Raw genomic sequence first — 57,671 nt, forward strand, 5'->3', positions numbered from 1 at the left:
TTAGAAGAAGCTGCTACAATTGCTCCACAATTTGAAAATTATCTCAAACAGATAATCAAGAAAAAAGCATATCAGTTACACCCTGAAGTCGAAAAAACATTAGCAGCACTTAGCTCTTCTTTAGATGCCCCATATGAGCTATATAACACGACAAAACTTGTTGATATGAAATTCGACAACTTTACAGCGAATGGAGAATCTTTCCCATTAAACTACAGCTTATTTGAAGGAGACTGGGAATTAGAATCTGACGTTAATATTCGTCGTGCAGCTTTTGAAGCTTTTTCAAAAAAACTTCGCGAGTATCAACATACAACTGCCAAAACGTATAATACGCATGTCACGACTGAAAAAACCCTTTCGGATTTGCGAGGATATGAATCTGTAACAGATTACTTACTATTTGATCAAGAGGTCGACCGTACATTATATAACCGACAAATTGATTTAATTACTACAGAATTAGCACCTCATATGCGCCGTTATGCAAAGCTGTTACAAAAAGTTCATGGTTTAGAAAAAATGACGTTTGCTGATTTGAAAATTCCATTAGATCCAGAATTTGAGCCTATGATTACAGTGGAAGAATCAAAGAATTATATTGAAAATGCTCTTCAAATTATGGGTGATGAGTATATGGAAATGGTTGAGAAGTCATACAGTGAACGCTGGATTGACTTTGCCCAAAATGAAGGGAAATCAACAGGAGCATTTTGCTCAAGTCCTTATGGTTTCCATCCTTATATTTTAATCTCTTGGACTAGTCGTATGAACGAAGTATTTGTTTTAGCTCATGAACTTGGCCATGCAGGACACTTTGTCAATGCACATAAGAAGCAATCATTATTCAACAGTCGTCCGTCAACTTATTTTATCGAGGCTCCTTCTACGATGAATGAGATGTTGATGGCAAATTACTTATTGAAAACAGCAGAAGATACTCGATTTAAACGTTGGGTCACTGCATCAATTATCTCACGTACTTATTACCATAATTTTGTTACACATTTATTAGAAGCTGCATATCAACGTAAAGTGTATGACAAAGTTGACGCAGGTGAAAGTGTAAATGCAAATGTATTAAATCGATTAAAACGTGAAGTATTGGAAGATTTCTGGGGTGATGCAGTCGAAATCACTGAAGGAGCAGAACTAACTTGGATGCGCCAACCTCACTATTATATGGGCTTATATCCATATACTTATAGTGCAGGATTAACTATCTCTACACAGGTATCTCAACGTATTTTAAATGAAGGTCAACCTGCTGTTGAAGACTGGTTAAAAGTATTACAAGCTGGTGGAACGAAGACGCCTGTAGAGCTTGCTCAAATGGCCGGAGTGGATATTACGACTGATGAACCACTTTTAAATACCATTGCTTATATCGGTGGTTTAATCGACCAATTAGAAGTACTAACGGAGGAACTAAACGCAACAGTTATAGATAAATAATCTCTTCACCATTCAACTTCTGATTGGCAGTAAAAACTGTCTTTCGGAAGTTTTTTTATCCTAATATTCTAATTTATTTGCAGGATTATTACATAATATGTCGAATATAAAATTGAAGATGGTTACTCATAAATAGATATTTACATAGCTTGTTCTTTAGCTTTTTTAAGGAGGAGTTCCTAAATGCCGTTTCAAAAAAACTATGAAACTGTAGATAATCTAGTCAACACAAACTTTTGGTCGTTGCAAAGGGCACTTTCAAAACTTGACACTGTCTATTTCGGAGGATAAATGAGCATTCTTGTGAACTTGAGAGGATATAGGGGAAGAGAAATTGAAATTTCCAGAGGATATTTCTGCAAATAAAAACGCGACTTAATAATAAAAATTATAAAGTCACGTCTATTGCCTATGTAATTATTTTATTATACAGGCTTATCTAGAAATATATTTTGTTTGTCGATTTTTTACCCAAACACCCAATACCACCAATAGAATCATACTAACAGCAGGAATGACATAAGCCATTTGTGGGAATGTTTGTTCAACAAATCGCTCTCCGTACTTGTCTGCTACAATCATATGCCCCGCTGTATAAGCAATCATTAAAGCACCTATCCAAATAAGAATCGGGAATTTTTCCATTAATTTAATGATTAACTGACTACCAAATACAATGAGTGGAATACTTACAGCAAGTCCAAGTATAACTAGGCCCATATGTCCATCTGCAACTCCAGCTACTGCTAGTACATTATCTAAACTCATAACGAAGTCAGCTATGATAATCGTACGGATAGCTGCAAATAGTGAACTACTGCTTTTCAAATCAGGGTCTTCACCGTCAGATTTTAATAAATCAAATGCAATATAGAATAATAATAAACCACCAACTAATTTAACTAATGGAATTTGTAATAACCAGACTGCAACGAATGTAAGTAACACGCGTAAAATAATGGCTCCTGCAGTACCGATGAATATGGCTTTTTTCCGTTGTCTTTTTGGTAAGTTACGACATGCTAGCGCTATGACTACAGCATTATCTCCACTTAATACAATGTCTAGTAAAATAATGGATAAGATCTTTGTTATAAAGGCTGCATCCATTTAATCTCCTTCTTTCTAGTTAGATATCCTTTACTATTCTACTCTTATATAAATAAATGGAAAGTAAAAACTCTGGACAGACTCTATTTTATGTGAAAATGGCGATAATTATGTTATGAATGCGCAAAAAAGCGAGCAAAATCATAACTTTGCTCGCTTTTTTAGTTCTATTTTGCTTTCAATTGAATCAATTATTTCTTTGAAGATCCTTTTTCAGGTGCATACGCTGTAATCCAATCACTATAACTACCTGTGTACAGTTGTACATTTGAATATCCTTCTTCTTTTAAAATAGCGAATAATGGTGATGCTGTTACACCACTACCGCAATAAACTACTATTTGCTCATCTTGTCGAACAACATCACGCAATTTTTGATTTGTTGTTAAAACTCCATCTGACTTTAATTGCTCCCAATCAAAATTTCGTGCTCCTGGAATATGACCTGCCACCTTATCTAGCGGCTCTATTTCCCCTAAATATCTCGCTTCAGCACGCGCATCTAGTAGCACTTTTTTTACTTTCCCATCAACTATCTCTTTGACACCTGTACGATTTACATAAAGATCGTCTTGCCATCTTGGTTTAAGAGCAGTATTTGTCACTGATTGTTCTCCTGATTGAACAGCAATACCCGCTTCCTTTATGGCACTGTAGCCCTCTTTTACTATTTTGGCATTTTTAAAACCACCATATTGTAGCATCCACCATGCACGTGTTGCAAAGGGTGAAGCACCTTGATCGTAGACAGCAATTGTTTTGTCCGTATCATAATGTAAACCACTTCTTTCAAACAACGCCTGTAATTGATCTTTGTCGGGCATTGGATGACGTCCCTCATCTTTTGTCATATCTGAAAGGTCTTTTTCTAAATCCCAGTATACTGCTCCTTTAAAATGTTCCTGATTATAAAGGTTTCGTCCTTCTTCTGCATTTTGCAGATTATAACGCGCATCAATCCAGATAGTATTATTCACGTCTAAATCTTTGATTGAAATAAATACGTTCACCATTACTTCACAACTCCTTCAAATAAAGATGAGTAGATTTTTTTCCATTCAACAAGCTTGCTTTCTTCTTGTAAAAGCTCACGTTCTGTTGCAATTTGCTCTGTTGCTTGGGCACTTAGATGATGACGTAAACTTTCTGCTTCAGTATTAATAAGCGATTCAGACCAATTGTTTAAACGTTTTGCTTCCGTGTTCAAATACTGTTGTGCGTCTGGTTTTGTCAATTGTTCTAATGCTTCTCTTAATTTTAAGCGATCGCCTTTTTCAAAAAATGCTTTATTATTTTTAAAATGAGATTTAACAGATTCATACGGTGCAGTTTGTTCAAATGGCCCTACAAATTCTAGTATTGCTGGCTCTTCTGTTTCAAATGGCGTGAATGAGAAACTATCATTTACATCTTTTAATTTTCTTACATCTTCAATATAACGCTCAGTCATCTTTTTATGGATAAACTTCGCAATACGGAAGTTTGTAACACGCATTTCTTGTTCTAAATCAAAACTTAAGCTTTGTAATAATTCTTTTAATGCTAATTGTAATGCCGTTGTTGATGATTTACCTGCAAATGTTGCTGGATTATACGCTTCATTATAAAAATCTGCAAAACGATAGTAAACTCGCTGTAAAACATAGTACATTAGCTCTGATAATTCCTGCTCAACATCTTTTTTAATAACAGCTGCACCTGATTTTTCAAAACGAGTATGAATAAATTGCTCAAGTTTCGTCAGTTCCACTAGGCGTTCATCTTTACGTAGCATATTGTCCTCAGTTTGCTTAATAAGTGAAGCGAGACGGTTTTGGGTTTTATCCGTTTCTTCTACTAAAGCTTGAACTGCTAAAGAGCTCAACTCTTCAGATAGGAAATGGTGGAATGCATCTTCAAACGGCTGCATTCCTGATTCGAAATTACTTTTTTCTACTTTTTCTTTTAATGCGAGTAAACTAGAGACACCAAATAATCGAGGTTTTCGAATACCGAAACGTTGCAATTCTTGCTGTACATAGGTTTTAACTTCTCCCTCTTCTTCCTTATTTGATGCAAGATCAATAGCATTTACGATGAAGAACATCTTATCAAGCTCAAAGGCATCTTTTACACGACCTAATTGAATCAAGAATTCACGATCTGCTCGAGCGAATGCATGATTATAATAAGTAATAAATAGAATCGCATCAGCATTTCTAATGTAATCAAATGCAACACCTGTATGACGGGCGTTAATAGAGTCTGCTCCCGGGGTATCTACTAATGTGACACCCATTCTTGTTAATTCACAATCAAAATAGAAATCAATGGAATCGACAAAACAACTACGTTTTTCTTCGGCGACAAATTTTTCGAAATCCTCTCGATTTGTGCGTAAAGTCGTTCCTAACTGCTCTTTAAATTCTTCATATCCTTGTGCGAAGGCACGGATGAAAGACTTATGGACATGTAATCTCTCATCTACTAATTCCATTTGCAATCCTTCAGCAGCTTTATTGAATGCTTCTTCTAAAGTTGTCACATGCATACCAATCGCCTCATAAGACGAGATGATGTCATCTTGTAATTGGTCAGTTGTTTTTAATCGAACATCAGCCGTTTCATGAGGATGTTCTGGTGAGACAGGTCGAATTTTGTTAATTGCTGCTGTCGTTGGATTTGGTGAAACAGGTAAAACTTGTTGACCCATTAGCGCATTAGAAAATGATGATTTACCAGCACTAAATGCTCCAAACAACGCAATTGTGAAATCCTTTTTCTGAAGACGTTCTACTTTATTTTTGAGATAAGTTGATACCTCTTTAAATCCTTGTACATTCGCTACAGCATTAGCTGTATGTAATGCTTGCTTGACTGCGATAGCAGTTTGTATAGTCTCCACATCTTCAGCATTTTCGGTAGGTTTTTCTTCTATTAGAATATCTTCCTCTTGTTGTAACATCGTAGGGTCGAATAATCGTATTTGCTCAAAAGCTTCTGCATGCTCTTTTGTCCACATTGCAACATAATTATCTGCATCCTTATTTAATACTGTTGTAGCAGCTGCTGCTTTTTTCGCATAAAACTGCTCCTGTTCTTCAACATGCTCGATTTCTTTAATAACTGATACTTTTTCAGAAAGTACTTCTTGTTTTTTCTTCAACGGTTCAACAGAACCAAAAGATAATTGCTCTACAAAAGATGCCTTGTCGTCTTTCCATTCATCAGTTGTTCTAATAAACCAACGCTTTGTTGCTTCTGATACACGGTTAGCAAAATTCAACAACCCATCACCAGTCGCCAAAGCATCTTTTTTCACTTGATCTTGAATTGTCTCAAAAGGTACCTTGAATTCAATTGTATCAATTTCAAGAGATACATCATCAGTTAGTGCACCAACATCCTTCAATGAATTTTTCATCAATGACAGCATATGACCTGATATTTGTGATGTAATAATCGACTGATAAAGTTTGTAAAGCTCTTCTTTACGTAATTCTTTTTCAGCAGCAGTTTTCTTTGCGGAGAAGAACATCCCTACCTTAAAGTCTTCTTGCATACTTTCTAAGTAAAGTTTTAGCTTATCACGTAGCTCATAAGGCATAATACCAGCATTATTTAGTAACTCTTCACGTTGTTGTTCAAAGGATTTTTTCCATTTTTCAACAGAGTAAAGCTCTAATTGACGCTGGATATTGGCGTATTGATCTTTTAACTCTTGGCGATTTTCCCAATCTGAAAATGGTAGAATTTCTTCATTTGTATCGAAAATTTCTTGTTTTGTCGCTTTTAAATATTCTTCATGCTCTTTATTCAATTGTTGTAAAGTTTTTTTAGCTGTCTCAACTAACTGATCTTGCCACCCATCCATGCTACTCATGACAATTTCCTTGACTGTTTGGAAATCATTATGTGGATGCTCTAGTTCACGTAGAGAAGTAAAGAAGATACCTTTTGGAACAACTCCCCAATTTGCAAATGAAGTATGAACAGACTGCTCAAATTCAGTAAAATCAAGTTCATTATCTTTGTGTTTATCAATTTGATTGACGATTAGATAAACATTTGGATTAAATTTCATTAATTGTTTTGTAAATTGAAAATTCAACTCAGATTGAACATGATTATAATCCATGACGTAAAATACAATATCCGCTAAATGAAGTGCTGATTCAGTTGACATGCGATGAGCATCATCCGTCGAGTCTACTCCTGGAGTATCCATTACTGTTACGCCATCAGGTAGCACTGATTTTGAATGACCGATTTCAATTTGCGATACGAGCGCTCCGTTTTTAGCGAAGGCCTTGACTGTTTTAATATCATAATCACCAGTGAATTTCACTGGATCTTGTCCTGTTAAATAGGCAATTGCGTAATCGCTTTCAGATTTATGTACTTTAACAACGTTTGCACTCGTAGGTATTGGACTAGAGGGTAATAGCTGATCACCAGTTAATGCGTTAATCATGCTCGATTTCCCTGCAGAGAAATGGCCAGCAAAGCCAATCATATATTCCTTATTTAATAGTTTATTGGCAAAAAGAGTCGTTTTTTGCAAACGCTCCTCATCTGCGTTATCTTTGTAAATCAAATATTGCATTGCTGTTTGCTTTAATAATTGTTGAAGTTGCTGATCAAATACTGTCATGAAAGGCTTTAACTCCTTTTATATGTAATAAACTCATTCTAACATGTAGAAGGAAAACGACAAACAAAAAAATCCTCCCAATTTCAGGAGGATTTTGTCGTTATTTTAAATGTGCGGTTGTTTGAGTGAACACATATTTACTAACTGCACCGTAGATTAATACTGTAGCTCCAATAAATGCAAAAATCACTTTGACCGCTCCCTTTTATTTGATCGTTAAGTATATGTAATGAATATGAAAATCATTCTCATCTACCTTAATGATAATGAAAATCATCCTCTTCGTCAAGTATTAATTCAATTTTTTAAACTCGCATGTTATTATAGAAATAAAGTCACGTATCGGGAGTGTTTAAATGAGTACTTCTATTCAAATACAAGCCGTCTTGAACGGTACTATAAACGCACTAAAATCAGTTATTCCATATGATATTCAAGTATCACCTCCAACTATTACATCAGACCCTTATGAACAAAATGAAATCGGTGTGCTAATTGGCATGGTTGGCGATTTGAAAGGGCGGATCATTATTGATTCAACACCTGATACGTTTAGTGCAATCGGTGCAGGTATGTATGGCATGACATTAGAAGGAGCCATGTTAGAATCCTTTACAGGTGAATTCGGTAATATGATTGCTGGAAACCTATGTACCTTTGCTGCAGAAAAAGAATTGGATTTAGATATTACACCCCCAACTGTAATGGTCGGGCATACAAAATTATACGGTTTCCAACATGCTTTTAAACTACCTGTAACAATTGATAACACTGGTAAACTAATCATCTTATTAACTATAGATACAAATGAATAGTATTTGAGTGTCTTGTTCAATGTATTGAGCTAGACGCTTTTTTTTGCCCCAATATATTAGCATACCCATTTTCCCTTCAAAATTTCCACAAAATTTTATGTCTTTTCACACTTCATTCACATTTCATGTGCTTTAGTGTGATATTTATCACATCCCACTAAAGCTTATTTTTATATGATGAACACACGGAATTAAAGATTTACTCAATTAATAAGGGAGGGTTCAATATGGCTAACAAAAATCATTCCGACGGCGACTTAAAAGGAACTTTTTACTTAGTTATGGCATTAGGGGTCTTTATAGTTGTAGTTTGGGGTCTTTGTTTTGGACTATTTCTTGATCGCTTTTAAACTGAAAGAAGGAAGGGAAAATTATGCATCTTCATAAATACGAAAAGTATTGGCTTGCATTCGGTGTTGGCTCACTTATAGTATTCTTATTAATTACTGGTATCATGGCCTTTCATAACGGTAGCCACCCACCAAGTGCTAAAAATACGATTAACTACGAAAAAGTGGATGAAATCACTCCATTCAATAAACCTGGTGTCCATAAAGTGGAAGGAAAAGACTGGGATTATGAAGCCGTTGTAGTTGCTTCTGCATTTTACTATGATCCTCCCACTTTAGAAGTACCTGTAGGTGCTAAAGTTAAATTCATCGCAACTTCAAAAGATGTTGTTCATGGTTTCGAGGTTGCTGGTACAAATATTAATATGATGTTAGAACCTGGATACATTTCAGAATATGTAACAACAGTTGATAAAGTTGGCGAATATTTAATCGTTTGTAATGAGTATTGTGGTGTAGGTCATGCTCAAATGCATTCTATGCTTAAGGTGGTGGAACCAAAATGAGTCAAGCATTAGCTAATAAATCTAAAGTAGATGGAAATAAACAAAACATTGTTGGGAAGGTTTCCAATAAAGTTAATGATTTAATGCAAGTAGATCGTAAAGATTCTAAAGTAGCGATGGCTCATATTTATGTAGCTATGATTGCCCTTTTATTAGGTGGAACTGCGGGTCTTTTACAAGTACTTGTTCGTTCTGGCGAATTTAAATTGCCATGGGGCATTGGTTATTACCAAGTTCTAACTGTCCACGGTGTTTTATTGGGCTTAATATTAACGACATTCTTCATTTATGGATTCCAAATTGCTGCAGTTAGTCGTACTTCAGGTGCATTATCAGCAAAACAACGTCTACTTTGCTGGATTGGCTTCTGGACTATGACTGCTGGTACTGCAATGGCATCCGCTATGGTGTTATTAAATGAGGCATCCGTTCTTTATACGTTCTATGCTCCGTTGCAAGCTCACTGGATTTTCTATTTAGGCTTAACATTAGTAGTTGTTGGTTCTTGGATTGGTGGTTTGGGCCAAGCACTACGATGGATGCAATGGAGAAAAGAAAATAAAGGTCAAACTTCTCCTTTACTATCATTTATGGTCGTTTGTAATAATCTAATGTGGTTCGTGGCAACAATTGGTGTAGCTTCAGAAGTACTATTCCAACTACTTCCATGGTCATTAGGTTTAGTAGAACGTGTTGATATTCTCTTATCTCGCACTCTATTCTGGTCATTTGGTCACGCACTCGTTTACTTCTGGTTATTACCAGCCTATATGATTTGGTATGTAGTAGTTCCTAAAGTAATTGGTGGTAAAATCTTCTCTGATGCATTATCTCGATTGTCATTTATTATGTTCGTATTGTTCTCAGTTCCTGTAGGTCTTCATCACCAATTAACGGAACCTGGTGTTGACGGATCATGGAAATTCTTACAGGTTATTTTAACTATGATGGTTGTCATCCCTTCTCTATTAACTGCTTTTTCTCTATTCGCTACATTTGAAATTCGTGGTAGATCTTTAGGCGGTAAAGGCGTATTCGGTTGGTTAAAACAATTACCTTGGGGAGATGCGCGATTCTTTGTACCTTTCCTAGGTATGTTAGTATTCATCCCAGGTGGAGCAGGTGGTATCGTTAATGCTTCTTACCAGATGAACCAGTTAATCCACAATACAATTTGGGTAACAGGTCACTTCCATTTAACAGTTGCTACAGCCGTCGTATTAACCTTCTTTGGCGCTTGTTATTGGTTAGTACCTCACTTAACGGGTCGTACATTAACTAAAGAAATGAATAAGTTAGGTATTATTCAAGCAATCGTTTGGGTAATTGGTATGGGTATCATGTCAAGTGCAATGCACGTAGCTGGTTTACTTGGCGCACCACGACGTTCTGCATTCTCTGATTATGGCGGTGCTGAAATTGCTAGCACATGGGTTTCTTATCAAATTGCACAAGCTGTTGGTGGCACTCTTCTATTCATCGGTATTCTGTTATTCCTTTATATTTTTGTGAAGCTTTGCTGGTTCGCACCAAAAGGTCAAGAAGAATTCCCGATAGCAGAGGTTGCTCCTAACGCAGAAAAAACACCTGCAATTTTAGAAAACTTCAAACTTTGGATTGTGATTCTTGTTGCACTAGTATTAATCGCATACACCTTCCCAATCTTTGATATTATTACAAATGCTCCGTTGGGGTCTAAGGGATATAAGCTTTGGTAAATATATAAATCCCAAGACCCACTCTGAAGATAAAAAATACCCCCGTAAAGTGAACCCTTTTAGTCCACTTTACGGGGGTCTCTATTTTCTTATCAACAAATAAACAAATAGATCTTATATATTGTGCATCCATAAAATCAGCGTTATACAAATCTAATTTTACTTAGTAAAGTAATAAATATCAATTTTTTCTACAACCAATTTAACATAACGGACAACCTGCCTGAACTAAAACAACACACATATCATCAGGTTGGTCATGTTGTAATGCTTGAGGCATTACGATATCAATAGGTTCTATTACCTCACAATCTACCCAGCGCTCCGAAATGGCTTCTTTTATTGCATCCAACCCGTCAGTCTCTTCATTATCAAGAGATTCCATCACACCATCCGTAAAAATCAGAAGCTGAATTCTCTCATTGTAATGAACAATGTCTTTACTTATTTTCATTTCATTAAAAAAACCAACTGGACAAGATCCTTTCGAAAGGGATACGACTTTTTCATCATCAACATAGGCAAAACCAGGTGGGTGTCCTGCGTTAACGTACTCTACTGTTTTTCTCTTCGTGTCAATAATCATATAAATGGCAGTAAAATAATAATGTACAGGATTTTCTTTTTTATTTAGTATGTTCATCCACCTGTTTAACTCAACGATAATTGCTTCTGGATCAGTATTCTTCCGAATGGCATCTCGCAATACAGAAGAAATATACATACATACTAGAGAAGCTGAGATACCGTGTCCCATCATATCTAAAATAATTACCCCGTATCGATTTTCATCTATGCGTTGCCAATAATACATATCACCTGCTAGTTTGTTTGCGGGAAAATATGAAGCCTTTATCATTAGTTGTTCATTGATGATGGGCTCACTTAATAAACTACTTTGTACTTGCATCGATAAATCTAGTTCGTCTCTGAGCTTTTTATCTTGTTCTTTATGCCAATCTTTTTCATACTTTAAACGTAGACCTACTCGAATTCTAGCAAGTAAATCTATTTTATTGATGGGCTTCATTATGTAATCTATTCCACCTACATCAAGTGCCTCAGCTACCTTATTCGAGTCTTCCAATGCCGTCACAAAAATCACAGGGATGTCCTTCAAATGGGGAATATTCTGCAAGCGTCGGCATGCTTCAATACCATCCATTTCCGGCATCATAATATCAAGAAGTATAATGTCTACATTGGTTTCTTTTGGATATTCTTGACCAGCCCCTAAATAGTCAAACATTTCATGGGCTGATGAAAGTGAATGGAAATCGTTATACCCTGCGCGTTTTAGTATATTTTCAACTAAGAAAAGGTTTATTTGGTTATCATCTACGATTAAAATCGTCATACTTTTAGTCCCCTTTAGCTTATGAATCCTACTCCGCCAATAAGTACTTAAAAATTCATGATATATATTAATCTAAATCTTGCTATTGTTTGGGGGAGCTTCTATTTTTGTGTACTTATAATCAGTTGTTTTAATTATACTATCCATTACCTTTTATACGGCTCCGCTAAACATTTTCTAAACAAACAAGGGCCGCTTATGCGACCCTGAGTTGTTATATTTTTCGATAAATATTCTCTTGACTTGCAATCTCCTTATATTTTTCAGAGAAAACAGATGAACGTAATGTTTCTTTACTACCTATACCGATAATACCATCGTGACAAAGGCTATCATAGAACAACTGATTTACACTATTTTGTAATTCACCTGTAAAATAAATCATGACGTTACGGCAAATAATAACATGAAACTCATTAAATGAGCCGTCTGTCACCAAATTATGTTGAAAGAATACAATATTTTTCAATAAAGCTGCATCTAAGTAGGCATTTTGATAATCAGTCGAATAATACTCTGAAAACTCTTGTTTACCACCTGCAGCCAAATAATTTTTGGTATATGATTGCATCTGATTTAATGGTAAAATACCTTCTTTAGCTTGTAATAGTACTTTTTCATTTATGTCTGTTGCATATATTTTCGTCTGATCATAAAGCCCTTCCTCTTTTAGTAATATGGCCATGGAAAAAACTTCTTCACCAGTTGAACAACCTGCATGCCATATACGTATTGTAGGAAATTCTTTAAGCAGTGGCACAACTTTTAATCGGAAAGCCTTGAAAAATTCTGGATCACGAAACATTTCCGTAACATGTATGGAAAAGTCATCTATTAACTTTTCGACAAACCCTTTTTCATATAAAACTTTTTCTATCAAAGAGCTAATTTTCTCCATCTTCTCTTGTCTCATTCGATTAATAATTCTTCTTTTAATCGAAGAACGCATATACTTTTGAAAGTCAAAGCCCGAAACACTATAAACAGCTTGAAGTAACAAATCAATTTCAATATTCTCTTTTTCTTCATTAGTTAATAAGTCTTTCACAATAATCCCCTTCTAGCCTGCTCGATTAATTACTTAGCCAACCATACACGAAGAACTGATAATAACTGATCAATTTTTAATGGCTTACTGATGTAATCTGATGCGCCGGCTTTTAAGCATTTTTCCCTATCGCCTTTCATCGCTTTTGCAGTAAGAGCGATGATTGGAAGCTCTTGATAAATTTCTTGGCTACGAATATTGCGCATCGTTTCATAACCATCCATAACAGGCATCATTATATCCATTAATACAGCATCTACAGAATTATTTTCTTTAAGAATTTCTAAACATTCAAATCCATTTTCAGCTGAAATAATCTCCATCCCTTGAGATTCTAAAGCATTTCTTAGTGCAAAAATATTTCGGTGATCATCATCCACAATAAGTACCGTCTTATTTGATAACATATTCTTGTTCGCTTGTGTTAGTTGCTGTTTTTCCGGATTTATTTGATCTGGTTCTATTTTTTCTGTAATAACATTATCATTTGTTGCTACAGTTAACACTGATGAATCCACTTCTTCATCATAAGGTACGTCAATACCACTAGGTAGGTTTGGTAATAATAAAGTAAAGACACTTCCTTTGCCTTCTTCACTATCGACAAAAACCCATCCTCCAAGTAATTTAGCGAATTCCTGACTGATAGATAAGCCTAAGCCAGTCCCGCCATATTTTCTCTCGGTTGCTCCATCACCTTGTTGAAATGCTTCAAAAATTATTTTTTGTTTTTCATTAGTAATACCTATTCCAGTATCTTTTACACTAATTTCAACCCATTCGTCCGTAATTTCGGTATGTGCCAACTTCGTAATATTTTCTTTTTCAGCATTTTTAATTTGAACTGAAATAGCACCTTCATGCGTAAATTTAAAGGCATTGGATAATAAGTTTTTCAAAATCTGTTGAAAACGTTGTTGGTCAGTAAAGAATATATTTGGTACATTTCCATCCTTTTCTACAGTAAAATTCAAACCCTTTTTGAGTGCTACATGATCAAAATTCTGATGTAATAATTCTGGAACTTCACTCATATTCATTTCATCAAATTGGACTTTTAATTTTCCTACTTCAACTTTTGATAAATCCAATATATCATTGATTAACTTCAATAGGTCTTGTCCTGATGAGTGAATGATTCTAGCAAACTCTTGTTGTTCTTCAGCCAAGCCATTTTCATCTGGGGTTTCTAACATCTCAGATAAAATTAAAATACTATTTAATGGCGTTCTTAACTCATGCGACATATTAGCCATGAATTCTGATTTGTATTTTGAACTTTTTCTTAGTTCTTCAGCATGTTCCTCTAGGTTGATTTTTGCTTCTTCAAGTTCCCGTGATTTTTCTTCAGCATCGTGAGTTCTCTCAGATAACTGTTCATTAATCATTCGCAATTCTTCTGCTTGAGATTGCAATTCTTCTGATTGTGCTTGTAACTCTTCTGACTGCGATTGTAATTCTTCTGACTGTGCTTGAAGCTCCTCTGTTTGAGCTTGTGATTCTTTTAATAATCGCTCAATTTCCATTCGACCTTGCACACTATTGATAGTAATACCTAGTGTCTCTAAAACACGTTGTAAGAAGTTTTGCTGTAGGTTAGTGAATGGTTCTAGACTTGCCATTTCCAATATACCTACGACTTCATCTTCAAAAATGACTGGCGTTATAATAATACTTTTAGGATTCACATTACCTAATCCAGTTGTAATAAATTGATAATTATCCGGTATATCAGTGATAATCTGTGATTTTTTTCCTATAGCACATTGTCCAATTAAACCTTCACCAATTTGAAACTCGCTTCTACCAGCATCATTGCCTTCACCAGCGAAGGAAGCAGTTTTAACAAAACGTGTATCTTCTCCTTGACCACGGCGGATATAAAATACACCAAAGGATGCGCCGACCATAGGTGCTAGTCTTGTAATTAATCGTTTACCTAACTCTTCTATGTCCACTATACGTTGATACATCGTTGCAATTTCTGCAAGACCCGTTTGCATCCAGTTCTGTTCACTAATTTTTTGAGTGAAATCTTTTTCTTTCTGATTATACTCTTCTAATGATCCGGCCATTTCGTTGAAAGAACTGGCAATTTCTCCAATTTCATCTTTCGTCTGAATCGTGATTCTTGGAATAGAAGATAAATTTTTAAAATTTATCTTTTGAATTACTTTTGTAATAGATTGAAGTTCCTTGGATGTGCTTCTAATCATCCAACTAAGTATAGTAGAAATTATTAAAATACTAAAAAATACAGCAAATATAGTAAATTTAATCATATCATTGTACGTTTGTTGAGAACTTTTCAAAGTATCATTCATAATACCCTCTTGATATTCCTTAAAATCATCAAGTGTAGATAACACTTCTAATCTCTTAGTTCTTTGTTCTTCCATCAATTCATTTAAATCTGCACTCGAACCGTTTGCCTTAATCAGTTGAATGATTTTAGACTCTGTATCGGTATAGGATGTATATTGCTTATCTAATTTTTTTAATAGTTGTTGTGACTGTGTTTGATTTGCACTAGTAGACAATTTAATAATATTTTCTGAAATAGAAGCATGATTGTCATTAATCGTTTGTAAACTTGTCTTAATATCCTTATTATCAGCATCGATTGCTGCATATAAAATTTCTCTGTCAGACCGTGAAAATAACTGACGGATATCCATCACAGTTTGCACTTTATAATAGCGATCCTCTACAATTTCAGTCATATTTGCTTTTAATTTATTTAAAGTAAATACCATTATTGATAATAAAACAATTAAAAAAAGCAATATTAAACCAAAACCTATAATTTGCCTTTTCTTAAAACTCATATTCTCTTCCCCCTTTTATTCAAATTAAGGAAGCTGGAAGCTACTGAAAAAATAGCTGTCGAATTCTAGCATAGTCCTCAAAATATCTCTATTATTATTTTATCATTTTTTTAGTTCATAGATAGATTAAAAGTCTATTACAATAGTTTTAAAAATTTCCTTCTAATATTTTCTAATTTAATTGAATGTTAATGCATATAATGCCAAATATCTACTTTCTTGGTTTGATTATAACTTATATCACAAATACTTTTTTGCCAGAAAGTATAAGTCTTAAACAATAAAACTTTCGATTATACATTTTTATGAATATTATTAAATTGTTTAGGTCTTTTATTTCAGTCAAAAAAGTTGTAATGTTATGAATATGAATTAATTGATTTTTCCAACAAATAAAAGGAGTGTTATTATGATGTCAAAATATACAGAACAACTCTCATATTTACAAAAACCTGATGAAAAGAATATTCCAGTTGAATTGCAATTAGAGTTTGACAAACATGTAGATTTTCAACAAGAGAATTGGGGCTTTATCAATAATTTATTCAAAATACTTCCATTAAACCCACTGCAATATAAAGGTTTTTTAGATTTCAAAAATACTATGTTTGATGAAAACACATGCTATTTGAGTAATTTAGATAAGGAAATGATGGGCTTGGTTGTATCCTCTACTAATAGCTGCGCTTATTGTTTAACAACACACAGTGATGCATTACGGGGTTTAACAGGAGATGCTAATTGGGTTGATCAACTCACTTATAACTATCGATCTGCAATATTAACAAAGAAACAACGCGCACTATGCGATTATGCATATTATGTTACTACTTATCCTCAAGAGACAACTCGACAACAAGTAGACCTGTTACGTTTAGCTGGCTTTAGCGACCATGAAATTTTGGAAGCTTCATTTATTGCTGGATTCTTTAATTTTACAAATCGTTGGGTAAGTACAATTGGTGCTGTACCAAATCCAGGGCATTATACTCATAATAGATAATCAAAAAGCCAAAGAGCAGTTTATATAAGCGCTCTTTGGCTTTTGTTAATATTAAATTGATTGGTGTGTAGACCGTTTTATAAGTTATATATTCGCGTATATTTTTCTTTTAAATAATCGGCTAAATACTGGGCATTTAAACCTTCACCAGTAGCTCCTTTTAATAGTTCAAAAGGTTTTTTAAGTGCACCATATTGATGTACTTTTTCTGTTAACCATTCGCGAATTGGAGTGAGATTACCTTCTGCCAAAAGTTCATCAAAGTTTGGAATATCTTGATCCATCGCATGTTTAAATTGAGCTGCATACATAAAACCAAGTGCATAAGATGGGAAATATCCAAAACTACCACCAGACCAATGCATATCTTGTAAGATTCCTTCTGCATCATTTTCTGGTGCAATACCCAAATACTCTTCGTATTTTGCATTCCATACTTTTGGTAGGTCCTCAACTTGTAAGTTTCCATTGAATAATTCTTTTTCAATTTCATATCGAATCATAATATGAAGTGGATATGTTAATTCATCAGCTTCAATTCGAATTAAAGAAGGTTGCGCTGCGTTAATTGCACGTAAAAACATTTCTAATGAAACATTTTCAAATTGTTTCGGAGAGTGTTTTTTCAACATCTCAAAATTATGAGACCAAAAGTTTTTATTGCGTCCTACAAAATTTTCAAAAAACAATGACTGAGATTCATGAATGCCCATTGAAGTTCCTGTGCTTAGTGGTAAACCATCTAATTCTGGCATGATATTTTGTTCATATAAAGCGTGTCCACATTCATGCACTGTACCAAGAAGTGCAGATCGAAAATCATGTTCATCATATTTTGTAGTTACGCGAATATCACCTCGGTTTAAACCAATCATAAACGGATGAACTGTTTCATCTAAACGACCTGCTTCAAAGTCGTAATCAAGTTGTTGTAAAATTTCTAAACAAGCTGCCTTTTGCCCTTCTTTTGGAAAGAAGTCAAATATGAAACTCGTATCTGGTTGATTAGGTGATGCGACAATTTTTTGAACTAATGGGAGAATAGTTTCCTTCAATTCTCCAAATACGCGGTCCAATATATCCGTTGTCATATCAGGTTCATATTGGTCCAATAATGTGTTGTATGGATTATTGTCCTTGATTCCCCAATAAGTAACGAACTTTTGTTGCGCTTCAATAATGCCTTTTAAATACGGTAAGAATAGACTGAAGTCTGATTTTTCTTTTGCTTGTTCCCAAACAGCTTCTGCTTTTGATTGGAGTACGACATATGCTTTATATTCATCTGCTGGGATTTTCTTATTTAAATCAAAAGCTTTTTGCGTTTCTTCATATGAACGACGGACAATTTCTGATAGTTCTTCTTTTTTTGTCGAAAGCTCTTGAAGTATTTCAGCTAATTCATCGGATGTTTGTAATCGGAATAGTTCTGACGAAATAGTACCTACAACTTCTGCTCGTTGCTCTAGCCCCTTTTTTGGTGCTCCAGTGCGCATATCCCAATAGATTACTGAAAGAGCTTCTTCATAATTATCGATTTTTTTTATGTAATTTAAAAAGCGTTGTTCTACTGACATTTTATTACCCCCTTATGTTCCTTCTATTTTATCACGAAAACCGAAGTAAATCAGTTGAAAAATTCTGTTTGTTATTTAGCAGAATATTCACGTCATTACACCCTAAAAAGTGCTAATAATTCTTCTCACATTCAAAAAAGCCAGCTCATTATATTTTGAGCTGACTTTTTCTTATTAGACTTCTGTAGCTTCGACTGCGAAAATCGGTTGTATTTTCTCTTTATGTTTGTATTCTTCTTCATTCAATAAAATATGAATGTCTCCGTGGTCTTTTGAAGTACGGATTAATCGCCCCATACCCTGCTGTAGTCGTAACAGCATGAATGGTAAATCAACCTCTTCAAAAGCATCGGTAGCAAATGAACGCTTTGCATCAAATAATGGATCATTTGGTGGGAAAGGTAAATCGAAAATTATCACACGCGTTAATGATTCCTCGGGTAAGTCTAAGCCTTCCCATAAATGATATGAGCATAGTACTTTTACTTCGTCCGCTTGGAAATCACGGATAAGTGACGATAGTTCGCGATCCCCTTCAAACGCAACATCTGCACGTAGTTCCTCAGCCAATTGCCCTTTAAATTTCTGCATCGCTTGTTTTGATTTAAATAAGATTAATGTTTTTTCATCATCTTGTAATAACTTTTCAACAGACGAAAGTTTCTCTTCTTGAGCTACTTTGTGCAATTGAATCTTCATAACTTCTTCATATTCAAATGGAGAAGAGACAGAGAATGATTGGAATTTGTTAATCCCTAAACTGTTTGCGATATATGAGAAATCTTTATTGATTGATAGAGTTGCTGATGAGAATACATAAGGTATTTTTTTCGAGAACAATTTTTCCTCGAGTACTTCTGTAATAAGTCTAGGCATGATGACAAGTGTCTCTTCACCATCTGTTTCCTCTAACCAGTCTACAGCATCTCCTTGCGCGATAAATATACGCATTGCAGCTTCGTATTGCTCTAAGAACTCCTCTACCATACGTAGCTCATATTCAGGAATGACATACATTTCTGATTCGAAAACAAACTCTTCAAGTAAAGATTCTACTGTATCAATCACTTTTTGACCAAGCTTTAGAAGTAAAGGAGATTTATTAATTCGTTTACGATCTTCATCCGATTCAATGACATCATCACGTAGTTGGTCAAAGAATAATTCATGACCATCTTGCAATTTTTCCATTGTATAAAGCGTTTTTTCTCGTAATCCATCAACCATTAACATATCTAGAAGCTTTACGATTGTATAATCTTGCACTTTGTAAGTCATCGCCTTTTGTGCAGCGTACTCAAGTAAGTGGCCTTCATCAAGTACAATCATGGATACTTCCGGTAGAAGTGCTAATTGTCCTTCACGTTCACGTGAATCTTTTGTAGCAATATGCTCCATCAAGAAATCTTGTGAACAGATGATTAAATCCGTTGCTTTACGGTAATCTGCACGATGTAGCGTTTGCCCACAGCGGTTGCGAAGATCACAAACCGAACACTGTTGAATCGAGTTGTAGTTGACTTTTTGCCAATCAACATCGCTAACATTTGGATAGTCACTACGTTGACCATATAAAGATAATGGTCCCTGGCCAAAGACGCCATCTGGTATCGTTTCTACGATATCATCTATATATTCACCGTCATGAAACTTTTCAGCCTCTTCAAAGCGTTTTAAACATAGGTATTGATCACGTGATTTTGCTAAACGCACATCAATATTTAAATCAAGATATTGCTGTAATTTATGAATATCGCCACCATCTTTAACGAGCTGGTCGATTAAAGTTTCATCTGCACATGCAATCAATGCTGGACGTCCAGTATAACGCGCATAAGAAATAGCTGGTAATAAGTATGCAATTGTTTTCCCAGTACCTACACCTGCTTCAGCAAATAGCACTGATTTTTCACGTAAAACTTTTTCAATTTGATAAGCCATAAAGATTTGCTCATCACGACATTCTAGACCCTTTTCAGGTAATTCATCATAAAGCATATCGCCCATCCAATCACCCAACGAGTCGAAGAATGATTTTTCTTTTGATAGAGCAAATGGTATTGCTTGTCTCATCTTGTTCCCCCTCGTACGTCAACGAAAATAAAATTATATTCAACTAAACGGTAATTGAAACCTTTGTTATTATAGCATTATTCTTAACTACCTTGTTAAATGCATGTATATGATTTAATTTTTTTTCAGTTTATGTGTTCAATTTGTGGTCATATCACGGTTATCATAGTGTTACCCAGAAAAAAGGAAATTAAACACCCGGAAATTGGTGCACCTAATATAATAGAAGAAACTCTGTTAAATTTATATGAAATTGGTTAACAAAACAGCCTTCTATTTTCAATAATATAAAGAATGAGACAATGTTCTTTATTTACTTAACAAAAAATTATATTGGTTATTGTTAGCAATTATTCTACAATTTAAAATTAAATACATATCATATAACTCTTAGGTATAGAAAGTGATCTTAATTTGGGGGCTAGAGAAAATATGTGGAAATGATGTGGCATCAACATTGCGAAGAAAACGTTTTTCATTCTAACTCCATCTCTTTCCAATGGGATTTAGCATTATCTTATATTAGTAGTAAAAGTGTGAAATTATTCGGAGGGAAAAAGTGTGCAGTTCAAGCATTCTAGTTTTCGATTTACGTTTTTGTATAATTATTTAAGAAGATATAAATTCATGTTATAAAAAAACACCCGCTTAGAGGTGTCTAATAACTTCAGCTAATTTAAACTCGATCTACAACATAAATAGCCTTAAATTACCCCTTTTTTGTTATCCATTTGCGAGGTTTTAGATTTTGCATATTGATTAAATTCTGCTAAGAATAAAGTTATTGCGAACATCAACAAAATAACTGGAAACATGAAATATTCCGATTCATAATTGGTAACACCCAAAAAAACAAATAACATAAACGATACACAAAGAGCTATAGTTCCAGATAAAAGCTTCATGAATCCTCCCCCTTTTCTAAACATTATATTCCATATTAAACCATAAAATTTATTGCAACAAGAAGAATATTTATTTAAATTAGATTTTCATGGAATATTATTTAGTTATAACCGAATTGAGTTAATTACTGACATGCCCAGATACGAGTTTGCTTTTTTCCAAAATCAAACCTAAAAAAACGGAATGGGATATCCCATTCCGTTTAAAATTTAGTTTCTCGGTGTACGTTGACCCCAGAATTGATAAAAATCAGTTCTGATAAACCCGTTGAATAATTTGCGTTTTTTTGTCGCTTTTCTGCCATAAAGTGTTTCAAAGTTTTCCATTGATGATAGCATGTAGACTGACCAAGATGGATACTTCGCCATATTGTCACCCATCTCACGAATCATTTGTTCAACCATTTCTATATCACCAATACGTTCACCATAAGGCGGGTTACCAATCATTACGCCATCAGTTGATAATGTAGTAAAGTCTTTTACTTGCATTTGTTTCCAAGTAATCAGGTCTGCAAAACCAGCTTCAACAGCATTACTTTTTGCAATTTGAACCATACGATGGTCAATGTCTGATCCAATAATTTCTAAAGGCTGATCGTAGTTTGCAACATCTTCTGCTTCCATACGAATATCATCCCAGATTTGTTGTTTCATCCAAGGCCATGCTTCTGAAATGAACTCACGGTTGTAACCAGGAGCCATATTTTGCCCAATCATTGCAGCTTCAAGTGCAATTGTACCTGAACCACAGAAAGGATCTACAAATGGACGATTTGGATTCCATTTAGAAATTTGAACAAGCGCTGCTGCTAACGTTTCTTTTAATGGTGCTTCACCTTGATCTAGTCTATACCCACGTTTGTGTAGGCCTGCTCCACTAGTATCAATTGTAAGTGTAGCCACATCTTTTAAAATTGAAATTTCAATTTTAAATTTCGGTCCAGTTTCTTCTAAGAAACCTAGACGTTTATAGTGGTATTTCATTCGTTCAACGATTGCTTTTTTTGTAATCGCTTGGCAATCAGGTACACTAAATAATTTAGATTTAACGGATTTACCTGTTACAGGGAATTCTGCATCTACCGGTAAAAATTTCTCCCAATTGATCGCTTTTACTCCCTCAAACAATTCATCAAATGTGCGAGCTGGAAACTCACCTGCAATAATTTTCACTCGGTCCGCTACACGTAACCAAAGATTCGTTTTTGCGATTGCCTTCTCGTCACCTTCAAAGTAAACTTTCCCGTTTTCTGTTGTTGTTTCAAATCCTAGGTCCTGAAGCTCTTGTGCGACAATTCCTTCTAACCCCATTGCTGCGGTTGCTACTAATCGAAATGTTGTCATTGTTATTTCCCTTCTAACTGTTCTAATTCCCAAAATTCTAGGAATTCGATAAATTCATCTAAAGGTAATGGCTTTGAGTAATAGTATCCTTGAATCATATCACAGCCCATTTTACGTAATAGCTGAACCTGTTCTCTTTGCTCTACTCCCTCAGCAATTACCTTCATATGTAAACGATGCGCCATCTGAATAATGGCATCTACTACTGCTTGTTTATCATCTAACGAACATATATGTTGTATAAAACTACGATCAATTTTTAAATAATTTAATGGAAACTGCACTAAATAGCTAAGAGAAGAATAGCCTGTTCCAAAATCATCTATTGACAGTTTAAAACCTAATTGCTTTAAGAGTACTAATTTTCGAATCGTTTCTTTTTCACTGTTCATAACCGTACGCTCAGTTAGCTCAATTTCAAAATAATGCGCAGGGCAATTATTTCTCTCTAATATTTGCATTATGGATTCAATGAAATTACTTTGATGAAAGTGAATACTCGATATATTCAATGCTATTGGCATATTTTTTATATTTTTTGATTTTAGTTTTAGATAGTCCTGGCATGCACGATTAATAATACATTCACTAATCGGAATTATTAAACCTGTTTCCTCCGCATAAGGGATAAATTCACCTGGTGAGACGAAGCCTAATTTTTCATTTTGCCAGCGTACTAAAGCTTCCACTCCTACGATTGCACCAGTTGTAACGGAAACTTTGGGTTGATAATGTAATTCGAAGCTGTCATTTTCTATAGCTTTTCGTAACTCGTTATCTAGGAGCAACACACGTTTGCTATCTGTTTGTAGTTCGTCAAAGTAAAAAGAAAATTGACCTCTGCCATTCTGCTTTGCAAAATACATTGCCTTATCAGCTTTGGTTAATAATACTTCCGTATCATCTCCATCATGCGGATAAATGCTAATTCCTATACTAGTGGACACATATAAATTCTGATCTTCAACCTTAAAGGGTTGTTCTAATAATTGGATGATCATTTCAGCCAAATGTACAGCTTCTCTAGGGTGATGGATATTCGTTAATGTAATAACAAATTCATCACCACCATATCTAGCTAAAATATCTTTATTTTTCAATAGTGATTGTATTCTTTGTACTACTTCTACTAACAAATTGTCACCAACTGCATGACCAAGTGTATCATTTATTTGCTTAAAGCGATCTAAATCTAAAAATAAAACAGCATGTTGATATAAGCGTGTAGAGGATGATTCTAGTAAAACTTTCATTCGCTCAGTATAGGCAAATCTATTTGAAACACCGGTTAATGAATCTGTCATTGCACGCTTTTCAAGTTCGTCTTCAACGTCCTTTTGTTCTGTTAGGTCGGAGAAAACACCGCAGTAGTTCGTAACTTCACCTTGCTCATTACGAACTTCCATGATTGATAGCCATTCTGGATAGACATCACCGGTTTTACGGCGATTACATATTTCACCTTGCCATTCACCTTTTGAGTATAGCTCGTTCCACATGCTTTTATAAAAATCACTGTCATGAATGCCCGATTGTAAGATAGCAGGGCTATGTCCAACAACTTCTTCTTTTTTGTAGCCCGTAACAAACTCAAAAGCTGGATTCACATTTATTATTTTCTTTTTTGGATCAGTTATCATGATTCCTTCAGAAATTGTTTCAAATACTTTTTGTATTAATTCGTCAGAATAGCTAGAAATAGTGTTTTGGTTAATAATCTTTTTAATAGATATTTTTTCCATATTTTTCACCATATTCCCAAAAGAAAGGCCCTCCAGGAACTGGAGAGCCTGACTGTTCATGTTTAACATCATTGAAAGTTCAATAAGCCATGTTTTGTGCCCGAGTACTCAAACGATTTACATCTCGTACAACCGGGTAGTAATCATCTATCTACGTGAGATGCAAGCATTCACGTCTCTCCATCCATTCATTTCCTTCAGGAGAGTGCCCCTACCATAATTTGGGTTTCTCACTCGTGGGGTTTACCTCGTTCCACCTGTTACGTTTCCGCACCAGCTTCGTCACTGTGGCACTTTCAGAGAGTTTCAACCATATCCTATAAAAGACTTAGGTTTTCCTCCCGCCGTCAGCCAAAAGACTGCCTTAGCTTATTTATTCACTAAGCACGAACACTACGGTCATCTCAGAACCGTGCGAGCATGGACTTTCCTCGACAATGTCAAGCATTGCAGCGATTACCCGAAAATTCATGATGATGTTTTTTATTATAATATAAAAACATATCTAACCCAATAGAACCAAAGACCTATATTCAATCGTACAGTTTATCTCCAAAAACATGTTTTTCTAAATTAGAGATTCTTTTCAAAATATCGAAATTTGTATTTGCAGTATATTGTGGTTGTTGTGGTTGAACTGGTGCCGGATTGTGACGCTTAGCACTCTGGGCAACTTCAAGTTCTTGTTTTAGCATGTTTATCTCTTCTTGCTTTTTAGCTAAAACTTTTTCAAAGTTCTCATAATCTTGAATAATTTCATCTAAAAATTGGTCTACATCATCTTGACTATAACCTCTTAAACCTGTTTTAAAATCTTTATCTAAAATCTTTTTCGCTGTTAATTTTGTATCCATATACATCGCCCTTCCATCGCAACATAAGTGTTCTTAGTATAGCATATTTCTTAAGGGCAATGCTTAATCACAGCCATTTCCCAACGTTTTTTTGTCGAAAACTGCGATTGCCCAGGAAATTATTTCTTCCTTTCAAGCCTATTCTTCCGTTTTTGCATATCCGCCAGTCTTGAAATTTTAGATTCCTTAGACCACAGTGAACTTTCCGTAACAAGTTTCAACGCTTGATTTGTCATGTCTAATGCAAACTCATAGTTTTTATCACGGTGTTCAAAAATTTTCGCTAACTCAATGAGCGCAGTAATTTGCTGTCTTCCTTGTAAATACGGCAAAGCTTGTTGGAATGACTTACGTGCCTCTATATAATTCTGCTGTTTTTTTTGTTGAAACCCTAGATGGAAATAAGCATTTGCTGATTCATCACTCGAATATTGATGCGTTACTTGCTGTAAAAGTTCCTCACTGCGATCTATTTCTCTTAAATCAGCGTACCATTTACCAATGTTTGTATACGTTGTAGCTGATTCTTCTGCAATTCCTTCACAGAGTAAATTGGTTGCTTGAACATACAGCGTCAATAATGATAACAAATCCCATTCATTATGTTGCAGCACTTTTAGCAAAGCATCCGGCTGCCCACTTTTGACCGCGTCTAAATAAATAATCGGTGCTAAATAACCAGGCACATCGTCAAGACGAGTGAAGCCCAATTTTTCTTCTTCTACTTGGGTAAGTTTCATACGTGCCATGTCATTTTTCCAAATACGTTTTGAACCATGAAATAAATCGAGATGATTATGCTCTTTTAATGGTGGTAGGTCTTTTTTATTTAATGTCCAGCGAGTTTGTAACTGTGGCCAATCGAAACTTTTACCATTATACGTAATAACGGTTTTCTTTCCTTGCCAAAATTTCGATTCAAACAAAAATGCAACCTCATTACTCGGATCAGCTAATACGTACTGCTTTAATGTAAAGCCATCCTCAGACTCTTCAAGTAAACCATTCAGAAAAATATGAGTACCTACTCCTTTTAATCCTGTCGTTTCTGTATCATAGAATATAAGATTATTAGCATCCGTTAAAGATATAGGATGTGAATTTCGAGTTTGTTGCCACTTTTCAAAAGCATCATATAACTCTCCTAAATAAATACCACCGTGTTTATACTCAAGAGGATAATGCTTCTCTAATAAAAAGACTACACCAAAATCATTTTCTATCATTTCTAGACCAGCATCTTGCCACATCCCAGCATAATTAGGGACGTCCGGCTTTAGAAAGGGTTCTTTTTCTATTACTTGTTGTGTATTATTTTTCTTCAGTAGTTTTTTCATTTGAAGTATTTTATTTTCATATGACATATTAATCATCCAACTCTTCTAATAGAAATGATTTCAAAAAATTCAATACTTGTTTCTTACCTTTGTCACTTAAATCTTGTGCGCCTATACAAGAAGGACAACCATTTTGACATGGACATGCATCAACATGTTCAAATACATGCTGAATAAGTGGTTCCCAAATATCATACACCCGCTCGCTCAATCCAATACCACCTGGATAACGATCGTAAACAAAGAATGTTGGTTTCTCTGAATGTACCGCCTTCACTTGAGGTATGACATGGACATCGCTGCGGTCACTTTGAATGAATAATGGAATAAAACTGTTCATCGCAAACGCCACACCTGTCATAGCACTTGTTAAATCATCTTCTGACCAGTTTACTGGCTGCTCAAATGATAACCATGTAGAACTCGTATGCAGTTCTTCTGGTGGTAAATGTATTGGACCAGAACCGATATTATCATGTGAATCAAATCTAATTTTTTTAAATATAGTAGCAGTCGCCAAAATCATAACATCACCAAATGCTGCTTCTGCTTGGCCAAGATGCTTTTGCTTATCTTCACTCATAACTTTTAATTCAACAGCTAGATTAGCATCCGTAAAATAATCAACATCCACTTCACGAACATAAGCTTTCTTCTCTTCCCAATCAAGTTTTTCTACTTGAAATTGTACACCTTGATGTAAATAGATAGCTTCTTCATGAAGTAACGTAAGCGCACTATATCGATCCATTTCCCCAATAACACGAGTATTTGCAGGAATAGATTGATCAATGATGACAACATTTTCTTGCGATGCTGAACGCAAACTAATTTCGTGTGCTGGGAAACTATCGCTCATCCAATGCCATTGTTCAGACGTTTTTAAAAGAACGTCCTCTTGCTGTAGATATTCCAATAACTCTTGAATCTCAAACTCTCCGTACATATCAGTCGTTTTAAAAGGCAACTCAAAAGAAGCACATTTTAAATGATCCATTAAAATGAGCATATTATCTGGATAAATACGGGCTTCTTCTGGAGAACTTCCTAATAAATAATTAGGATGATTTATAATGTATTGATCCAATGCAGTAGATTGTGCCACGTAAATAATTAGCGCTGCATCTTGCCTTCTACCAGCGCGTCCTGCTTGTTGCCATGCACTCGCAATATTGCCTGGATATCCCGTCATTATACAAGCTTGTAATTGACCAATATCAACTCCGAGCTCTAATGCATTCGTACTCACAACTGTTTGGATTGTGCCATCACGTAAACCTTTTTCAATCGATCGCCGCTCCGAAGGTAAATAACCTCCTCGATAACCTCGAATTGATTCATCTTGGATTTTCTTTTTCGTCAATTCCTTCATATACGTAACAAGCATTTCCACTCGCACACGACTTTTAGCAAAAATGATTGTTTGAATTTGTGCTTCATATAGCTTTCTAGCTAAATCTCTCACTTCTAAAATGGCGCTTCTTCGAACACCAAAAGTAGGATGAATAATTGGTGGATTATAAAATAGGAATGTTTTTTTCCCTACTGGTGCTCCGTTATCTGCAATTAGTTGATGTGTTGTATTCGTTAAATTCTCTGCCAGCTCTTTCGGATTTTTGATTGTCGCTGATGTACATATAAAGATTGGATCACTTCCATAAAAACGGCAAATACGTTGCAAACGTCGAATAACGTGAGCAACATGGCTACCAAATACTCCTTTATATGTATGCAACTCATCCAAGACAATATACTGTAAATTCTCAAATAACGAAACCCATTTTGTATGATGTGGCAAAATCCCTGAATGTAACATATCGGGATTAGTCATAACAATATGACCAGCCTTACGCACCTTCTGACGAATACCAGGTGAAGTATCACCATCATATGTGTAGCTTAAAACTTCCTCTCCACTTTGCTCTATTAACTCATTCAAATCACTTTTTTGATCTTGTGCAAGAGCTTTTGTCGGGAATAGGTATAGGGCACGTGAGGCTTTATTTTCTAAAATAGCTTGTAAAACGGGTAAATGATAGCAGAGGGATTTTCCAGAGGCAGTTGGTGTGACGGCCGTAAAAGATTGCCCATTAGTCGCATAATCGAATGCTTGTCTTTGATGCGAGTAAAGCTGACTAATACCACGCTTTTGTAAAGCTTTGATTAAAGAAGGGTGTAATTTATCGGGAAAAGGGACGAGCTTTGCTGGCATTGCATCAATTGTATGTTGATGCTCAATTCTCTCCATCATTTCTGGATACTGTTGCCATTCTGCTAAAAGCTCATCAATCGTTTTTTTCTGAAGCATATTGTTCACCATCCTCACGCAAATAGCGCAAAAAAGTCTCTAATGTATATTTCACCGATTGTATTGATTGATAAAATCGTTTTTTACTCGTTGCTTTATAAAAAGACTGCACCACAAATTGATCCATCGCATCTAGCGCATTATCAATTTGTGTATTGTGCATATATTTGGGTTTATTTAATAGAATCCATTTCTCAGACTCTGACTGCCAAGTTACTAATATAGCATGCCAAGTATCAGCATGTGGTTTCACTTCAAGAAAGAAATCCGGAGATGTGTCTTCTTCTCGCATACGTAAAAATCGTTGCCAACATGCATCGCATTCTTCTAATAATTTTTCTGTGGTAGATAATAGCATTTACACACACCTCCATTTTCAATTTAATATTAAGTATTCATTTAATTTCAGTGTATCAAAATATCGTAAAAGAAACTACTTATGCACGAACGAATATTCCTTTCGATTGTTTTTCAAGATTGCTTAGGCGTTGTTGAACTGTTGCAATGTCATTCATATGTTTTTGAATTTCGGTGTGACGTTCCACAGACATTTGTGCTTGTAGTAACTGATCGATTAATTCAAGTTGAGTAAGTAAATGAGATATTCTTTGCATCATAATCGCCTCCTAGCTTTATGATTTCCTTATAAATTGAAATAATCCTTTCCACAAGACAAAACAAGTGCGAGTTCGATATAAATAGAAAAAATCTCTGTCTTTTCTGCTACGATTTTTGTTTATAAAAATATGTTATTATTATTGTTGATGAGGTGGTCAAATGGCAATTCGCTATCCAAACGGAAAAAAGTATACTCCACCAAATTCTGAAGTAAAAAAAAGGAGTATAAAGGATTATTCCTATAGTAATCGGGGCAAAACTTTAGAAGATGAAATTGATGAAGCAAATGATTTTTATTTACAACGACAAATAGCAGTCATTCATAAGAAACCTGTTCCGATACAAATCGTCAAAGTAGAGTATCCTTCGAGAAGTGCAGCTGTTATACGGGAAGCATATTTTAGAACACCTTCTACGACGGACTACAATGGTATATATGAAGGTTACCATATCGACTTTGATGCCAAGGAAACGGAAAGTAAAACATCTTTCCCTTTAAAAAACGTGCATCCACATCAGGTTGAACATATGACGGTTGTTGCAAAGCAGCGAGGTATTTGCTTTCTATTAATACGTTTTTCTTCCATGGAACGTTATTTTGTAGTACCTTTAGAAATGCTGCAAAATGCTTGGACTAGGATGCTTACGGGTGGTCGTAAATCAATTTCTTTAGTAGAATTTGAGGAACAAGCAATTGAAGTAAAACCAACTTATAGTCCACGTATCGATTATTTACAAGCAGTACGTAAAATGCTGCCATAAATTATGAATGTTTGTTAGAAAGTGAGGAGAATTTAATGGGGCAAGAAATTAATTCTCGAGAACAAAGAAGAAAAATGCGAGAACAACAACAAAAGAAGCAAAAAAAACCAATGAAAGTTTGGCTTAAACGTCTTTTAATAGCAATAGTATCAGTTGGTATTGTTTTATTTATTGCAGGCGCTACATTATTTGCATATTATGCAGCTACCGCACCTGACTTGGATGAAGAATTATTAAAGGATCCTGTATCATCTCAATTCTATGATTCTGACGGGAAAGTATTTTATACGATGGGATTAGAAAAGCGAGAACACGTAGCTTACGAAGACATCCCGACAGAAATGCGCGACGCTATTTTGGCGACGGAAGATGTTCGCTTCTTTAGTCACCACGGAATTGATTTTTATCGCCTTGGCGGTGCTATTCTAGCCAATTTACGACATGGTTTTGGTGCACAAGGTGCGAGTACATTAACACAACAAGTTATTAAAAACTCATTTTTACAAAATGAAAAAACACTTAAGCGTAAAGCACAAGAAGCTTATTTAGCTATCCAATTAGAGCGTGAGTACTCTAAAGAAGAAATTTTCGAAATGTATTTCAACAAAGTATTAATGTCCGGCCGTATTTATGGATACGGAACTGCCTCTAAATACTTCTATGGGAAAGAGTTAAAGGATCTAAAATTAGAAGAAATGGCTCTTCTAGCAGGTATGTCGCAGTTACCGAATGCATATAATCCATTCAAATATCCAGAATATGCTGAAAAACGTCGTAATACAGTTTTAGGATTAATGTATCAACACAAAAAGATTACAAAAGAACAAATGGAAGCAGCAAAAAAAGTCGATGTTGAAGTTGGACTATTACCTGAAAACAAACGTAAAACTGCATCAACGTCAAAATATGACGCGTATATCGACGTGGTCTTAAAAGAACTAGCTGAAAATGGTGATGGGAAATTATTGGAGGAAGGTATTAATGTCTATACAACATTAGATTCTTCTGCTCAAAAAATTGTCGAGACTACTATGAATTCAGATATATTCCCTACAAAAGAGATTCAATCTGGGATGGCAGTAGTTGATACTGAGACCGGAGCGATAGTAGCTATCGGTGGTGGACGTGATTATGGTCCTGAACGTGGTTTAAACTATGCTGAGGCTATTAAAAATCAACCGGGTTCGACAATGAAACCAATTATGGACTATGGTCCTGCAATCGAAAATTTAAAATATTCGACAGGACAAACTATTACCGATGAAAAAATGTTCTACACAGGTTCTTCTAAACAAATTAATAACTTTGATAAAATGTATAAAGGTGATATGACCCTTCGCGAAGCACTTTATACTTCTCGTAATGTACCAGCTGTGAAACTTTTAAAAGAAGTGGGAACAGATAAAGCGAAGAAATTTATCAATAATCTTGGTATTGAAGCAGACGAAATTTATGAATCTGATGCTATCGGTGGCGGTAAAATCAGCTTATCTCCTATTGAAATGGCAGGAGCATATGCTGCATTTGGGAATAACGGTATTTACACTACTCCACATTCTATTAAGAAAATTGTCTATCGTGATGGAAAAACTGCAAAATCATATACACCAGACCCAACACCTGCTATGAATGATTACACTGCATATATGGTAACTGATATGCTACGTGATGTAGTTGGTCCAAAATACGGTGCATCTGGAACTGCGGCAGCTATTCCAGGCTTAGATATTGCGGGTAAAACAGGTACTACAAACTACGGTGCAGATGAATTCCAAAAATATAACCTACCTGAATCGGCAGTTCCAGATTCTTGGTTCGCAGGATATTCAAGTAAGTATTCCATTTCTGTATGGAGTGGATATACAAACCGTAAAGATCCAATTACTACAACAGATGAACGATTATTGCCACAAAGATTATTTAAAACAGTAATGAGCCAAATTTCAGCGAATACAACAACACCAAACTTTAAAAAACCAAATTCAGTTGTAGAAGCTAAAATTGTGAAAGGTTCAAAACCGTTGCAATTAGCAAGTTCTAGTACACCAGCAGATAGAACTTCAACTGAATTATTCGTTAAAGGAACGGTCCCTACAAATACTGCTCCTGTAGAAGAAGTTGAAAAGTTGGAAGCACCTACTGACTTAAAAGCAACGTTCGACGAAGAGGCAAATGCAATTAACTTATCTTGGGCGCATAAAGAACCTAAAGATAAGAGCGTTAGCTTCGAAGTTTCAGTGTCGGTAGATGGTGGTGGTGAACAAAAACTAACTCAAACGAGTGATAAGGCGTACACTTATAGCACACCTCAAGATGGTAAAACATATGTCTTCTCAGTAATAGCGATTGCAGATGATGAGAAGAGTGCGGCTGCCTCGACATCCATTCAGATTAAGACGGCACCTCCTGAAGAGGAAGTAACGCCTCCAGAAGAAAATGAACAGCCTGAAGTGCCTGAAATACCTGTTGTACCAGAGGAACCTACTGAAGATGATAATGGTAATAACAACCCTGATAACGGTACACCACCTGTAGATAATAACGATGGAATAAAACCTGATGAAGATGAAGAAGAAGTCGATACGAGTGGCACGAACGATGACAATAGTAATGACAATAAACAAGCAATAAACAGTAACGATCAATATTAACAATATGAAAAGAGCAGCAACCTCCAATAGAGATTGCTGCTCTTTCTTTTATATATTTACCTGTCAATCCTTTTTAAGGCGTAAACGAGCCATTCTCTTTTTCGTTTCAATAAACAATTCATCTAGTTGACGATAACAAGCATACTGACCAGGTCTTCGTTTAATAAATTGCAAACGCTCAGCACCATTAATCGGTAAAGCTTCATATTCATCGGATAGTTGTATACTCTCCGTTGTAACATTAGAGGCATTTATGATAAACGATTCATATAAATAGATTCCTTTTTGCATAATATCTTTTGCTTTGCCATCACGGGCTGCATGTGAACTATGGATTTCTGCACGTAATATCTCCCAGTCAGCTAGCCATTGGTCAACTTGTTCTTTTGATATAGCCTCTTTTCGGCATACTATCATCTCTTAACAAGACCTTTCTTATCGCGTTTTTGCCCTTCTCTACAAACGTCAAAAAGTGGGCATACTTGGCATTGCGGATTTTGTGATTTACAGTGATAACGTCCAAAAAAAATTAACTGATGATGTGTTTTTGACCATTTTTCAATTGGAGTTTTTTTCATCACCGTTTCTTCAACTTGCAACACTGAGTCTTTCCAACGACATAAACCTAATCGTTTTGCGACTCTTTCGACATGGGTATCTACTGCGAGTGCTGGAACGTCAAATGCAACAGACAAGACAACGTTCGCTGTTTTTCGCCCAACTCCTGGTAATGTAACAAGCAGCTCCCTATTGGCAGGGATTTCACCGTTAAATTCCGTTAATAGAATATGGCACAGCTTTTGAATATTTTTAGCCTTACTACGGAACAATCCAATAGAGCGAATATCTTGCTCTAATTCTTCTAAAGGTACTGCTAAATAATCTTCTGGTGTTTTATATTTTCGAAACAACTTTGCTGTAACTTTATTAACTAAAACATCCGTGCATTGCGCAGATAGTAATGTGGCTATCGTTAATTCGAAAGGATTATCATGTACTAGCTCACAATGAGCATCCGGAAACATCTTTTCCATTTCCTCTAAGCAATAATCCCATTGTTTCTTCGTTAACATGTGTACCTCCCTTATTCGCGTTCTTCTAGCCAATTGTAAAATGGCACTTTTTTTGTTGGTTGTGGTTCAACATGTGTTGGTTGTGGTCGTGAGGGTAACGTATTTTGCCGGAAATTTTGTGCTAGTTTTTCGGCATCTTTTGGTGTTTTGACATTTTTCTTTTTCCATTCGAATAGTATCCTGTCCACATAACGTAAGCTTAGCTTTTGTGATAAGACAGCTTCAATTAATGCTTTGCGAATCACTTCTGGAGAATGACCATCTTGATCTAGCCACATTGAAATTGTTTCAGATTCCATCGGTGAAAGAAATCGTCCAAATTCTTGTTCAAATAAATTGAACAACTCGCCTTCTTTTAACTTCGAGCTCACTTCTACCTTTTTCACTGTTTTTTCCGTCATACAGTCGACTAAACGCGCCCATAATGGCTGTAAATTAAATGTTTCAAATAATACACCGTGCTCGTCCACTTTTTGTAAAATTTCTATAAAACCTTTTTGCATCATTCTTTGTAAACTGGAGGCTATTTCATCCTCAGTTAATTGCATGCGATTTGCTATATCTGTTGGTGTTGGAAACGTATTCCCTTCTTCATGAAATGCAGTTAAATGCATAATAAGCATGGCGTCTAAATCTTGGATGCCTAACTCCTTATAAAACTTAAAAAAAAGCTGAGAAATAGTAACATTTCCCTGCTCTATCCAAATTCGGAGTCGATCAGCTTCGTTCGTCATTATCGAACTCCCCTTTTTTGTCTGAAAATTAACAAGAAGAATCGCAATAAATTGCGGTTCTTCTTGTTAGGTGTTATTAATTGATTTCGTTACTTGTCGCGGCTAAATTGTCCACTTTAGCAATTAATCAAGGATATAGTCTATTTAGTAAACGTGGGAATGGGATTGATTCACGTACGTGTTCTGCTCCTGTAATCCATGCTACTGTTCTTTCTAAGCCAAGACCGAAACCTGAGTGTGGTACTGATCCTTGTTCACGTAGGTCTAGGTACCAAGCATATGCACTTTCATCTAAATCATGTTCTTTTAAACGTTGTTTCATTAACTCAAAATCATGTACACGTTCAGAGCCACCGATGATTTCACCGTAGCCTTCTGGTGCAATTAAATCAGCACATAATACAACGTCATCACGGTCTGGATGTGGTTGCATATAGAACGGTTTAATCCCTACTGGGTAGCATGTGATAAAGACCGGTTTATCATAATGTTCAGCAATTGCTGTTTCGTGAGGGGCACCAAAATCTTCTCCCCACTCGATATCATCGAAACCTTTTTCATGTAAAAGCTTGATTGCATCATCATAAGAAATACGTGGGAAAGGTGCTTGAATATGTTCTAATTTAGATGTATCGCGACCTAAACGTTCTAATTCAATTTTACAGTTTTTAAGAACTGATTGTACGATGTAAGAAACATATTGTTCTTGCACTTCTAAGCTTTCATCGTGTTCAACAAAAGCCATTTCCGGCTCAATCATCCAGAACTCGATTAAGTGACGACGAGTTTTGGATTTCTCTGCACGGAATGTTGGACCAAATGAGAATACTTTTCCTAATGCCATTGCAGCTGCTTCCATATACAACTGGCCAGATTGAGAAAGATATGCATCTTGATCGAAATATTTTGTATGGAACAGTTCTGATGTTCCTTCAGGAGCTGATCCAGTTAAAATCGGTGGGTCAACTTTTGTAAAACCATTATCGTTAAAGAATTCATATGTTGCACGGATGATTTCATTACGAACTTTCATAATTGCGTGTTGTTTACGAGAACGTAACCATAAGTGACGGTTGTCCATTAGGAACTCAATACCGTGCTCTTTAGGTGTGATTGGGTAATTATTTGCTTCAGAAATTACTTCAATCTCTTTTACTTGTAGCTCATATCCAAATGCCGAGCGTTCGTCTTTTGTTACTTCACCGACTACATAAAGAGATGATTCTTGATGTAAGCCTTTAGCAGTTACAAATACTTCTTCAGGTACTTCAGCTTTTACTACTACGCCTTGGACAAATCCTGAACCATCACGTAATTGTAAAAATGCAATCTTACCGCTTGAACGTTTATTTGCAAGCCAAACACCTAATTTAACTGTTTCGCCAACGTGATTTGACATGTCTTGAATTCGAATTTTCTTCATATAGACCTCCTGCAATTTAAACAATTTTGCAGACTGCCTATATATAGACAATCTGCTTAATTGTTAGAGTATTAATCTTGCCATTTAGATTTAACAAATTTATCCATTCTTGAAACAGCTTCTTCTAATGCTTCTAAAGAAGTTGCATACGAAAGGCGAACTGTTTTTTCAGCTCCAAAGCCAGAACCAGGAATTACAGCAACATTTGCTTCTTCTAATAAAGCTTTAGCAAATGCATCAACAGATTCATAACCTGTTTTAGCTGCCGCTTCTGATACATCTGGTAGTAAGTAGAATGCGCCTTCTGGTTTCAACACGTGGAAGCCAGGGATTGCATTTAATTTTGGATAAATTTCTGTTAAACGTGATTCAAAAGCTTGACGCATTTCTTCTACTGCATCTTGTGGCCCATTATAAGCTTCAATAGTTGCATATTGTGCTGTAGTCGTTGCATTAGAAGTTGAGTGACTAGCTAAGTCAGTCATTGCTTTAATGATTTCAGCATTACCTGCTGCATAACCAATACGCCATCCTGTCATAGAGTGAGATTTTGCTACACCGTTAATGACCATTGTACGTGCTTTTACACTATCTGAAAGTTGTGCGATTGAGAAATGTTTAACTCCATTATATACAAGTTTTTCATAAATTTCGTCTGACACGATTAGAATGTCTGCTTCTTCACAAACTGCAGCAATTTCAGCTAATTCTTCTTTTGTATAAACCATACCAGTAGGGTTACTTGGTGAGTTTAAAATAAGTGCACGTGTTTTATCAGTAATAGCACCGCGAAGTTGTTCAGCTGTAACTTTGTATTGTTGTTCTGATGTAGCTTCTAAATGTACAGGTACACCGCCAGCTAACTTCACTTGTTCTGGATAACTTACCCAATAAGGAATTGGGATAATTACTTCATCTCCAGGGTTTAATAACACTTGGAACAGTGTATAAAGGACATGTTTCGCACCCACACCAACCATAACTTCGTTTGGTGCATAAGTAAGATTATTGTCTCTTTCTAACTTAGCAATAATAGCTTGTTTTAATGCTGGTAGACCGCCAGCAGGTGTATATTTTGTGAAGCCTTTCATCATAGAGTCTGCAGCTGCATCTAAAATGTTTTTTGGTGTGTTAAAATCAGGCTCACCCGCGCCTAATCCAATAACATCAATTCCTTGATCCTTCAATTCTTTTGCTTTAGCTGTAATTGCTAGAGTTGTTGAAGGTGTTAATGTTTTTACACGGTCTGCTAAATGCTGTTTCAAGTTAATCTTCCCCTTTTTTTACAAGTTCAAAATACGCTTCCACCACTGTCCGTTTTCGAACATAATGTAAACATAATTTAGTTTATCCTCTTGATTAAGATACGTAATTTCCCATACAACGCCGGGCTCTTCTATACCTAGTTTGGTATGAAGGATTTCTTTCACGTTATCCTTTTTCGACACTACAGAAAGTGCTTCTTTTTCAGAAGTGCCATCCTCCATTAAAACTTCTTCTAGCTTTGCCTTACCATCATCTTTTGGAACAAACACAGCTTTTTTCTTTCCTGCCTTATCTGTTCCTATTACCGTAACATACGGTTTCTTACCGTTATATACATATGTATCGGTGACAGTCACAAGCTTATCTGCATCAATCACAAATTGCTTAGCGTCTTTCTCCGAACTGTAAAACGGTGAATAAGATTTCCAAGCAACTATAACGACAATTGATAACGACAGGATTAACAAAAATATCGTAAAGAACTTGATCCAATTTTTCATTATATCACCTTACGTTTCATTTATCGTGAAGATAGGCTTCATATTGCTTTCTATTAAATGCGGTGACTCTGACATCGAAATGGCTTTACATAACGCATTTTCTAGTTGATTGAAGCTCGGCTGAAAACATATCTTACTAGCTGATCGTACTTCAAATTGTCTTTCCATATGATCGACCTGCTTTCTATCCTCATACTTTTTTATTATACCAATGTTCTAATTCTAAGACCATATGTTGTAGGGATACTTTTTTCACCGGTATTGCTGGAAGAGCACGTATAAATTCCTTACCATATGATTTCGTCTCAATTCTTCGATCTAAAACGATAAAAACACCCTTATCTTGCGACGATCGGATTAGACGACCAAAACCTTGCTTGAAGCGTAAAATGGCTTCAGGTAGTGCTAACTTATAAAATGAATTCAATCCTTGCTCGTTTAATGCTTCCGCCCTGGCTCTGAAAATCGGTTCTTCTGGAGCTGAAAATGGTAAACGTACAACAATGACTGCTGACAATGCATCACCTGGCACATCCACACCCTCCCAAAAGCTATTCGTACCAAATAATACGGAATGATTAAACTTCTGGAATAGCTTCAGTAATCGCATTCGACTACCTGAAGACATACCTTGAGCAAAGAGCATATAATCACTTAATGCTTCCGTTTCTTGTATTAACTCAACTGTTTTTCTAAGCATATCTTGAGACGTAAATAGTACGAAACAACGACCTTCAGTAACCAGTACAGTTTGAACAATGGCATCTGCTACTGCTTCCACATATTCTGTTTGTGAAACTTGTTGAATTTCAGGCATATCATCAACAATGTAAAGACTCGCACCATCGTAGTATGATGAGGGTGCCTGGAATTGAAATAGTGGCACAGAGCTTTGAAGGCCTAATTGATCCGCGATAAAGCGGCGATTGTTTGGTACAGTTAATGTACCAGAAGCCCAAATGATCCCTGCTCGTGTACGGAAACTGTCTAAAACAGCTGTGACAGATTGTGCGACGTGTATTGGGCGTTTATATACATGTAGACTACCTGGAATACTACGTTGGTCTAACTCAATCCAAGCTGAACAATCTACTTCATGGGATAAAAAGATGGAATCCCATTCAGCCACTTTGATCGTTAATTCACGTAACCAGTAATACCAGTCTGATAATATCGTTTGCTGCGTAGGTGATAAATCATCAGGATTTTGCTGGAATATATCACTTAGTTCCTGAGCAAGTTGCACCCATTCTTGTATACTAAGACTCACTTTTTCAAATAAAGGTTGCTTAATCAAGAGCGAATTTAATGGATAAGTACGCTTATTATGACGTGAAGCTGACTTTTGAATGTTTAATTGATTAATCAGTTGATAAATTGCTGTATCAAAGATTTGCACCATCTCACAGTATTTTATTTCTAACTTTGATAATTGCCTAATCGGGATTTTCCCACTATCAGCCATCAATTTAAAGTAATTATGAATTAACTGATGGTCATCAACTGACCCAAGTTGACCAAAAATGTATTTCCACTGTGTATACGAGAGTGCTTTTTCATCTCTTAATGTGGCTGCTTGAATAAATTGATGCGCTTCATCTAGTATCCAACCATCAACCGATGCTAGAACTGGCTCAACTCGTGTTAAATCAGATAGCAACATAGCATGATTTGTAATAATTAGATCTGCCGTTTTGCTTTTTTTAATGGCATTTTCATAAAAGTCAAAGTAACCTTTACCACGAGAAATAGTTGTAGCCGATGAACGTCGTACTTTGTCTAATAGTAATTGTCCACCGCCAGACAAAGTAATTTCATTTAAATCGCCTGTCGTTGTATTCGCAAGCCAGACGAGTAGTTGCATCATTGTAAATGATTCATCATAGGAAGCGTCTTCAGCAACAAAAAGCTCTGCAAAACGATCTACATCTATATAATGTTCCATTCCTTTTAATAAGGTCACATTAATAGAAGTTTGAAGAATCGCTTCCGCTTTTGGTAGTTCTTCTGCTAATAGTTGGTCAAGAAGATGCGAAGTATATGAGCTAATCCCTACTTTACTATTTGTATGTTTGGCATAAATAATTGCAGGAATTAAGTAAGCTAATGTTTTACCAATTCCAGTCGATGCTTCAGTCAATACTTCCTGTTTTGTTTTAAGGGCATGCCAGACTTGGTCCATCATCTTAAATTGATCAGGCCGCACTTCAAAATCTTTGAAAGCTCTAGTAAATAATGCTTCTTTTTCAGCAACAGATTGTGGATATGTTAAAGTACTCTCTGACTTAGCCTCAATAACTGCTCCCCTTAAAGCTATATTTTTATAATAGAAGTGAAGCTCTGATTGTTTAGATACAGCTCTTTTTATCTGAATCGCATCAAAGAATAATTGCGATAAATCTGATTTTAATCTGAAAGAACGCTGATGCAATTGTTCAATTGTTGAAAGCGGGAGAGTTAAGAGCTCTTCCCAACCACGTTTTAATAATAATGCGGTTGCATAGGCATCATCATCTGCACGATGTGCTTGTTTCAATGAAATATTCAACTCCATAGCTATATCTTGTAGCTTATAGCTAAAGGCTGTTGGGAATAATATTTTCGATAATTCAACTGTATCCATTTGTTTTCCAAACCATTTTGGTAAACCAGCTCTTTTAAATTCAGCTTGTAAAAAAGGCAAATCAAAATCAGTGTTGTGCGCTACAAAAACACAATCTTGTATAATGTTATAAATTTTTTCAGCATGCGCTTCAAATGGTTGCGCATCTTTGACATCATTGTCCGTTATATTCGTCAAGTCTTGAATAAAACGAGGAATTTTCTTCCCTGGGTGAATGAAAGTGGTGAAAGTTGACTGCACTTCCCAATCTTTCATTAAAACAATCGCTATTTGAATGATGCGGTCCCCATTTTGAGATGAGTGACCTGTCGTTTCTAAATCTACGATTGCATATGTTTGACTGTCCATCATTTACTTCACAACTTTCCGATCGGTTTATATTCAAAATTCTATCACATTTTGAGCAGAATAGCTGAAGTCGATGTGCAGAAATATGGATTTTACAGATTGTTTTGGTAAGTTGCATGTTTGTTGGGTCATTTCTATTGTTTGTTGTGCTAATTTAGCTGTTTGTTGCACTAACTCATTCATTTGTTGCATTGATTAGATACTTTGTTATTTAGCTTTAAAACACAATAAAAGCACCCAAAAATGGATGCCTCTCCTATTACATAACTGTCGCTTCTGGTTCATATTGGATGAGTTCTTTTATCGTATTACCCTGCTGCATAATTGCTACAGTTGGTTTATGATTTTTCGCTTCTTCGTCATTAACATAGGCATAAGACATAATAATGACGACATCACCTTTTTGCACTAGACGAGCTGCCGCCCCATTTACACAAATAACACCGCTACCGCGCTCTCCAGCAATAATATATGTCTCAAAACGTGCGCCATTATTATTATCAACAACATGTACTTTTTCATTTTGTAGCATACCAACTGCATCGAGTAAATCCTCATCAATGGTAATGCTACCTATATAATTTAAGTCCGCTTGCGTAACAACCGCACGATGGATTTTCGCATTCATCATCATTCTAAGCATCATTTATTCCCCTTTTTCTTGAAAAATAATATTGTCGATTAGGCGCGTGTTACTAAAGTAAACCGCTGTCGCAAGTAAAACTTTTTTAGTTTGCTCTGTCACTTCAGTAAGATCTGGATAACTTAGCATTTGCAAATAATCAATTTGACCATTTGAATTGGCTTCAATATACTCTTTTGCAAGATTTGTTGCCTCAATATTATTATCAGATTCGAAATAATGGTTTTTAGCAAGAATCAACGCTTGATGAATTACTACCGCTACTTTACGTTGTTGTTCCGTTAAAAATACATTTCGGGAGCTTTTCGCTAGACCATCTTCTTCTCGAACAATTGGCACACTTCTAATTTCTAAAGGAAAATTAAAGTCACGCACCAAAGTTTCGATAAGCGCTAGCTGTTGTGCATCTTTTTGTCCAAAATAAGCCTTTGTTGGCTGAGTTATGTGGAAAAGTTTTGTCACAATTTTTAATACCCCATCGAAATGTCCAGGTCTTGTTGCACCACAAAGAATTTTAGATTGTGGACCAGCCAATATTTGAATACCACCATTATTCGGGTACATTTCACTGGCAGAAGGAGCGAATAAAAAGTCAACGCCTACTTTTTCTGCAATCTTCGAATCACGATTTAAATCTCTTGGATAACTTTCATAATCTTCGTTGGGTCCAAATTGCGCAGGATTGACGAAAAGGCTCATGACAACAATGTCATTTTCTTTACGTGCAGCCGTTGCTAGTGCCATATGACCTTCATGTAAATAGCCCATTGTCGGAACGAGACCGATTGTTTTATCAGCTTTTTTTGCTGTAGTAATGTGTGCAGTTAATTCTTTGATAGTTGAAACGATTTTCATTTTCTTATGCCTCCGTATAGCTGTTCAAGTTGCTGATCTGTCATCGTGAAGCGATGCTCTACTTTTGGAAAAGAACCTTGCTTAACTGCTTTTGTATAACTTTCGATACCTTTTAACATCAATTCTCCTGCGGGTGCAAACTTTTCAACAAATTTCGGCACATGGTGGGTTCCATATGCAAGAACATCATGGTAAACGAGTACTTGTCCATCAACATCTGCTCCCGCTCCTATTCCTATTACGGGGATTTTAAGTGCCTTTGTAATCTCTGCTGCTAGCTGATATGGAATACATTCAAGAACAAGCGCACATGCTCCTGCCTCTTCGACTTTTTTTGCATCTTGCAATAATTTTTCTGCAGCAACGGCTGTTTTTCCCTGCACTTTATACCCCCCAAGAACTGCCGCAGATTGTGGTAGTAAACCTAAATGTGCTACTACTGGAATCCCCGTATTTACTAAAGAGGATATGACATTGACAACAGTCTCTGCCCCTTCGACTTTTAAGGCACTAGCACCTGTCTGTTGGAACATATGAATCGCAGTTTGCAGTGTTTGGTCAATACTTCCGTGATATGAACCAAACGGCATATCAACTACGATAAAAGAATCCTTTGCTCCTCTTTTTACAGCTTTTGCATGATGGACCATATCTGCGACTGTCACAGGAACAGTTGAATCGTAGCCAAGCACGACCATACCAAGGGAATCACCTACTAATATCATATCTACTCCAGCTTCTTCAGCTAGTCTTGCAGATGGGTAATCATATGCAGTAAGCATAACAATTTTGTCGCTTTGTTCTTTCATTTTCAAAAAATGAGTCGTTGTTTTCAAAACGCTTCCTCCTCTTTTTAGGAAGAAAACAAAAAACCCCTCTGTCTAAAAATGGACAGAAGGGTTGCGTATTCATTGAATTGCATCGTTTTCTTCCGTCCCTGTCTATTACTAGATCAAGGCGAATCTCTTTAGTTATAATTTTTATAGCGAGGTACAGTTCAATCAAATTGATACTGTCCTATATTTCAACTATAACAAGTTTGTCGATACATTCCAATCTTTATTTTTCGAGTGTAATATCAGCCGAATAGATACCTTTTATCGTGCCATCATCTAATTGCAATTGTAAAACACCATCATTTGTTATTCCGATGGCTTTACCAATGAATACTTCTTGCAAGGTTGTTGCTCGAATACGATTTCCAATAGTACAAGAAAAACTTTCCCATTGAGACTTAATCGGTTCAAAACCTTCTTTTATATATTGTGAACTGTAAATTTCTAAGTAATAAAGTATTTTAGCAACTAAAGTTGCACGATCTATATGTTTGCCACTAGCTATTTTAAGGGATGTTGCGATGTCTTTTATTTCTCCTTCGAAATCATTTGGTTGATGATTTACGTTTATACCGATTCCCATAATAATTGCATTTACGCGGTCAGGATCTGCTTGTAATTCTGTTAAAATCCCAGTACATTTCTTACCATCTATCAATAAATCATTTGGCCATTTAATTTCTGGTTGTACACCTGTCATGTCAGCTATAGCTTTAGTCAATGCCACTGCAGCTACTAAAGTAAATTGAGGTGCTTCATAAGGAGCTATCTCTGGTCGAAGGATGACACTCATCCAAATCCCTTTACCTTTCATCGACTTCCATTCACGCATCATACGGCCACGGCCCGCTGTCTGCTCCTCGCAAATGATAACAGTACCTTCTGGCGCTCCTTCTTGTGCTTTATTATGTGCAATTGCTTGCGTAGAAGTCATTGACTGTTCATATATAATACGGCTGCCGAATTTTTTCGTTTCAAGAGCCATTGAAATATTCGCATCATCGACTGTATCAGGCGTTGCCGTTAAAACATAGCCTCTTTTCTTTACAGTTTCAAAGGCATATCCCTTTTCCTGAAGTTGCTTCATATGCTTCCAAATTGCCGTCCTAGAGATGCCAAATTCATCTGCTAGCTGTTGTCCGGAAATTGGTTCTCCATTAGCCTCAACTAGTCGCTTAATAATTTCATTTTTCAGTGTTGCTTTCATGACTGAACCAATCCTTTATCTAAATGTCGTATCAAAATATAACATTTTGTTTTTAAATGTTTATTTTGAGCTGTTAATTAGAATCAATAGTATCACTATTCATCGCAAAATAAATCTAAATCTTAATCAATCTTAACATTTTGTCACTTTTTGGTCACTCAAAAAATATGTTTTGCTGTAAAGGCAAACGATATTAACCTATTGGTAAATGAAATTGGTTCATATAAAGGGTCTACAATACAAAAGGATGAAGACAGTGGTGTATACTACTTCAACATAACTGCTGACGGAAACTGGACTATGAAAGTACCAATAACAAACTTATTATTCCCGCAACAGGCAATAAAGCTATCCACATCCATTCCTCTATCGCTACATCTTCAGGTGCAATATCTTCATCTACAAAACAATAGTAAATACTTAACAAAATCTTCATGGCCATACACCCCTATGGTTTAGATTTCCCAAGCCTCTTCCATTATTAAATTCACTTTGATACTGCGTGTGACACCCGTAATTACTATATATATGAATGACTATAAGCATTCTACTTTACCCTGTTTATACACACTTATAACACTTAATAATGCTTTACGAACTTTTGTGATGTACTAAAACTATGTTTCTATCAATAGATGCTTTTACCCTAAAGATTATTCCTGATAATTGATATAGTTCGCTAGATTTGAAAAATAGGGACAACACTTTTAACGGAGTTGTCAGATCTTTCTCTTTTCATTCTTGTTCTCTTAATTCCTTAGTAGCCGAACTTATCGGCATATGGAATATAATACAAAATTAAGTAAAAGTTCTATTAGTCTTTTGGAAAATGGGGATGTAGATCCTAAATTAGATTCTGTAATAATTTTAACTGATTACTTTGGAGTAAAAGGACAATATTCCTTTGGCGAGGTAAATGAAGAATAATTATATAATTCAAAAATCGAAACAATCGCTGCACATATTGAAGTAGGTACAAGAACTACTTATTCTTATTACTTAAAAATGAATTAATAAATGAATCTGAAAAATTAAATCCGTGGATTATAGTACTCTTGGACACAATACATGGTAATTCAAAATGTAAACTGTTAAATTATTCAGGAACAATTAGGGCACTCCTTCATTCAGGAAACATTAAATACTTATAGTCATTTGACCAAAAAAGACAAAGCAAAAACAGGTGACTTAATAGACGACGTTTTTTAATTTGGTCGCTTTTTAGTCACCTGTTCGGAATTCAATAAATTAATTGAGCTTAGAATGCTTGTATAGAAGCGTTTTGGATCCTAACTCGTATACTCATTCAAAAACCAATCTTTTATTTTTTGTCGATCATTTACAAGTTTATTTAATAGTATTTCATCAACCATTTTATCAATCACCATTTTTAACCACGGTCCACTTTTTTTACCGCTCCACTCAATCAAGTCTCGTCCATTGACGACAATTTCAGAACGAGATTGAATTGCTAGTGCATTCTTTTTCTGTACAATTTCGGATCGTTTTAAATTGTCATTAGTATGGTAGAATTTTATCGCAAAATCATTTGCAATTTCTAATATTGGAAAGTCAAACTCAAAATAGTCACTCGAAGTCCATCCAGTAGTAGTCCTAATTTCATAAGCTTGTAATACTTGTTTCACATAATTTTTTTCTTTGTTTGAACAATTAAATGTATTTAAAAGTTGGACAGCATTTTCATCCTGCTGTAATAGAATGAAAAACGCCCATCCATTAACTGGATTTCCAAAGCTTTCGAAAGTACTCCAATACTCCACATTCTTCGAAAAATCCCCAGGTAAATGGTCGACAAGCCTCGTATCATTTAGGTAACGAATCGCTTTTTGCGCATTTGAACTTGTCCACACTTTGTCAAATTCTATTTTTATTCGTTCTTTTGCAATAAAGCTTATATCTATTGCTTGATTACGGATCGCTTTGAAAGTTTCTTCTTCAATAGCAAAGCCGAGCTGAGCACTAAATCGAATTGCGCGAAGCATTCGCAGTGCATCCTCACTAAAACGACTACTAGCATTTCCCACAGCTCGTATTATTTGAGATGATAAATCACTTTGTCCACCAAATAGATCTACTATTTCTTTAGACCCACGCATAGCCATAGCATTAATAGTGAAATCACGACGTTTTAAATCTTCTTCTAAGGAACGTACAAATTGCACATCATTAGGACGACGATGATCTGCATACTCTCCTTCTGTTCGATATGTTGTGACTTCTACAGGACTAAGAGGATGAATAACTAATACTGTTCCATGTGCGATACCGACATCTGCAGTACGGGAAAAAACAGTCTTCACCTCTTCAGGTAAAGCACTCGTTGCAATATCGACGTCATTGGCTAATTGGCCTCGTAAATAATCTCTTACTGCGCCTCCAACAATAACCGCTTCATAACCAAACTTCTCTAAGGATTGTACGATTTCAAAAGCAGCTTGCCAATTCTCATCTAACTTCATTTTTCCGCGCCACCTTCGCATAGAGAGCCTCGTATTGTTCCACTATTTTTGAGGAATGGAAGCAATGATTTGCTCTATAAATTGCCGCTTCACGGAAAGATTGTAATTTGTTTTCGTCTTGTAGTAGATCGATAGCATATGTAGCTGCTTGATTTGTATCACCTAACTCTACTATATAACCATTCTGACCATGTTCAATCACTTCTGGTATACCGCCAACATTCGTACCAATACCAGGTACTCCACAAGCCATTGCCTCTAATAAAACAAGGCCAAACGATTCTTTTTCAGACATGAGTAATTTCAAATCACTCATCGCATAAAGCTCAGATAAATTATCTTGTTTTCCTAAAAACAAAATATCATTTACAAATGGACATTTCTTTATTTCTTCCATAATTCGATGCTTTTCAGGTCCATCTCCAACAAGTAGTAATTTGGCAGGCATTTGCGTTCTCACTTGAATAAATGTTTTTATAATATCTGGAATATGCTTTACTTTTCGGAAATTCGATACATGTATTAGTACCCGTTCATTATCCAATATGCCAAAATCTCGCTTTAATTGTGTGCCATCTTTTGGTGTATATTCCCGTTCATCAACAAAATTATAAATTGTTTCGATTGTTTTTTTTGTTTCGATTAGTTCATAAGTTTGACTCTTCAAGGAATCCGAAACTGCTGTTACAATATCAGATTTTTCAATACCATAGCGGATTGCGCCAGTAAGTGATGAATCATATCCTAATACCGTAATATCAGTACCGTGGAGCGTTGTAACTATACCGACATCTTCACCAGCCATATCTCGTCCCAACACAGCACATACAGCGTGTGGAATAGCATAATGCACATGCAGCACATCTAGTTTCTCACTTTTAATAACATCTGCCATTTTACTTGCTAACGCAATATCATACGGAGAATGTTGAAATACGGAATAACTATTTACTTCAACTTCATGATAAAAAATAGTTGGATAAATTTTATTTAAGCGAAAAGGCATGCTAGAAGTGATGAAATGAATTTCATGACCTTTCTCAGCCAGCATCTTACCAAGCTCAGTAGCGATAACACCCGAGCCTCCAACGGTCGGATAACAAGTTATACCAATTTTCATTTTACGCACCCGACCACTTCCTTTCTTACTTGCATCTATTTTTATAGAATATTTATTTAAATACTCGCGGGAATTAATTCATTTTAACAGTTAGTCATTGGTGAAGGCATTAATTTCTTCGTTCTTCTATTAAACGCCAATCTATAAAACCTTCTTGTAGACCTTTAAGTAAGACCTCAGCAGTCCCCATATTTGTTGCTAAAGGAATTTGATAGACATCACATAAGCGAATTAAAGCTGAAACATCTGGCTCATGTGGTTGTGCTGTTAATGGGTCTCGGAAGAAAATAATCATATCCATGTCATTGTCAGCAATCATACTACCAATTTGTTGATCTCCTCCAAGAGGCCCTGAACGGAATCTTGTAACTGGTAAACCCGTTTCATCAATTACACGCTGTCCTGTCGTTCCTGTCGCATATAAGCTATGTTCGGCTAAAATATCACGATATGCTGTTACGAATTGGATTAAACTATCCTTTTTATTATCATGCGCGATTAAAGTTATTTTCACAGAGCTCATTCCATTCTTATAAAATATTTTCTAAGCCGTATACTAATTCATCTAGTTCCATTACTTTTTCAATTGAAAACTTTACACCTGACATAAATGAGTTACGGTTAAATGAATCGTGGCGTAGAGTGAGTAATTGTCCTTCTCCACCAAATAGTACTTGCTGATGAGCTACAAGTCCAGGAAGACGTACGCTATGAATTCGTAAACCTTCAAAATCAGCACCTCTAGCACCTGGAAGTGTTTCTACTTCATCTGGATGTCCTTGTTTGTGACTTCTTCTATTTTCTTGTATCAACTGGGCAGTTTTAATCGCCGTACCTGAAGGAGCATCTAATTTTCTATCATGATGCATTTCAATTATTTCGACTTCTGGTAAATAAGCTGCTGCCATTTGTGAAAATTTCATCATTAAAACTGCACCTATTGCAAAATTTGGTGCAATGATGGCACCAAGTTGTAAATTAGCGGATAGTTCTGTTAATTCTTCTAATTGTTCATCTGTAAAACCAGTCGTACCAATAACTGGACGAACACCATTTTGTAGTGCTACTTTCGTATGCTTATACACAGCTTCAGGCGCCGTTAAATCCACAAAAACATCTGGTTTCGACGTTCTAAATAAATCTTCTAAATTTCTAAAAACAGGTACATGATAAGTATTAGGGAATTCTGTATAATTCTCCAGTGAATTTGCAATTTCTCTATGGTCTAGTACCGCTACTAATTCCATTTGATCGCTCTTCATTACTGTATGTACAGCTTCGGATCCCATTTTACCTCTTGGCCCAGCTATTGCAACACGAATTGTCATTAATTCTCTTCCTTTCTAGTCCAGCGATCTTTATCGCGCGTTTCAAATTTATGTAAAACTCTTTGTAAAGCATCAGCCATATTAATATTCTCTGCATTAGCAAAGCAAATGAGGACAAATAAAAAGTCTCCAAATTCTTCTTCTAATGATTTTGCTGCTTCTGTAGGCTTTTTCTTTTTCATGCCATAGACATTTTGCACTTCTCTTGATAATTCGCCAAGTTCCTCCGTCAATCGTGCTAATAATTCAAATGGCGGAAAGTAGCCTTCTTTAAACTGTCCTATATAATCATCTACTTGTTTTTGCATTTGTTGCATTGTTACTTCCTTGCTCATATATACAACTCTCCTCTATCTATCGTAATCAATAATACTTGTTGTTGTCAAAATGTCGAAAATACATGATAATATATTTCTATAAAAGAAAATATGTAAACTCTTCCATATGATTTCTCAAGAGCGATCGTCAAAGACCTCTCACTATTGTAAATCAAATAGTTAATGGATTAACTACTTAATCAGTTTTTCTTTTAGCCCTTTCTATTATACAGTCTACTAACCAAAAATGAGGTGAAAAATTAAATGCCAAATATTAAAATTAAAAATGTACTCTTTATCATTCTTGGTGCAGCTATCTTCAGTTTTGGATTTATTAATTTTAACGTTCAAAATGAACTAGGAGAAGGCGGCTTTACAGGGATTACTTTAATTTTGTACTTCGTTTTTAAATGGGATCCAGCATTGATGAACTTAGTACTAAATGTACCGATGTTTATACTCGGTTGGAAATTACTAGGACGTAAAATGTTTGTTTATACATTGATTGGAACAGTATCAGTCTCTGTTTTCATGAAAATCTTCCAAATTTATCAGGTTGATATTGGTTTGAAAGACGATATGTTTTTAGTTGCATTATTCGCAGGTGTTTTCCTAGGTGCTGGACTCGGTATTATATTCCGATATGGCGGTACTACTGGAGGTGTTGATATTATTGCACGTCTAGTTAATAAATATATCGGATGGCCGATGGGAAAAACAATGTTCATGTTTGACGCTGTTGTTATTGTACTGTCATGGACAACTTTTCTTAATTCCCGTTCAATGATGTATACACTGGTAGCTGTCTTCGTCAGTGCTCGAGTAATTGACTTCGTACAAGATGGTGCGTATGCTGCACGAGGAGCAATTATTATTTCCGTAAAACAAGATGAAATTGCTGACCGTATAACTAAACAAATGGAACGAGGCGTCACGATTTTAAAAGGTTATGGTCATTACACTAAAGAAGATCGTGAAGTTATCTACTGTGTCGTTGCAAAAAACGAATTATTTAGGTTAAAAAGTATTATACAATCCGTTGATCCTCATGCATTTGTTTCTGTCTCAGAAGTTCATGATGTAATTGGTGAGGGTTTTACATTAGACGATAAGAAGCAACCAATCGATTAATTATTTTTTCTAAAGCAGATAGTACAACTATATCTGCTTTTTTATATTGAATTTCAAAATTCATAAGAAGTAAAACACACAATCTAAAATCATAGAAAAAAGCCCGCAACACTGGAATTTTTCCACTGTTGCGGGCTTTGACTTTATATTAACGGAAAGTACCATAACTCATGATACGCGGACCCCAGTAACTGCCTTTTGCAATACTTTGATATTGAACTTTGTTACCTGCAGCATGTAAAACTTGACCATTACCTGCATATAATCCTACGTGTGTAATGTAATCTCCACCGGGATTTGCAGAGAAGAATATTAAATCTCCAACTTGAGGATTACTTGTATATGCCGCTGCTGCACGCTGCGCACGGCTGTTACGAGGAATACTACCTTGTCCAGCTTGTTTATACGCATATTGTGTGAAACCACTGCAATCGAATCCAGAAGGTGAAGTGCCTCCCCATACATAAGGAACTCCTAAGTATTTTCTACCAGCATCAATAATATCTGATCCAGTAGCACTATTTGAAACTTTGCTTACTTTTTTATATTTCTTTAAATATGCTGAAGACATCCAACCTGTTTTACCGTTATATGAAACTTTATACCAAGTTGTACCATTAACTTTTTTCTTATAAGATGCTTTAACGACAGCACCTTTTTTAGCAGTTAAAAGAACTTTCGAAGTTGTTTTTGCGCTAGTACGCATATTTAATGCTGCTGTTGTTTTGTATTTTCCACTAATTTTAGTAGCTTTTGAACTAGCAACCATTGTAATTGCATTTGATTTATGTACTTCATTATTAGTTGTTAATGATTCTGCAGAAGCTGTATTTTGTTGACCATTTGTTAACCCTGTAAATGAAATCGTTAAAGCTAATGTACCTGCTGTAATTGCTGTAAATAGATTTTTCTTTTTCATTGATTTAAACTCTCCAATATTTATTCAAACTATTATAGGTTGATTTATTTTTGTAATTTAGTAACTGTTTTTTTCTACAAGACTTACTTTACAGAAATTTTTTGTAATAAACAACGCTATTTCAATTACAGATATATTACAGTTTGACTACAAAGAAACAGAGTTTTATAACATAATTTTGATTTTATGTATTTTAAATCTCATTTTTTCCCATTATTATAACAAAAAAGACCTTTGACTGATTTCTCAGTTCAAAGGTCTTCCATTTTGTAGTAGTACAGTTAATTTTAGTCTTCGTTATTCATACCCGTATAAATTAACACTAGACGTAGTAATTCCATTACAGCTGTCGCAGCCGCTGCAACATAAGTTAATGCTGCTGCACTTAAAACTTTTCTTGCATATGGTTCTTCTTCGTTCCGAATAATACCATGTTCAACAATTTGATTCATCGCACGTTTTGAAGCATCAAATTCAACTGGTAATGTAACTAATTGGAATACAACTCCCGCTGCAAGTAATACGATCCCTACTAGTAACAAAGGTTGAATAGTTGCAATTAAACCAATCATAATGAAAATCCATGATGCATTTGAAGAAATATTTGCTACAGGAACTAATTTAGAGCGCAAAGTCAAAAATGAATACGCTTCTTTATGTTGAATTGCGTGTCCACATTCATGGGCAGCAACAGCAGTTCCTGCTACAGATGCTTCATGATAGTTATGAGTAGATAAAGCAACTGTTTTTGTTGCTGGATTATAGTGATCAGATAAAAAACCTTGTTGCTCTACTACGCGGACATTACTTAACCCGTTCTGATCTAAGATTAATCTTGCAACTTCTGCACCTGTCATTCCAGAAGTTGAACGAACTTGTGAGTACCGTTTGTACGTTCTTTTTACTTTCATTTGAGCGTAAATCGGTAACAGTAATAATACGATAAAATACACGATATACATCGCAGTTGACAAACTAACCATCCTCCTAATACTAGCTTACTATTATTTTAAAGTGTCTATGACCTTTGAGCAAATGAAAAGCTTTTTTTAGCTGTCCAAAATGCCAGTGATATACAACAAATTGACAACCAAAATGTGAAGTAACCTATAGTTTGAACATAATCCGACAACATATGATAAATTGGCATTTGGCCAAAAACATAATCAATGACATCATTATGCAAAGTCCAAATCGCCGCAACCCATACATGGATAAATGAGAAGCGGTAAGCAGGTAAATACAGAATCCCTTGAACAGCCATCATGAAATGAGAAAAGATTAACATCCATCCCATCCAGCCAATTGAACCGTCTTCAAAAAGTGCCCAAATGTTCATCACAACAGCCCACAGACCATACTTAACAAGCGTAATTAAAGCGAGTGCCTCGATTAATTTCCAATGTCGTCCAAGCAACCATCCGACAATTGCTATACTAAAAAAGAGGCTTGCAGTAGGACTATCTGGCACAAAAATAAGAAATATTGGTTTAGTCATTTCTAATTGCCAGCCATACCAATCATAGCCCCAAATTGTACCGACCACATTGATAATTAATAAAAGCCATAAAAACGAACGATGTGTTAGTATGACCCAACATTTCGAAACAATAGTAGGCATATTATAACTCCTTTTTCAATATGAAATATGTATTATTTAGTATTTACAAGTAAATTAGTATCATTCACTTGTATATAAATAGTATAAGTGATATTTGCGGTTATGCATATGATAATCATTTTAAATATACCTTATGACAATACAACTGAAAATTAAAAAAGAGCCAGTTACCTGACTCTTTTAATTGATTACGTATTATTCAGCTTTTAAGCTTTCAATAAACTCAGCAAGCTTTTGAAGATCTTCATCAGAACCCTTATATTGGCCTGGAGGCATACCACCAATACCATCATGAGCGATTTTAACAACTTCATCAGCAGTTAAGCCTGTGTTCATTAATGATGGACCTGCACCACCCTCAAGGTTTTCACCATGACAGTTAATACAAGATTGTCCAGCATAAACTTTATAGCCATCAGACTCTTTATCGAATTCGACTGTTTCAACAATCGCACCTTGTTTTGCAGCTGCTTTCCAGTCATGGTTAACTACTGATTCCCAAGTTAAGAAAATCATAGAAGCAATTGCTAATAACATAAACGCTACTGGAAGTGGGCGTTTCATTGGGCGACGTTCTGGACCTCTATCTAAGAATGGTGCTAATAATAGGGCTCCGAAAGCGATACCCGGTATTACCATAGCTCCGATAATGTTATATGGACCTGAAGCGTATTCATATTTTAATAATTGGTATAAGAATAAGAAATACCAGTCCGGTAAAGGTATATAACCTGTGTTTGTTGGATCAGCCTGCGCCTCAAGTGGAGACGGGTGAGCAACAGTCAAGATTAAATAACCAATTAGGAATACAGCACCAACCATCCATTCTTTTAGTAAAAAGTCTGGCCAGAATGGTTCTGTTTTTCCCGGATATTCGGAATAGTCTGGTGGAGTTTTAGTTCTGTTTGCCTTATAAGGCACACGAGAATCCCCTACGAATTTCATTCCTTTTCCGCGATGCATTGTGTCCCCTCCTTTAGTAATTCTTCAAGTTCATTAAAATTTTATAATGGACCTGAAATACCTTGTCTGCGAATCATTACAAAGTGTGCTGCAAGCAACCCAAGCAAAGCAGCTGGTAAGAAGAATACATGAATCGCAAAGAATCTTGTTAATGTTTGTGCTCCGAGGATAGTTGCATCTCCGGCAAGTAAAACTTTTATTGCTTGACCAATAAATGGTACAGATGCAGCAATTTCAATACCTACTTTTGTTGCGAATAATGCTTTCATATCCCAAGGAAGTAAGTAACCTGTAAAGCCAAGACCTAACATTACTGCGAAAATTAGAACCCCAACAATCCAGTTAAGTTCACGAGGTTTTTTGTATGAACCTGTGAAGAATACACGTAATGTATGTAGGAACATCATAACAATTACGAGTGAAGCTCCCCAGTGATGCATACCACGCACAATCTCACCGAATGCTACTTCATTTTGAAGGTAGTAAACAGATTTCCATGCATTTTCAATATCCGGAACATAGTACATTGTTAAAAACATACCTGAAAGGATTTGAATAACTGTAACGAAGAACGTTAAGCCCCCAAAACAATATACGAATGCAGAAAAATGATGTGCAGGGTTAACGTGCTCTGGCACTTCGTGGTCAGCTATATCGCGCCAAATTGGTGTGATATCTAAGCGTTCATCGACCCAATCATAGATTTTATTTAGCACTGATGTCGTACCCCCTTACATTTAAACTAAAGTATTTGGTCTTGTTTTTCCGATCATTAATAGACCGTCTTTTGCTTTTACTTCGAACTCATCTAACGGCCCAAGTGGTGGTGTACCTTTGATGTTCTCACCAGTTTTCTCATATCGGCCAGCGTGACAAGGGCAGAAGAATTGGTTTTTGTGTGCTGGGTCACCTTCCCAGTTTACAGTACATCCTAAATGCTTACATACAGGTGAAAGAGCGATAACTTTGTCGCCTTCTTTGTAAACCCACGCTGTACTTGTAACATCAGATTTGTACCAAGCGTCAACTTGTTCAAAAGTAAAGTCAACTTTAACAGGAGTTTCTGTTAATTCAGAGATTTTTTGCTTAGTTAATACGAAATCTCCGCCTTCTTTTTTCTGTAATACCGGGTCAACTGCAAAGCGAACCATTGGCATTAACATACCAGCAGCCATGAAGCCACCAACACCTGTTAGTGTGTAGTTTAGAAATTGACGTCTTGTTACACGATTGTTACTCATACTTTTCCCCCCTCTAACTTTAAAGGTAAGTCCAACGGACAAACTTATACAAAATAGTAATACTAGGACATATCTATGATATATCAATCAAAATGGAAGGTCAATAACGCATTCGACACTTTTGTCATGATTTGTGAACATTTCATGAAAGAAACTTACAGCTCAGACCATTTAGCTGATAGCATTGGTACTACTTGTCGAATCTGATCACTTAGTACTGACTGTTTTACTGATTGATCCATATCACCAAGTGGAATAGATGGTAGCCACAACACAGATAGCTCAGGCACTTCGCTTGTCCAACTATGATCTGAAGTCATATAAAAGATATATTTAAAACCAGCCAATTTTAATTCTTGGTCTATTGACTGAATATAATCCTTCTTTACCATGCTATTCGTATAGGTAAATGGTGGCATTACCATAACTCGTCCTTTAAATTGTTGTTCAACAAAAGCTGTTAACGACATTAAAAATTCTGCTGCTGATGCGCTTTGCTTCATTCCCGTTGACGATCCATCAATAACTGTTAGTGGCACGATTGCTGTGTCTATAAATTCCTTTTGCGCTGCGAATACTTCTACATCTTTGCCAATCCAAAACATTTTTATTTCCTCCCGAGAAAAAACTTCATCTAAAGGATGAAGTTTTTTCTATTCATTCACATTTTTTAAGACATTAAGTAATGCTGATAATTCATAAAACTTCTCTTTATCATTATTATCTAAGGCTTCATCGATTTGCTTTAAAATTGTTTCTTCCCTAAAAGACTTCATGCTATCGTTCAATATTTCCTCTGCTAACATGCGGTCCTTTTCACTAATGTGCAAATACTTTGGCATATGAGGGTTCTCTTCAAGAACCGCTAAGTATTCGCTACTTGGTGGTAATTTAGGGAAATTAAGTTGAATATACATTTCTTCTTCTGGGTGCATCCTCAAATCGTGGAATGATTTCTCAGCGTCTGCTGTCATAATATTTCCTTTATAAAATCGAAATGGAATACCAGATGATTCAGTCGTTGACATGACCATTGCTCGTGGACAATAATGTGCTTCCTCAACAAAATGTACATGCTCTAGCAATTCATCATGGCCAAGTAAATAATTTAAAATCCAGACACATTCACGTCGCTTTAACTGATAACGTTTTAAAAACCAATGAACGAAAACCTTTTTATCCATCACAGAAACGGAAGCGGTCATACCGATTCCCCCTCTCACTCGAAAGTTTGTAAGAGATCCAACCAAGTCGGCTCATCAGGCTGTAGTGCTACTAATCGTTTTACGACTTCGTGAGCTTCCCCACGTTTGCCATCTTCGATTAAGAAATACGCGTACTTTTCTAAAAATGCTGGATCTTCCTTATGGTCATTATATGCCAAAGTATAAAATTCGTATGCACGATTATAATCTTCTAGGCGGTCATAAGATTGTGCCGCAAAAGCAGATAATGTAGACCAATCGAAGTCATCGTTACGTAATATTTCGATTAATTCAACAACCTCTTCATCACGTTCATCTTGCGCTAACAGTGAAACGAGCGTTAAAATGGCTTCCATATATTCTCCATCAAGAGCAACCGCTTCGCGTAAATATTGTTCAGCCTCTTTTGGTAAACTATTCTTCAAAGCCATCTTTCCGGCAAATAAATATAATTCTTTGTCATATTCATCACGTTTGATGCCTTCTTGAATTATTTCCAATGCTTTTTTATTTTCTTCTTGCATTGCATAACTCTCAGCTAATAATAAATAAGCTGCAAAATAATCTGGATCTACTTCTTTTAACTCTTCTAAATGTTTTATTGCAGTTTCATACATTTGGGTTTGGAACGCCGAATAAGCTGCTCCAAATAAAAGATCAGGTGCGACATGATAATCAAGGGCTTTCAAATAATATGTTAATGCTTCTTCAAACGCCGCACCCGTGCGATGAACTTCTGCAAGACGTTCAACTAATCTGATACCCGCAATCTCTTCTTGTTCCTCGTATAGCTCACCATAAAGACGTGCTGCTTCAGCTAAACGACCTAGCTCTAAAAGGA

At 35.7% G+C, this 57,671-nt stretch carries 52 protein-coding genes and 1 other RNA gene (2 of these 53 only partly in view); 9 read left to right on the plus strand and 44 right to left on the minus strand.

Translation table 11 applies throughout. The features are described from left to right. Positions 1-1,455 carry the 3' portion of an oligoendopeptidase F gene (gene pepF, locus BK137_RS01380; RefSeq protein WP_038190509.1) on the plus strand. Its footprint begins 369 nt before the window's first position, so the window shows 1,455 of its 1,824 coding nt (coding positions 370-1,824); its start codon lies off the left edge, out of view; it ends in the stop codon at positions 1,453-1,455. A gap of 435 nt (positions 1,456-1,890) precedes the next feature. Here pepF and BK137_RS01385 read toward each other — a convergent pair whose 3' ends face one another. The 3 genes from BK137_RS01385 to BK137_RS01395 all read right to left on the minus strand — a co-directional run bounded on the left by BK137_RS01385 (position 1,891) and on the right by BK137_RS01395 (position 7,198). Beyond that, positions 1,891-2,565 (minus strand): TerC family protein, encoded by a 675-nt coding sequence (locus BK137_RS01385; RefSeq protein ID WP_038190512.1) that lies wholly within the window; start codon positions 2,563-2,565, stop codon positions 1,891-1,893. A gap of 191 nt (positions 2,566-2,756) precedes the next feature. Continuing rightward, positions 2,757-3,578 carry a sulfurtransferase gene (locus BK137_RS01390; RefSeq protein WP_038190513.1) on the minus strand — a complete coding sequence of 274 codons (822 nt, stop codon included), beginning with the start codon at positions 3,576-3,578 and terminating at the stop codon, positions 2,757-2,759. After that, entirely contained in the window at positions 3,578-7,198 is a 3,621-nt protein-coding gene (locus tag BK137_RS01395; RefSeq protein WP_038190514.1) for a dynamin family protein, read from the minus strand. The genes BK137_RS01390 and BK137_RS01395 overlap by 1 nt, the downstream gene beginning before the upstream one ends. A gap of 356 nt (positions 7,199-7,554) precedes the next feature. On the opposite strand from BK137_RS01395, the gene BK137_RS01400 reads away from it, so the two are divergent. The 4 genes from BK137_RS01400 (at position 7,555) to BK137_RS01410 (ending at position 10,587) form a co-directional block, all read left to right on the plus strand. After that, entirely contained in the window at positions 7,555-8,013 is a 459-nt protein-coding gene (locus tag BK137_RS01400) for a chemotaxis protein CheX (RefSeq protein ID WP_038190515.1), read from the plus strand. 227 nt (positions 8,014-8,240) lie between these two features. Then, positions 8,241-8,363: a hypothetical protein gene (locus BK137_RS22780; protein ID WP_268746475.1), complete on the plus strand. Its 123-nt coding sequence runs from the start codon at positions 8,241-8,243 to the stop codon at positions 8,361-8,363. A gap of 23 nt (positions 8,364-8,386) precedes the next feature. Continuing rightward, the gene (locus tag BK137_RS01405; protein ID WP_038190516.1) at positions 8,387-8,869 is read left to right on the plus strand and encodes a cytochrome c oxidase subunit II; all 483 of its coding nucleotides are present in this window, start codon (positions 8,387-8,389) and stop codon (positions 8,867-8,869) included. An 83-nt stretch (positions 8,870-8,952) separates the two neighbouring features. Next, on the plus strand, positions 8,953-10,587 hold the full coding sequence (locus BK137_RS01410) for a b(o/a)3-type cytochrome-c oxidase subunit 1 (RefSeq protein WP_038191181.1): 1,635 nt from the start codon (positions 8,953-8,955) through the stop codon (positions 10,585-10,587). Positions 10,588-10,789: 202 nt separating this feature from the next. Here BK137_RS01410 and BK137_RS01415 read toward each other — a convergent pair whose 3' ends face one another. The 3 genes from BK137_RS01415 to BK137_RS01425 form a co-directional block, all read right to left on the minus strand. Next, positions 10,790-11,944, minus strand: coding sequence for a SpoIIE family protein phosphatase (locus BK137_RS01415; protein ID WP_038190519.1), 1,155 nt, complete (start codon positions 11,942-11,944; stop codon positions 10,790-10,792). A gap of 214 nt (positions 11,945-12,158) precedes the next feature. Continuing rightward, positions 12,159-12,995: a CheR family methyltransferase gene (locus BK137_RS01420; protein WP_051448850.1), complete on the minus strand. Its 837-nt coding sequence runs from the start codon at positions 12,993-12,995 to the stop codon at positions 12,159-12,161. Positions 12,996-13,021: 26 nt separating this feature from the next. Then, on the minus strand, positions 13,022-15,820 hold the full coding sequence (locus BK137_RS01425) for a response regulator (protein ID WP_038190523.1): 2,799 nt from the start codon (positions 15,818-15,820) through the stop codon (positions 13,022-13,024). A gap of 412 nt (positions 15,821-16,232) precedes the next feature. Between BK137_RS01425 and BK137_RS01430 the strand changes: the two genes are divergently transcribed. After that, complete coding sequence (locus BK137_RS01430; protein ID WP_038191186.1) at positions 16,233-16,823, plus strand: peroxidase-related enzyme; 591 nt, start codon at positions 16,233-16,235, stop codon at positions 16,821-16,823. A gap of 77 nt (positions 16,824-16,900) precedes the next feature. Here BK137_RS01430 and BK137_RS01435 read toward each other — a convergent pair whose 3' ends face one another. From BK137_RS01435 to BK137_RS22130, 11 genes are all read right to left on the minus strand, one after another. After that, positions 16,901-18,400, minus strand: a complete 1,500-nt coding sequence (locus BK137_RS01435; RefSeq protein WP_038190526.1) for a carboxypeptidase M32 — start codon at positions 18,398-18,400, stop codon at positions 16,901-16,903. 174 nt (positions 18,401-18,574) lie between these two features. Then, positions 18,575-20,473, minus strand: a complete 1,899-nt coding sequence (locus BK137_RS01440; protein WP_038190537.1) for an ATP-dependent DNA helicase — start codon at positions 20,471-20,473, stop codon at positions 18,575-18,577. Positions 20,474-21,177: 704 nt separating this feature from the next. Further along, entirely contained in the window at positions 21,178-21,378 is a 201-nt protein-coding gene (locus BK137_RS01445; protein ID WP_038190540.1) for a hypothetical protein, read from the minus strand. A 210-nt stretch (positions 21,379-21,588) separates the two neighbouring features. Next, positions 21,589-22,725, minus strand: coding sequence for a THUMP domain-containing class I SAM-dependent RNA methyltransferase (locus BK137_RS01450; protein WP_038190551.1), 1,137 nt, complete (start codon positions 22,723-22,725; stop codon positions 21,589-21,591). Positions 22,726-22,727: 2 nt separating this feature from the next. Continuing rightward, on the minus strand, positions 22,728-24,467 hold the full coding sequence (locus tag BK137_RS01455; protein WP_038191187.1) for a sensor domain-containing protein: 1,740 nt from the start codon (positions 24,465-24,467) through the stop codon (positions 22,728-22,730). A 78-nt stretch (positions 24,468-24,545) separates the two neighbouring features. Beyond that, an RNA gene (gene rnpB / locus BK137_RS01460) (RNase P RNA component class B) lies at positions 24,546-24,935 on the minus strand. A gap of 65 nt (positions 24,936-25,000) precedes the next feature. Further along, the gene (gene gpsB, locus BK137_RS01465; protein ID WP_081730154.1) at positions 25,001-25,321 is read right to left on the minus strand and encodes a cell division regulator GpsB; all 321 of its coding nucleotides are present in this window, start codon (positions 25,319-25,321) and stop codon (positions 25,001-25,003) included. 119 nt (positions 25,322-25,440) lie between these two features. Further along, on the minus strand, positions 25,441-26,685 hold the full coding sequence (locus BK137_RS01470) for a ribonuclease H-like domain-containing protein (RefSeq protein WP_038191189.1): 1,245 nt from the start codon (positions 26,683-26,685) through the stop codon (positions 25,441-25,443). A 1-nt stretch (position 26,686) separates the two neighbouring features. After that, positions 26,687-28,966: a DEAD/DEAH box helicase gene (locus tag BK137_RS01475; RefSeq protein WP_038190563.1), complete on the minus strand. Its 2,280-nt coding sequence runs from the start codon at positions 28,964-28,966 to the stop codon at positions 26,687-26,689. Continuing rightward, entirely contained in the window at positions 28,944-29,324 is a 381-nt protein-coding gene (locus BK137_RS01480) for a YppE family protein (protein WP_038190566.1), read from the minus strand. Before BK137_RS01480 ends, BK137_RS01475 begins: the two co-directional genes overlap by 23 nt. A 79-nt stretch (positions 29,325-29,403) precedes the next feature. Continuing rightward, the gene (locus BK137_RS22130; protein WP_143691494.1) at positions 29,404-29,583 is read right to left on the minus strand and encodes a hypothetical protein; all 180 of its coding nucleotides are present in this window, start codon (positions 29,581-29,583) and stop codon (positions 29,404-29,406) included. Between the two features lie 160 nt (positions 29,584-29,743). Between BK137_RS22130 and recU the strand changes: the two genes are divergently transcribed. Beyond that, on the plus strand, positions 29,744-30,346 hold the full coding sequence (gene recU, locus BK137_RS01485) for a Holliday junction resolvase RecU (protein ID WP_038190569.1): 603 nt from the start codon (positions 29,744-29,746) through the stop codon (positions 30,344-30,346). 35 nt (positions 30,347-30,381) lie between these two features. After that, the gene (locus tag BK137_RS01490; protein WP_038190572.1) at positions 30,382-32,997 is read left to right on the plus strand and encodes a transglycosylase domain-containing protein; all 2,616 of its coding nucleotides are present in this window, start codon (positions 30,382-30,384) and stop codon (positions 32,995-32,997) included. Positions 32,998-33,060: 63 nt separating this feature from the next. On the opposite strand, the gene BK137_RS01495 is transcribed toward BK137_RS01490, so the two are convergent. The 18 genes from BK137_RS01495 to BK137_RS01570 form a co-directional block, all read right to left on the minus strand. After that, positions 33,061-33,414 (minus strand): YpoC family protein, encoded by a 354-nt coding sequence (locus BK137_RS01495; protein WP_038190575.1) that lies wholly within the window; start codon positions 33,412-33,414, stop codon positions 33,061-33,063. Further along, positions 33,411-34,070: an endonuclease III gene (nth, locus tag BK137_RS01500; RefSeq protein ID WP_038190578.1), complete on the minus strand. Its 660-nt coding sequence runs from the start codon at positions 34,068-34,070 to the stop codon at positions 33,411-33,413. Before nth ends, BK137_RS01495 begins: the two co-directional genes overlap by 4 nt. 11 nt (positions 34,071-34,081) lie before the next feature. Continuing rightward, on the minus strand, positions 34,082-34,804 hold the full coding sequence (locus tag BK137_RS01505) for a DnaD domain-containing protein (protein ID WP_038190581.1): 723 nt from the start codon (positions 34,802-34,804) through the stop codon (positions 34,082-34,084). Between the two features lie 127 nt (positions 34,805-34,931). Beyond that, positions 34,932-36,227: an asparagine--tRNA ligase gene (gene asnS, locus BK137_RS01510; RefSeq protein ID WP_038190584.1), complete on the minus strand. Its 1,296-nt coding sequence runs from the start codon at positions 36,225-36,227 to the stop codon at positions 34,932-34,934. A gap of 71 nt (positions 36,228-36,298) precedes the next feature. Then, complete coding sequence (locus tag BK137_RS01515) at positions 36,299-37,492, minus strand: pyridoxal phosphate-dependent aminotransferase (protein ID WP_038190586.1); 1,194 nt, start codon at positions 37,490-37,492, stop codon at positions 36,299-36,301. Between the two features lie 18 nt (positions 37,493-37,510). Then, positions 37,511-37,993 (minus strand): cell wall elongation regulator TseB-like domain-containing protein, encoded by a 483-nt coding sequence (locus tag BK137_RS01520; protein WP_038190588.1) that lies wholly within the window; start codon positions 37,991-37,993, stop codon positions 37,511-37,513. A gap of 9 nt (positions 37,994-38,002) precedes the next feature. Beyond that, complete coding sequence (locus BK137_RS22135) at positions 38,003-38,161, minus strand: hypothetical protein (RefSeq protein ID WP_155981209.1); 159 nt, start codon at positions 38,159-38,161, stop codon at positions 38,003-38,005. A gap of 22 nt (positions 38,162-38,183) precedes the next feature. Next, complete coding sequence (dinG, locus tag BK137_RS01525) at positions 38,184-40,967, minus strand: ATP-dependent DNA helicase DinG (RefSeq protein ID WP_038190591.1); 2,784 nt, start codon at positions 40,965-40,967, stop codon at positions 38,184-38,186. Positions 40,968-41,223: 256 nt separating this feature from the next. Continuing rightward, a complete protein-coding gene (panD, locus tag BK137_RS01530; protein ID WP_038191190.1) occupies positions 41,224-41,607 on the minus strand; it encodes an aspartate 1-decarboxylase in 384 nt (127 codons plus the stop codon). Between the two features lie 3 nt (positions 41,608-41,610). Then, the gene (panC, locus tag BK137_RS01535; RefSeq protein ID WP_038190594.1) at positions 41,611-42,462 is read right to left on the minus strand and encodes a pantoate--beta-alanine ligase; all 852 of its coding nucleotides are present in this window, start codon (positions 42,460-42,462) and stop codon (positions 41,611-41,613) included. Beyond that, positions 42,459-43,298, minus strand: a complete 840-nt coding sequence (gene panB, locus BK137_RS01540; protein ID WP_038190597.1) for a 3-methyl-2-oxobutanoate hydroxymethyltransferase — start codon at positions 43,296-43,298, stop codon at positions 42,459-42,461. Before panB ends, panC begins: the two co-directional genes overlap by 4 nt. Positions 43,299-43,521: 223 nt before the next feature. Beyond that, positions 43,522-44,505 (minus strand): biotin--[acetyl-CoA-carboxylase] ligase, encoded by a 984-nt coding sequence (locus BK137_RS01545; protein WP_038190600.1) that lies wholly within the window; start codon positions 44,503-44,505, stop codon positions 43,522-43,524. A 298-nt stretch (positions 44,506-44,803) separates the two neighbouring features. After that, positions 44,804-44,941 (minus strand): hypothetical protein, encoded by a 138-nt coding sequence (locus BK137_RS22140; protein ID WP_155981210.1) that lies wholly within the window; start codon positions 44,939-44,941, stop codon positions 44,804-44,806. 853 nt (positions 44,942-45,794) lie between these two features. Beyond that, positions 45,795-46,985: a CCA tRNA nucleotidyltransferase gene (locus BK137_RS01550; protein ID WP_038190603.1), complete on the minus strand. Its 1,191-nt coding sequence runs from the start codon at positions 46,983-46,985 to the stop codon at positions 45,795-45,797. Next, positions 46,972-48,114 (minus strand): N-acetyl-alpha-D-glucosaminyl L-malate synthase BshA, encoded by a 1,143-nt coding sequence (gene bshA, locus BK137_RS01555; protein ID WP_038190606.1) that lies wholly within the window; start codon positions 48,112-48,114, stop codon positions 46,972-46,974. Before bshA ends, BK137_RS01550 begins: the two co-directional genes overlap by 14 nt. Before the next feature lie 100 nt (positions 48,115-48,214). After that, on the minus strand, positions 48,215-48,619 hold the full coding sequence (mgsA, locus tag BK137_RS01560; protein ID WP_038190609.1) for a methylglyoxal synthase: 405 nt from the start codon (positions 48,617-48,619) through the stop codon (positions 48,215-48,217). 16 nt (positions 48,620-48,635) lie between these two features. Further along, positions 48,636-49,433 carry a 4-hydroxy-tetrahydrodipicolinate reductase gene (gene dapB / locus BK137_RS01565; RefSeq protein ID WP_038190612.1) on the minus strand — a complete coding sequence of 266 codons (798 nt, stop codon included), beginning with the start codon at positions 49,431-49,433 and terminating at the stop codon, positions 48,636-48,638. Next, positions 49,433-49,768, minus strand: a complete 336-nt coding sequence (locus BK137_RS01570; RefSeq protein ID WP_038190615.1) for a nucleotide pyrophosphohydrolase — start codon at positions 49,766-49,768, stop codon at positions 49,433-49,435. Before BK137_RS01570 ends, dapB begins: the two co-directional genes overlap by 1 nt. A gap of 246 nt (positions 49,769-50,014) precedes the next feature. On the opposite strand from BK137_RS01570, the gene BK137_RS01575 reads away from it, so the two are divergent. Beyond that, the gene (locus BK137_RS01575) at positions 50,015-50,881 is read left to right on the plus strand and encodes a YitT family protein (RefSeq protein WP_038190618.1); all 867 of its coding nucleotides are present in this window, start codon (positions 50,015-50,017) and stop codon (positions 50,879-50,881) included. Between the two features lie 148 nt (positions 50,882-51,029). Here BK137_RS01575 and BK137_RS01580 read toward each other — a convergent pair whose 3' ends face one another. From BK137_RS01580 to BK137_RS01620, 9 genes are all read right to left on the minus strand, one after another. Then, positions 51,030-51,800 carry a C40 family peptidase gene (locus tag BK137_RS01580; RefSeq protein WP_038190621.1) on the minus strand — a complete coding sequence of 257 codons (771 nt, stop codon included), beginning with the start codon at positions 51,798-51,800 and terminating at the stop codon, positions 51,030-51,032. A 287-nt stretch (positions 51,801-52,087) separates the two neighbouring features. Beyond that, the gene (locus tag BK137_RS01585; RefSeq protein WP_038191191.1) at positions 52,088-52,762 is read right to left on the minus strand and encodes a zinc metallopeptidase; all 675 of its coding nucleotides are present in this window, start codon (positions 52,760-52,762) and stop codon (positions 52,088-52,090) included. Between the two features lie 56 nt (positions 52,763-52,818). Beyond that, entirely contained in the window at positions 52,819-53,421 is a 603-nt protein-coding gene (gene lhaT / locus BK137_RS01590) for a lipoprotein heptaprenylglyceryl N-acetyltransferase LhaT (protein ID WP_038190633.1), read from the minus strand. A gap of 195 nt (positions 53,422-53,616) precedes the next feature. Beyond that, positions 53,617-54,384 (minus strand): menaquinol-cytochrome c reductase cytochrome b/c subunit, encoded by a 768-nt coding sequence (locus BK137_RS01595; protein WP_038190636.1) that lies wholly within the window; start codon positions 54,382-54,384, stop codon positions 53,617-53,619. 41 nt (positions 54,385-54,425) lie between these two features. Continuing rightward, complete coding sequence (qcrB, locus tag BK137_RS01600; protein ID WP_038190639.1) at positions 54,426-55,100, minus strand: menaquinol-cytochrome c reductase cytochrome b subunit; 675 nt, start codon at positions 55,098-55,100, stop codon at positions 54,426-54,428. Between the two features lie 21 nt (positions 55,101-55,121). Continuing rightward, positions 55,122-55,625, minus strand: a complete 504-nt coding sequence (locus BK137_RS01605; RefSeq protein ID WP_038190642.1) for a QcrA and Rieske domain-containing protein — start codon at positions 55,623-55,625, stop codon at positions 55,122-55,124. A 155-nt stretch (positions 55,626-55,780) separates the two neighbouring features. Further along, the gene (locus BK137_RS01610) at positions 55,781-56,230 is read right to left on the minus strand and encodes a YpiF family protein (RefSeq protein WP_038190647.1); all 450 of its coding nucleotides are present in this window, start codon (positions 56,228-56,230) and stop codon (positions 55,781-55,783) included. Positions 56,231-56,278: 48 nt separating this feature from the next. Beyond that, the gene (locus tag BK137_RS01615) at positions 56,279-56,830 is read right to left on the minus strand and encodes a ReoY family proteolytic degradation factor (protein ID WP_038190650.1); all 552 of its coding nucleotides are present in this window, start codon (positions 56,828-56,830) and stop codon (positions 56,279-56,281) included. Positions 56,831-56,844: 14 nt separating this feature from the next. Then, positions 56,845-57,671, minus strand: the 3' portion of a protein-coding gene (locus BK137_RS01620) for a tetratricopeptide repeat protein (protein WP_038191192.1). Its footprint extends 409 nt past the window's final position; 827 of the gene's 1,236 nt are visible here — the last part of the coding sequence; its start codon lies off the right edge, out of view — the gene reads right to left on this strand; its stop codon occupies positions 56,845-56,847.

Origin of the sequence: Viridibacillus arenosi, from assembly GCF_001955655.1 — a bacterium.
GTDB lineage: Bacteria > Bacillota > Bacilli > Bacillales_A > Planococcaceae > Viridibacillus > Viridibacillus arenosi.

What these genes read in the sequence shown, in the direction of transcription:
- BK137_RS01385 (WP_038190512.1), bottom strand. Translation starts at nt 2,565, where the DNA reads ATGGATGCAGCCTTTATAACAAAGATCTTATCCATTATTTTACTAGAC.
- BK137_RS01390 (WP_038190513.1), bottom strand. Translation starts at nt 3,578, where the DNA reads ATGGTGAACGTATTTATTTCAATCAAAGATTTAGACGTGAATAATACT.
- BK137_RS01395 (WP_038190514.1), bottom strand. Translation starts at nt 7,198, where the DNA reads ATGACAGTATTTGATCAGCAACTTCAACAATTATTAAAGCAAACAGCA.
- BK137_RS01400 (WP_038190515.1), top strand. Translation starts at nt 7,555, where the DNA reads ATGAGTACTTCTATTCAAATACAAGCCGTCTTGAACGGTACTATAAAC.
- BK137_RS22780 (WP_268746475.1), top strand. Translation starts at nt 8,241, where the DNA reads ATGGCTAACAAAAATCATTCCGACGGCGACTTAAAAGGAACTTTTTAC.
- BK137_RS01405 (WP_038190516.1), top strand. Translation starts at nt 8,387, where the DNA reads ATGCATCTTCATAAATACGAAAAGTATTGGCTTGCATTCGGTGTTGGC.
- BK137_RS01410 (WP_038191181.1), top strand. Translation starts at nt 8,953, where the DNA reads ATGCAAGTAGATCGTAAAGATTCTAAAGTAGCGATGGCTCATATTTAT.
- BK137_RS01415 (WP_038190519.1), bottom strand. Translation starts at nt 11,944, where the DNA reads ATGACGATTTTAATCGTAGATGATAACCAAATAAACCTTTTCTTAGTT.
- BK137_RS01425 (WP_038190523.1), bottom strand. Translation starts at nt 15,820, where the DNA reads ATGAGTTTTAAGAAAAGGCAAATTATAGGTTTTGGTTTAATATTGCTT.
- BK137_RS01430 (WP_038191186.1), top strand. Translation starts at nt 16,233, where the DNA reads ATGTCAAAATATACAGAACAACTCTCATATTTACAAAAACCTGATGAA.
- BK137_RS01435 (WP_038190526.1), bottom strand. Translation starts at nt 18,400, where the DNA reads ATGTCAGTAGAACAACGCTTTTTAAATTACATAAAAAAAATCGATAAT.
- BK137_RS01440 (WP_038190537.1), bottom strand. Translation starts at nt 20,473, where the DNA reads ATGAGACAAGCAATACCATTTGCTCTATCAAAAGAAAAATCATTCTTC.
- BK137_RS01445 (WP_038190540.1), bottom strand. Translation starts at nt 21,378, where the DNA reads ATGAAGCTTTTATCTGGAACTATAGCTCTTTGTGTATCGTTTATGTTA.
- BK137_RS01450 (WP_038190551.1), bottom strand. Translation starts at nt 22,725, where the DNA reads ATGACAACATTTCGATTAGTAGCAACCGCAGCAATGGGGTTAGAAGGA.
- BK137_RS01455 (WP_038191187.1), bottom strand. Translation starts at nt 24,467, where the DNA reads ATGGAAAAAATATCTATTAAAAAGATTATTAACCAAAACACTATTTCT.
- gpsB (WP_081730154.1), bottom strand. Translation starts at nt 25,321, where the DNA reads ATGGATACAAAATTAACAGCGAAAAAGATTTTAGATAAAGATTTTAAA.
- BK137_RS01470 (WP_038191189.1), bottom strand. Translation starts at nt 26,685, where the DNA reads ATGTCATATGAAAATAAAATACTTCAAATGAAAAAACTACTGAAGAAA.
- BK137_RS01475 (WP_038190563.1), bottom strand. Translation starts at nt 28,966, where the DNA reads ATGCTTCAGAAAAAAACGATTGATGAGCTTTTAGCAGAATGGCAACAG.
- BK137_RS01480 (WP_038190566.1), bottom strand. Translation starts at nt 29,324, where the DNA reads ATGCTATTATCTACCACAGAAAAATTATTAGAAGAATGCGATGCATGT.
- BK137_RS22130 (WP_143691494.1), bottom strand. Translation starts at nt 29,583, where the DNA reads ATGATGCAAAGAATATCTCATTTACTTACTCAACTTGAATTAATCGAT.
- recU (WP_038190569.1), top strand. Translation starts at nt 29,744, where the DNA reads ATGGCAATTCGCTATCCAAACGGAAAAAAGTATACTCCACCAAATTCT.
- BK137_RS01490 (WP_038190572.1), top strand. Translation starts at nt 30,382, where the DNA reads ATGGGGCAAGAAATTAATTCTCGAGAACAAAGAAGAAAAATGCGAGAA.
- BK137_RS01495 (WP_038190575.1), bottom strand. Translation starts at nt 33,414, where the DNA reads ATGATAGTATGCCGAAAAGAGGCTATATCAAAAGAACAAGTTGACCAA.
- nth (WP_038190578.1), bottom strand. Translation starts at nt 34,070, where the DNA reads ATGTTAACGAAGAAACAATGGGATTATTGCTTAGAGGAAATGGAAAAG.
- BK137_RS01505 (WP_038190581.1), bottom strand. Translation starts at nt 34,804, where the DNA reads ATGACGAACGAAGCTGATCGACTCCGAATTTGGATAGAGCAGGGAAAT.
- asnS (WP_038190584.1), bottom strand. Translation starts at nt 36,227, where the DNA reads ATGAAGAAAATTCGAATTCAAGACATGTCAAATCACGTTGGCGAAACA.
- BK137_RS01520 (WP_038190588.1), bottom strand. Translation starts at nt 37,993, where the DNA reads ATGAAAAATTGGATCAAGTTCTTTACGATATTTTTGTTAATCCTGTCG.
- BK137_RS22135 (WP_155981209.1), bottom strand. Translation starts at nt 38,161, where the DNA reads ATGGAAAGACAATTTGAAGTACGATCAGCTAGTAAGATATGTTTTCAG.
- dinG (WP_038190591.1), bottom strand. Translation starts at nt 40,967, where the DNA reads ATGATGGACAGTCAAACATATGCAATCGTAGATTTAGAAACGACAGGT.
- panD (WP_038191190.1), bottom strand. Translation starts at nt 41,607, where the DNA reads ATGCTTAGAATGATGATGAATGCGAAAATCCATCGTGCGGTTGTTACG.
- panC (WP_038190594.1), bottom strand. Translation starts at nt 42,462, where the DNA reads ATGAAAATCGTTTCAACTATCAAAGAATTAACTGCACACATTACTACA.
- BK137_RS01545 (WP_038190600.1), bottom strand. Translation starts at nt 44,505, where the DNA reads ATGAAAGCAACACTGAAAAATGAAATTATTAAGCGACTAGTTGAGGCT.
- BK137_RS22140 (WP_155981210.1), bottom strand. Translation starts at nt 44,941, where the DNA reads ATGAAGATTTTGTTAAGTATTTACTATTGTTTTGTAGATGAAGATATT.
- BK137_RS01550 (WP_038190603.1), bottom strand. Translation starts at nt 46,985, where the DNA reads ATGAAGTTAGATGAGAATTGGCAAGCTGCTTTTGAAATCGTACAATCC.
- dapB (WP_038190612.1), bottom strand. Translation starts at nt 49,433, where the DNA reads ATGACAATTCGTGTTGCAATAGCTGGGCCAAGAGGTAAAATGGGATCC.
- BK137_RS01570 (WP_038190615.1), bottom strand. Translation starts at nt 49,768, where the DNA reads ATGAGCAAGGAAGTAACAATGCAACAAATGCAAAAACAAGTAGATGAT.
- BK137_RS01575 (WP_038190618.1), top strand. Translation starts at nt 50,015, where the DNA reads ATGCCAAATATTAAAATTAAAAATGTACTCTTTATCATTCTTGGTGCA.
- BK137_RS01580 (WP_038190621.1), bottom strand. Translation starts at nt 51,800, where the DNA reads ATGAAAAAGAAAAATCTATTTACAGCAATTACAGCAGGTACATTAGCT.
- BK137_RS01585 (WP_038191191.1), bottom strand. Translation starts at nt 52,762, where the DNA reads ATGTATATCGTGTATTTTATCGTATTATTACTGTTACCGATTTACGCT.
- lhaT (WP_038190633.1), bottom strand. Translation starts at nt 53,421, where the DNA reads ATGCCTACTATTGTTTCGAAATGTTGGGTCATACTAACACATCGTTCG.
- BK137_RS01595 (WP_038190636.1), bottom strand. Translation starts at nt 54,384, where the DNA reads ATGCATCGCGGAAAAGGAATGAAATTCGTAGGGGATTCTCGTGTGCCT.
- BK137_RS01605 (WP_038190642.1), bottom strand. Translation starts at nt 55,625, where the DNA reads ATGAGTAACAATCGTGTAACAAGACGTCAATTTCTAAACTACACACTA.
- BK137_RS01610 (WP_038190647.1), bottom strand. Translation starts at nt 56,230, where the DNA reads ATGTTTTGGATTGGCAAAGATGTAGAAGTATTCGCAGCGCAAAAGGAA.
- BK137_RS01615 (WP_038190650.1), bottom strand. Translation starts at nt 56,830, where the DNA reads ATGACCGCTTCCGTTTCTGTGATGGATAAAAAGGTTTTCGTTCATTGG.